At 55.7% G+C, this 54,461-nt stretch carries 61 protein-coding genes, 6 tRNA genes and 3 rRNA genes (2 of these 70 cut by a window edge); 61 read left to right on the top strand and 9 right to left on the bottom strand.

Annotated features, from left to right (window positions below):
- From PSH81_RS24455 to PSH81_RS24440, 4 genes are all read left to right on the top strand, one after another.
- Positions 1–203, top strand: partial view of an aminodeoxychorismate/anthranilate synthase component II gene (locus PSH81_RS24455; RefSeq protein WP_192299786.1) — the 3' portion only. 391 nt of this gene lie to the left of the window's left edge; only the last 203 of its 594 coding nucleotides appear in the window; its start codon lies beyond the left edge, outside the window; it ends in the stop codon at positions 201–203.
- 9 nt (positions 204–212) lie between these two features.
- Positions 213–1,262 (top strand): anthranilate phosphoribosyltransferase, encoded by a 1,050-nt coding sequence (gene trpD, locus PSH81_RS24450; protein WP_192299785.1) that lies wholly within the window; start codon positions 213–215, stop codon positions 1,260–1,262.
- Positions 1,259–2,095 (top strand): indole-3-glycerol phosphate synthase TrpC, encoded by an 837-nt coding sequence (gene trpC, locus PSH81_RS24445; protein ID WP_226454451.1) that lies wholly within the window; start codon positions 1,259–1,261, stop codon positions 2,093–2,095. Before trpD ends, trpC begins: the two co-directional genes overlap by 4 nt.
- A gap of 159 nt (positions 2,096–2,254) precedes the next feature.
- The gene (locus PSH81_RS24440; RefSeq protein ID WP_192299783.1) at positions 2,255–2,950 is read left to right on the top strand and encodes a lipoate--protein ligase family protein; all 696 of its coding nucleotides are present in this window, start codon (positions 2,255–2,257) and stop codon (positions 2,948–2,950) included.
- Here the strand turns inward: PSH81_RS24440 and crp are convergent.
- Positions 2,947–3,591 (bottom strand): cAMP-activated global transcriptional regulator CRP, encoded by a 645-nt coding sequence (gene crp / locus PSH81_RS24435; RefSeq protein WP_192299782.1) that lies wholly within the window; start codon positions 3,589–3,591, stop codon positions 2,947–2,949. The two genes, PSH81_RS24440 and crp, sit on opposite strands and share 4 nt — an antisense overlap.
- Positions 3,592–3,838: 247 nt before the next feature.
- Here crp and PSH81_RS24430 point away from each other — a divergent pair, with 247 nt between their 5' ends.
- A complete protein-coding gene (locus PSH81_RS24430; RefSeq protein ID WP_005792019.1) occupies positions 3,839–4,261 on the top strand; it encodes an OsmC family protein in 423 nt (140 codons plus the stop codon).
- Between the two features lie 72 nt (positions 4,262–4,333).
- On the opposite strand, the gene coq7 is transcribed toward PSH81_RS24430, so the two are convergent.
- The 6 genes from coq7 to hemJ all read right to left on the bottom strand — a co-directional run bounded on the left by coq7 (position 4,334) and on the right by hemJ (position 8,772).
- The gene (coq7, locus tag PSH81_RS24425; RefSeq protein ID WP_305391619.1) at positions 4,334–4,981 is read right to left on the bottom strand and encodes a 2-polyprenyl-3-methyl-6-methoxy-1,4-benzoquinone monooxygenase; all 648 of its coding nucleotides are present in this window, start codon (positions 4,979–4,981) and stop codon (positions 4,334–4,336) included.
- A 118-nt stretch (positions 4,982–5,099) separates the two neighbouring features.
- On the bottom strand, positions 5,100–5,438 hold the full coding sequence (locus tag PSH81_RS24420) for a histidine triad nucleotide-binding protein (protein WP_192299781.1): 339 nt from the start codon (positions 5,436–5,438) through the stop codon (positions 5,100–5,102).
- Positions 5,439–5,484: 46 nt separating this feature from the next.
- Positions 5,485–6,273 carry an SDR family oxidoreductase gene (locus tag PSH81_RS24415; protein ID WP_305391618.1) on the bottom strand — a complete coding sequence of 263 codons (789 nt, stop codon included), beginning with the start codon at positions 6,271–6,273 and terminating at the stop codon, positions 5,485–5,487.
- Between the two features lie 63 nt (positions 6,274–6,336).
- On the bottom strand, positions 6,337–7,287 hold the full coding sequence (locus PSH81_RS24410) for a DUF805 domain-containing protein (protein WP_226454450.1): 951 nt from the start codon (positions 7,285–7,287) through the stop codon (positions 6,337–6,339).
- A gap of 69 nt (positions 7,288–7,356) precedes the next feature.
- Positions 7,357–8,319, bottom strand: coding sequence for a nitronate monooxygenase family protein (locus PSH81_RS24405; RefSeq protein ID WP_226454449.1), 963 nt, complete (start codon positions 8,317–8,319; stop codon positions 7,357–7,359).
- 24 nt (positions 8,320–8,343) lie between these two features.
- Positions 8,344–8,772 (bottom strand): protoporphyrinogen oxidase HemJ, encoded by a 429-nt coding sequence (gene hemJ / locus PSH81_RS24400; protein WP_305391617.1) that lies wholly within the window; start codon positions 8,770–8,772, stop codon positions 8,344–8,346.
- A 135-nt stretch (positions 8,773–8,907) separates the two neighbouring features.
- On the opposite strand from hemJ, the gene argC reads away from it, so the two are divergent.
- The gene (gene argC, locus PSH81_RS24395) at positions 8,908–9,942 is read left to right on the top strand and encodes an N-acetyl-gamma-glutamyl-phosphate reductase (protein WP_024077689.1); all 1,035 of its coding nucleotides are present in this window, start codon (positions 8,908–8,910) and stop codon (positions 9,940–9,942) included.
- A gap of 165 nt (positions 9,943–10,107) precedes the next feature.
- On the top strand, positions 10,108–10,458 hold the full coding sequence (gene erpA, locus PSH81_RS24390; protein WP_003176443.1) for an iron-sulfur cluster insertion protein ErpA: 351 nt from the start codon (positions 10,108–10,110) through the stop codon (positions 10,456–10,458).
- Between the two features lie 65 nt (positions 10,459–10,523).
- On the opposite strand, the gene PSH81_RS24385 is transcribed toward erpA, so the two are convergent.
- Together PSH81_RS24385 and PSH81_RS24380 are read right to left on the bottom strand one after the other, a co-directional pair.
- Positions 10,524–11,615 (bottom strand): anhydro-N-acetylmuramic acid kinase, encoded by a 1,092-nt coding sequence (locus PSH81_RS24385; RefSeq protein ID WP_305391616.1) that lies wholly within the window; start codon positions 11,613–11,615, stop codon positions 10,524–10,526.
- Positions 11,616–11,618: 3 nt separating this feature from the next.
- Positions 11,619–13,037 carry a peptidoglycan DD-metalloendopeptidase family protein gene (locus tag PSH81_RS24380; protein ID WP_305391615.1) on the bottom strand — a complete coding sequence of 473 codons (1,419 nt, stop codon included), beginning with the start codon at positions 13,035–13,037 and terminating at the stop codon, positions 11,619–11,621.
- 209 nt (positions 13,038–13,246) lie between these two features.
- On the opposite strand from PSH81_RS24380, the gene tyrS reads away from it, so the two are divergent.
- From tyrS to PSH81_RS24110, 54 genes are all read left to right on the top strand, one after another.
- A complete protein-coding gene (tyrS, locus tag PSH81_RS24375) occupies positions 13,247–14,446 on the top strand; it encodes a tyrosine--tRNA ligase (RefSeq protein ID WP_226454446.1) in 1,200 nt (399 codons plus the stop codon).
- Positions 14,447–14,942: 496 nt separating this feature from the next.
- Positions 14,943–16,479: ribosomal RNA gene (locus PSH81_RS24370) — 16S ribosomal RNA — on the top strand.
- Between the two features lie 83 nt (positions 16,480–16,562).
- Positions 16,563–16,639: transfer RNA gene (locus tag PSH81_RS24365), tRNA-Ile, on the top strand.
- 30 nt (positions 16,640–16,669) lie between these two features.
- Positions 16,670–16,745, top strand: a tRNA-Ala gene (locus PSH81_RS24360).
- A 247-nt stretch (positions 16,746–16,992) separates the two neighbouring features.
- A 23S ribosomal RNA gene (locus PSH81_RS24355) occupies positions 16,993–19,884 on the top strand.
- A 149-nt stretch (positions 19,885–20,033) separates the two neighbouring features.
- Positions 20,034–20,149: ribosomal RNA gene (gene rrf, locus PSH81_RS24350) — 5S ribosomal RNA — on the top strand.
- Together the 16S, 23S and 5S rRNA genes with 2 tRNA genes alongside form the textbook arrangement of a ribosomal RNA operon.
- 164 nt (positions 20,150–20,313) lie before the next feature.
- Positions 20,314–21,273: a bifunctional biotin--[acetyl-CoA-carboxylase] ligase/biotin operon repressor BirA gene (birA, locus tag PSH81_RS24345; RefSeq protein ID WP_305391614.1), complete on the top strand. Its 960-nt coding sequence runs from the start codon at positions 20,314–20,316 to the stop codon at positions 21,271–21,273.
- Positions 21,263–22,012 carry a pantothenate kinase gene (locus tag PSH81_RS24340; RefSeq protein ID WP_305391613.1) on the top strand — a complete coding sequence of 250 codons (750 nt, stop codon included), beginning with the start codon at positions 21,263–21,265 and terminating at the stop codon, positions 22,010–22,012. The genes birA and PSH81_RS24340 overlap by 11 nt, the downstream gene beginning before the upstream one ends.
- 7 nt (positions 22,013–22,019) lie before the next feature.
- Positions 22,020–22,466, top strand: a complete 447-nt coding sequence (locus PSH81_RS24335) for a hypothetical protein (RefSeq protein WP_226455853.1) — start codon at positions 22,020–22,022, stop codon at positions 22,464–22,466.
- Positions 22,467–22,608: 142 nt separating this feature from the next.
- Positions 22,609–22,693 (top strand) — tRNA-Tyr (locus tag PSH81_RS24330).
- A 24-nt stretch (positions 22,694–22,717) separates the two neighbouring features.
- Positions 22,718–22,791 (top strand) — tRNA-Gly (locus PSH81_RS24325).
- A gap of 26 nt (positions 22,792–22,817) precedes the next feature.
- Positions 22,818–22,893: transfer RNA gene (locus PSH81_RS24320), tRNA-Thr, on the top strand.
- 162 nt (positions 22,894–23,055) lie between these two features.
- Positions 23,056–23,131: transfer RNA gene (locus PSH81_RS24315), tRNA-Trp, on the top strand.
- A gap of 45 nt (positions 23,132–23,176) precedes the next feature.
- Positions 23,177–23,545, top strand: a complete 369-nt coding sequence (gene secE, locus PSH81_RS24310) for a preprotein translocase subunit SecE (protein WP_025857211.1) — start codon at positions 23,177–23,179, stop codon at positions 23,543–23,545.
- Positions 23,546–23,554: 9 nt separating this feature from the next.
- Positions 23,555–24,088: a transcription termination/antitermination protein NusG gene (gene nusG, locus PSH81_RS24305; RefSeq protein ID WP_003176436.1), complete on the top strand. Its 534-nt coding sequence runs from the start codon at positions 23,555–23,557 to the stop codon at positions 24,086–24,088.
- 117 nt (positions 24,089–24,205) lie between these two features.
- Entirely contained in the window at positions 24,206–24,637 is a 432-nt protein-coding gene (rplK, locus tag PSH81_RS24300) for a 50S ribosomal protein L11 (RefSeq protein WP_003210097.1), read from the top strand.
- Complete coding sequence (rplA, locus tag PSH81_RS24295; protein ID WP_003232403.1) at positions 24,637–25,332, top strand: 50S ribosomal protein L1; 696 nt, start codon at positions 24,637–24,639, stop codon at positions 25,330–25,332. Before rplK ends, rplA begins: the two co-directional genes overlap by 1 nt.
- Before the next feature lie 199 nt (positions 25,333–25,531).
- Positions 25,532–26,032: a 50S ribosomal protein L10 gene (rplJ, locus tag PSH81_RS24290; RefSeq protein WP_016969477.1), complete on the top strand. Its 501-nt coding sequence runs from the start codon at positions 25,532–25,534 to the stop codon at positions 26,030–26,032.
- A gap of 78 nt (positions 26,033–26,110) precedes the next feature.
- On the top strand, positions 26,111–26,476 hold the full coding sequence (rplL, locus tag PSH81_RS24285; protein ID WP_017736673.1) for a 50S ribosomal protein L7/L12: 366 nt from the start codon (positions 26,111–26,113) through the stop codon (positions 26,474–26,476).
- 219 nt (positions 26,477–26,695) lie between these two features.
- The gene (rpoB, locus tag PSH81_RS24280) at positions 26,696–30,769 is read left to right on the top strand and encodes a DNA-directed RNA polymerase subunit beta (protein ID WP_192299103.1); all 4,074 of its coding nucleotides are present in this window, start codon (positions 26,696–26,698) and stop codon (positions 30,767–30,769) included.
- 64 nt (positions 30,770–30,833) lie between these two features.
- The gene (gene rpoC / locus PSH81_RS24275; protein WP_192299102.1) at positions 30,834–35,033 is read left to right on the top strand and encodes a DNA-directed RNA polymerase subunit beta'; all 4,200 of its coding nucleotides are present in this window, start codon (positions 30,834–30,836) and stop codon (positions 35,031–35,033) included.
- A gap of 216 nt (positions 35,034–35,249) precedes the next feature.
- Positions 35,250–35,621, top strand: a complete 372-nt coding sequence (gene rpsL, locus PSH81_RS24270; protein WP_002555494.1) for a 30S ribosomal protein S12 — start codon at positions 35,250–35,252, stop codon at positions 35,619–35,621.
- Positions 35,622–35,739: 118 nt separating this feature from the next.
- On the top strand, positions 35,740–36,210 hold the full coding sequence (gene rpsG / locus PSH81_RS24265) for a 30S ribosomal protein S7 (RefSeq protein WP_002555493.1): 471 nt from the start codon (positions 35,740–35,742) through the stop codon (positions 36,208–36,210).
- Positions 36,211–36,240: 30 nt separating this feature from the next.
- Positions 36,241–38,346, top strand: coding sequence for an elongation factor G (gene fusA / locus PSH81_RS24260; protein WP_192299101.1), 2,106 nt, complete (start codon positions 36,241–36,243; stop codon positions 38,344–38,346).
- Between the two features lie 30 nt (positions 38,347–38,376).
- Positions 38,377–39,570 carry an elongation factor Tu gene (tuf, locus tag PSH81_RS24255; RefSeq protein ID WP_017736669.1) on the top strand — a complete coding sequence of 398 codons (1,194 nt, stop codon included), beginning with the start codon at positions 38,377–38,379 and terminating at the stop codon, positions 39,568–39,570.
- A 158-nt stretch (positions 39,571–39,728) separates the two neighbouring features.
- A complete protein-coding gene (gene rpsJ / locus PSH81_RS24250) occupies positions 39,729–40,040 on the top strand; it encodes a 30S ribosomal protein S10 (protein WP_003186070.1) in 312 nt (103 codons plus the stop codon).
- A gap of 81 nt (positions 40,041–40,121) precedes the next feature.
- Positions 40,122–40,757, top strand: a complete 636-nt coding sequence (gene rplC, locus PSH81_RS24245) for a 50S ribosomal protein L3 (RefSeq protein WP_003194649.1) — start codon at positions 40,122–40,124, stop codon at positions 40,755–40,757.
- A 12-nt stretch (positions 40,758–40,769) separates the two neighbouring features.
- On the top strand, positions 40,770–41,372 hold the full coding sequence (gene rplD / locus PSH81_RS24240) for a 50S ribosomal protein L4 (protein WP_003176424.1): 603 nt from the start codon (positions 40,770–40,772) through the stop codon (positions 41,370–41,372).
- Positions 41,369–41,668: a 50S ribosomal protein L23 gene (rplW, locus tag PSH81_RS24235; protein ID WP_002555488.1), complete on the top strand. Its 300-nt coding sequence runs from the start codon at positions 41,369–41,371 to the stop codon at positions 41,666–41,668. The genes rplD and rplW overlap by 4 nt, the downstream gene beginning before the upstream one ends.
- A gap of 14 nt (positions 41,669–41,682) precedes the next feature.
- Positions 41,683–42,507 carry a 50S ribosomal protein L2 gene (rplB, locus tag PSH81_RS24230; protein ID WP_008053874.1) on the top strand — a complete coding sequence of 275 codons (825 nt, stop codon included), beginning with the start codon at positions 41,683–41,685 and terminating at the stop codon, positions 42,505–42,507.
- Between the two features lie 16 nt (positions 42,508–42,523).
- Complete coding sequence (gene rpsS / locus PSH81_RS24225; protein ID WP_002555486.1) at positions 42,524–42,799, top strand: 30S ribosomal protein S19; 276 nt, start codon at positions 42,524–42,526, stop codon at positions 42,797–42,799.
- Between the two features lie 11 nt (positions 42,800–42,810).
- Complete coding sequence (rplV, locus tag PSH81_RS24220) at positions 42,811–43,143, top strand: 50S ribosomal protein L22 (protein WP_003103908.1); 333 nt, start codon at positions 42,811–42,813, stop codon at positions 43,141–43,143.
- A gap of 13 nt (positions 43,144–43,156) precedes the next feature.
- Positions 43,157–43,843 (top strand): 30S ribosomal protein S3, encoded by a 687-nt coding sequence (rpsC, locus tag PSH81_RS24215; protein ID WP_003176422.1) that lies wholly within the window; start codon positions 43,157–43,159, stop codon positions 43,841–43,843.
- A gap of 12 nt (positions 43,844–43,855) precedes the next feature.
- Positions 43,856–44,269 (top strand): 50S ribosomal protein L16, encoded by a 414-nt coding sequence (rplP, locus tag PSH81_RS24210; RefSeq protein WP_003176421.1) that lies wholly within the window; start codon positions 43,856–43,858, stop codon positions 44,267–44,269.
- Positions 44,269–44,460 (top strand): 50S ribosomal protein L29, encoded by a 192-nt coding sequence (gene rpmC / locus PSH81_RS24205; RefSeq protein WP_002555481.1) that lies wholly within the window; start codon positions 44,269–44,271, stop codon positions 44,458–44,460. Before rplP ends, rpmC begins: the two co-directional genes overlap by 1 nt.
- A gap of 2 nt (positions 44,461–44,462) precedes the next feature.
- The gene (gene rpsQ / locus PSH81_RS24200) at positions 44,463–44,729 is read left to right on the top strand and encodes a 30S ribosomal protein S17 (protein WP_003176419.1); all 267 of its coding nucleotides are present in this window, start codon (positions 44,463–44,465) and stop codon (positions 44,727–44,729) included.
- A gap of 23 nt (positions 44,730–44,752) precedes the next feature.
- Entirely contained in the window at positions 44,753–45,121 is a 369-nt protein-coding gene (rplN, locus tag PSH81_RS24195) for a 50S ribosomal protein L14 (protein ID WP_002555479.1), read from the top strand.
- An 11-nt stretch (positions 45,122–45,132) separates the two neighbouring features.
- Positions 45,133–45,447 (top strand): 50S ribosomal protein L24, encoded by a 315-nt coding sequence (gene rplX, locus PSH81_RS24190; RefSeq protein ID WP_003176416.1) that lies wholly within the window; start codon positions 45,133–45,135, stop codon positions 45,445–45,447.
- A gap of 22 nt (positions 45,448–45,469) precedes the next feature.
- Positions 45,470–46,009, top strand: coding sequence for a 50S ribosomal protein L5 (rplE, locus tag PSH81_RS24185; RefSeq protein ID WP_003194642.1), 540 nt, complete (start codon positions 45,470–45,472; stop codon positions 46,007–46,009).
- Between the two features lie 13 nt (positions 46,010–46,022).
- Positions 46,023–46,328, top strand: a complete 306-nt coding sequence (gene rpsN, locus PSH81_RS24180) for a 30S ribosomal protein S14 (RefSeq protein WP_003176414.1) — start codon at positions 46,023–46,025, stop codon at positions 46,326–46,328.
- Between the two features lie 206 nt (positions 46,329–46,534).
- The gene (gene rpsH / locus PSH81_RS24175; RefSeq protein ID WP_192299100.1) at positions 46,535–46,927 is read left to right on the top strand and encodes a 30S ribosomal protein S8; all 393 of its coding nucleotides are present in this window, start codon (positions 46,535–46,537) and stop codon (positions 46,925–46,927) included.
- Positions 46,928–46,939: 12 nt separating this feature from the next.
- Entirely contained in the window at positions 46,940–47,473 is a 534-nt protein-coding gene (gene rplF, locus PSH81_RS24170; RefSeq protein WP_003176412.1) for a 50S ribosomal protein L6, read from the top strand.
- A gap of 10 nt (positions 47,474–47,483) precedes the next feature.
- Positions 47,484–47,834 (top strand): 50S ribosomal protein L18, encoded by a 351-nt coding sequence (rplR, locus tag PSH81_RS24165; RefSeq protein WP_017736664.1) that lies wholly within the window; start codon positions 47,484–47,486, stop codon positions 47,832–47,834.
- Between the two features lie 3 nt (positions 47,835–47,837).
- Positions 47,838–48,338 carry a 30S ribosomal protein S5 gene (gene rpsE, locus PSH81_RS24160; RefSeq protein WP_003176409.1) on the top strand — a complete coding sequence of 167 codons (501 nt, stop codon included), beginning with the start codon at positions 47,838–47,840 and terminating at the stop codon, positions 48,336–48,338.
- Positions 48,339–48,340: 2 nt separating this feature from the next.
- The gene (gene rpmD, locus PSH81_RS24155; RefSeq protein ID WP_003186033.1) at positions 48,341–48,517 is read left to right on the top strand and encodes a 50S ribosomal protein L30; all 177 of its coding nucleotides are present in this window, start codon (positions 48,341–48,343) and stop codon (positions 48,515–48,517) included.
- Positions 48,518–48,520: 3 nt separating this feature from the next.
- Positions 48,521–48,958 carry a 50S ribosomal protein L15 gene (gene rplO, locus PSH81_RS24150; RefSeq protein WP_003176407.1) on the top strand — a complete coding sequence of 146 codons (438 nt, stop codon included), beginning with the start codon at positions 48,521–48,523 and terminating at the stop codon, positions 48,956–48,958.
- Positions 48,959–50,287: a preprotein translocase subunit SecY gene (gene secY / locus PSH81_RS24145; RefSeq protein ID WP_017736663.1), complete on the top strand. Its 1,329-nt coding sequence runs from the start codon at positions 48,959–48,961 to the stop codon at positions 50,285–50,287.
- A 27-nt stretch (positions 50,288–50,314) separates the two neighbouring features.
- On the top strand, positions 50,315–50,431 hold the full coding sequence (gene rpmJ, locus PSH81_RS24140) for a 50S ribosomal protein L36 (protein WP_002555468.1): 117 nt from the start codon (positions 50,315–50,317) through the stop codon (positions 50,429–50,431).
- Positions 50,432–50,560: 129 nt separating this feature from the next.
- The gene (gene rpsM, locus PSH81_RS24135; RefSeq protein WP_003194635.1) at positions 50,561–50,917 is read left to right on the top strand and encodes a 30S ribosomal protein S13; all 357 of its coding nucleotides are present in this window, start codon (positions 50,561–50,563) and stop codon (positions 50,915–50,917) included.
- A gap of 30 nt (positions 50,918–50,947) precedes the next feature.
- The gene (gene rpsK, locus PSH81_RS24130; RefSeq protein ID WP_002555466.1) at positions 50,948–51,337 is read left to right on the top strand and encodes a 30S ribosomal protein S11; all 390 of its coding nucleotides are present in this window, start codon (positions 50,948–50,950) and stop codon (positions 51,335–51,337) included.
- Between the two features lie 18 nt (positions 51,338–51,355).
- Positions 51,356–51,976 (top strand): 30S ribosomal protein S4, encoded by a 621-nt coding sequence (gene rpsD / locus PSH81_RS24125; protein WP_003210056.1) that lies wholly within the window; start codon positions 51,356–51,358, stop codon positions 51,974–51,976.
- Positions 51,977–51,998: 22 nt separating this feature from the next.
- Positions 51,999–53,000, top strand: coding sequence for a DNA-directed RNA polymerase subunit alpha (gene rpoA, locus PSH81_RS24120; RefSeq protein ID WP_003176403.1), 1,002 nt, complete (start codon positions 51,999–52,001; stop codon positions 52,998–53,000).
- A 41-nt stretch (positions 53,001–53,041) separates the two neighbouring features.
- Complete coding sequence (gene rplQ, locus PSH81_RS24115) at positions 53,042–53,428, top strand: 50S ribosomal protein L17 (RefSeq protein WP_003176402.1); 387 nt, start codon at positions 53,042–53,044, stop codon at positions 53,426–53,428.
- A gap of 238 nt (positions 53,429–53,666) precedes the next feature.
- On the top strand, positions 53,667–54,461 hold the 5' portion of the coding sequence (locus PSH81_RS24110) for a catalase (protein WP_192299099.1). It continues 654 nt past the right edge of the window; 795 of the gene's 1,449 nt are visible here — the first part of the coding sequence; the start codon lies at positions 53,667–53,669; its stop codon lies off the right edge, out of view.

Here is a 54,461-nt window from a genome sequence, read left to right as displayed (position 1 = left end):
TGGTCAAGCGCGAAACCTTGCCCGAATGCCTGGAACTGACCGCCTGGACCCAGTTGGAAGACGGCTCGGTCGACGAGATCATGGGCCTGCGTCACAAGACACTGAATGTCGAAGGGGTGCAATTTCACCCTGAATCGATCCTGACCGAGCAGGGCTACGAGCTGTTCGCCAATTTTCTCAAGCAGAGCGGCGGCACGCGCTAAGGACTTTCCATGGATATCAAGACTGCCCTGAGCCGTATCGTCGGCCATTTGGACCTGAGCACCGCTGAAATGAGCGATGTGATGCGCGAGATCATGACCGGTCAATGCACCGACGCGCAGATCGGCGCGTTCATGATGGCGATGCGCATGAAGAGTGAGAGCATCGACGAGATCGTCGGCGCCGTGTCGGTGATGCGCGAGCTGGCGGACAAGGTTGAGCTCAAGACCCTGGACGGCGTGGTGGATGTGGTCGGCACTGGCGGTGACGGTGCGAACATCTTCAACGTGTCGACGGCATCTTCTTTTGTGGTCGCGGCGGCGGGTTGCACAGTGGCCAAGCACGGTAACCGTGCGGTGTCCGGCAAGAGCGGCAGCGCCGATCTGCTGGAAGCGGCCGGGATCTACCTGAACCTGACGCCGGTTCAAGTGGCGCGTTGCATCGATAACGTCGGCATCGGCTTCATGTTTGCCCAGACCCACCACAGCGCAATGAAACACGCCGCCGGCCCGCGCAAAGACCTCGGCCTGCGTACCCTGTTCAACATGCTCGGCCCGCTTACGAATCCGGCCGGTGTGAAACACCAGGTGGTTGGCGTGTTCAGCCAGGCGCTGTGCCGGCCTTTGGCCGAAGTGTTGCAGCGCCTGGGCAGCAAACATGTGCTGGTGGTGCACTCCAAGGATGGCCTGGACGAATTCAGCCTGGCGGCACCGACCTTTGTCGCGGAGCTGAAGAACGACCAGATCACGGAGTATTGGGTCGAACCTGAAGACCTGGGCATGAAGAGCCAGAGCCTGCACGGCCTGGCGGTGGAAAGCCCGGCGGCGTCCCTGGAATTGATTCGTGATGCCCTGGGGCGGCGCAAGACCGAGAACGGGCAAAAAGCTGCGGAGATGATTGTTCTGAATGCTGGCGCGGCACTTTATGCAGCCGACCACGCCTATAGTCTTAAGGAAGGTGTCGCCTTGGCCCACGATGCGCTGCACACCGGTCTGGCTCGCGAGAAGCTCGAAGAGCTGGGAGCATTCACCGCGGTATTCAAGATGGAGAATGAAGGATGAGTGTGCCAACCGTTCTGGAAAAGATCCTCGCCCGCAAAGCTGAAGAAGTCGCCGAGCGCCGCGCCCGCGTCAGCCTTGCCGAGCTTGAAAGCCAGGCCAAGCTTGCCGATGCCCCGCGTGGTTTCGCCAACGCCTTGATCGCCCAGGCCAAGCTCAAGCAGCCGGCGGTGATCGCCGAGGTCAAGAAAGCCTCGCCAAGCAAAGGCGTGATCCGCGAGAACTTTGTGCCGTCGGAAATTGCCGTCAGTTATGAGAAGGGCGGCGCGACGTGCCTGTCCGTCCTGACTGATATCGACTATTTCCAGGGCTCCGACCTGTTCTTGCAACAAGCCCGCGCCGCGTGCAAGTTGCCGGTGATCCGCAAGGATTTCATGGTCGACCCGTACCAGATCGTTGAAGCCCGTGCCCTGGGCGCCGACTGTGTGCTGCTGATCGTCTCAGCCCTGGATGACGTGAAGATGGCCGAGCTGGCGGCCGTGGCCAAAAGTGTCGGCCTGGATGTGCTGGTGGAAGTGCACGACGGCGATGAGCTGGAGCGCGCACTGAAAACCCTGGATACACCGCTGGTTGGCGTCAACAACCGCAACCTGCACACTTTCGAAGTGAGCCTGGAAAACACCCTCGACCTGTTGCCGCGGATCCCGCGTGACCGCCTGGTGATTACCGAGAGTGGCATCGTCAACCGTGCCGATGTGGAACTGATGGAAATCAGTGGGGTGTATTCGTTCCTGGTCGGCGAGACGTTCATGCGTGCCGAGAATCCGGGCGCGGAGTTGCAGCGCCTGTTCTTCCCGGAGCGTGGCGTGGCGGTCAGCGGTTCGACCCTCGACTGATTTGAAATGCGATCAAACTGTGGCAGCGGGCTTGTGTGGGAGCGGGCTTGCCTGCGATAGCGATCGGTCAGTCGATGGATAGGTGACTGACACACCGTCTTCGCGGGCAAGCCCGCTCCCACATTGGGTTTTGTGTTTGTTCAGAAAGATAGGTGTTTGATGGTTAAGCCAGTTTCGATGACTGTTGAGGCTGGCCTTGCCGCCGAGCAGGACCTTTTGGCGGCTGTTTGCGCAGGCGACCAGGAATACGGCCTGCTGTTCTGGCAACCCAGCGATCAAGCCTTGGTAATGCCGCGTCGGCTGAGTCGTTTGCCTGCATTCGAAACCGCCAGCCAGGTCTCGGCCGCCGCCGATTGGCCGGTGTTGCTGCGCGAAACCGGTGGCGAGCCGGTGCCGCAGTCGAGCGCCACGGTCAACATCGCCCTGGTCTATGCGCCACCGCGCAGTGAAGGCGATCAGAATCGCATCGAAACCGGCTATTTGCGGTTGTGCCAGCCAATCTGCGATTTGCTGATCGAGCTGGGTGGCGATGCGTCCGTCGGCGAAATCGATGGCGCGTTCTGCGACGGTCGCTACAACGTCAATCTCAACGGCCGCAAAATGGTCGGCACGGCCCAACGCTGGCGCCAAAGCGGTGGGCGCCCGGTGGGGTTGGTGCACGGTGCGTTGTTGCTGGACGGCGATCGCGAAGAGCTGATCGCGGCGGTCAACCGCTTCAATGCGGCATGCGGGCTGGAACAGCGGGTTCGCGCCGAGAGTCATATCGCCTTGCACGAAGCTTTCCCTGCGCCGGATGCAATCAGCCGCCTGGACACGTTGTATCGTCAGATGCTGGCAGGCTTCCTGGCGCTTTAACGTGTACCGAACACCACCATCGTCTTGCCTTTGACGTGCACCAGGTTGCGTTCTTCGAGATCCTTGAGCACGCGGCCGACCATCTCCCGTGAACAACCGACAATGCGCCCGATTTCCTGGCGTGTGATCTTGATCTGCATGCCATCGGGGTGGGTCATGGCGTCGGGCTGCTTGCACAACTCCAGCAGGCAGCGGGCTACGCGGCCGGTCACATCAAAGAAGGCGAGGTCGCCGACCTTGCGCGTCGTGTCCCGCAGGCGCTGGGCGATCTGGCCACTCAGGGCGTAGAGAATGTCCGGGTCTTGCTGGGCCAACTCGCGAAACTTGGCGTAGCTGATCTCGGCCACTTCGCACTCGACCTTGGCGCGCACCCACGCACTGCGTTCCTGTTCCTTGCCTGCTTGCTCGAACAGCCCCAGCTCACCAAAGAAATCGCCGGTGTTGAGGTAGGCGATGATCATCTCGCGGCCGTCTTCGTCCTCGATCAGGATGGTGACCGAGCCCTTGATGATGAAGAACAGTGTCTCGGAACGTTCGCCGGCGCAGATAATGTTGTGTTTGGCCGGATAACGCCGACGTTGGCAGTGCATCAGCAGCTTATCGAGATTCTTGATCTTGGGTATGGGCGTAAGAGCAACCATGTTTGTATCCCGAAAAGACAGTGCAAAGGGTCGGAGTTTTTGTATTTGTGTGGGTATCGGCATTGATACACGTTGTATAAATACTAGCAATACGCCATCGATTTGGCGCCAGCTTACCAGACACATTCTGACTCGATTAACCAATTTTCTCGGCAAACCCTGCTATTGATCGCTTTGATGCGAAACGCAGTCGGCGGCGGGCCCTGTGCTAAGCTGGCGACCCTTTTTTAGCAGTGGAGTCTGGGCGATGAAGGCACGCATCCAATGGGCGGGCGAAGCCATGTTCCTCGGTGAGTCGGGCAGTGGCCATGTCGTGGTCATGGACGGCCCGCCGGAAGCCGGTGGCCGTAACCTGGGCGTACGCCCGATGGAAATGCTCCTGCTTGGTGTAGGCGGTTGCAGTAATTTCGACGTGGTCAGCATCCTGAAGAAGTCCCGCCAGGCCGTGGAAAGCTGTGAAGCCTTCCTGGAAGCCGAGCGCGCCACTGAAGATCCCAAGGTGTTTACCAAGATCCACATGCATTTTGTGGTGAAGGGGCGGGCGTTGAAGGAAGCCCAGGTCAAGCGTGCCATCGAGCTGTCGGCCGAGAAGTACTGCTCGGCGTCGATCATGCTCGGCGCGGCCGGTGTGGCCATCACCCATGACTACGAGATTATCGAGCTGGGTTGATCGCCGGTTCCGTCGGCTAAAAGAAAGGGCGCTTAGAAAGCGCCCTTTTTTGTGGCTTTGGATTTGATGTATTCAGATTCTGTACGTGCTTTTGGTCATGACCTTGGCCAGTAGGCTCATGCCAAACCGTACCGGCGCCGGGAAGCGGAAACCGCCGGCGTCCAGTGCGCTTTCTGCGTGGTGTTCCTCGTCGAGGCGCATTTGCTCGAGAATCGCCCGGGACTTTTCGTCCTCGGCCGGCAATTGCTCAAGGTGCTCGTCCAGGTGTTTGCACACTTGATGTTCGGTGGCGGCGACAAAACCCAGGCTGACCTTGTCGCTGATCAGGCCGGCGGCGGCGCCGATGCCGAATGACAAACCGTAGAACAGCGGGTTGAGCACACTCGGGTGGCTGCCCAACTGCCGAATGCGCTGCTCGCACCAGGCCAGGTGGTCGATTTCTTCCTCGGCCGCATGTTCCATGGCCGCGCGTACTTGCGGCAGCTTGGCGGTCAGCGCCTGGCCCTGGTACAGCGCTTGGGCACAGACTTCGCCGGTATGATTGATGCGCATCAGGCCCGCAACGTGGCGGGTGTCGGTCTCGCTCATCTGTGCGTCGGGCTGCACGATGGCAGGCGAGGGGCGATACGGCTGGCCGCTGAACGGCAACAGCGTGCGCATGGCCATGTCGGCTTGCAACAACAGACGGTCAATCGGCGAGTAGTGACGTTGGGTAGTCATGCTGACCTCCGGGAAGAATCTCGGCGGCCAGTTTACCGCAAGAGAGGGGGAAGCGTTTGCGCTGCGTCAAGCCCATGGGGTCGCGGCCTGGGGCGCACGACCGTTGCTGAGGGGCTGATCAGCCCGGCGGCCAGTTCATCTGGCGTTGACCGAGCACATGCATATGGATGTGATAAACGGTCTGCCCGCCTTTCGGGTTGCAGTTCATCACCACGCGGAAACCTTCCTCGCAGCCCTGCTCCAGTGCCAGGCGCTGGGCGGTGAACAAGATATGGCCGGCCAGGGCCTTGTCTTCTTCGGTCAGGTCGTTGAGGGTCGCGATGTGCTTCTTCGGGATGACCAGGAAGTGCACGGGCGCTGCCGGGTGTATGTCCTTGAAGGCCAGGACCTGGTCATCTTCGTAGATGATGTCGGCCGGTATTTCTCTGTTGATGATCTTGGTGAACAGAGTATCCACAGCTGTTTCTCCATTATGAGTAGGCAGGGTGAGTGTACTCAGGCAATCAACGCGGGCAATAGGCCTTGTTGATCGCGCCGGCAATCTTGCGAGTCAGCCAGCGTGGGCTGAAACGCGGGCTGAAGGCGAGCCAGCGGTTGCGTCGGCCGGGAATGATGATGGCTTTGTTCTTGTCGAGGGCGCGTACGGTGAAGAGCGCCACTTCTTCCGGGCTCATCAGTTTTTCGCTGCGGTCGAGCTTGGCGGTATCCATTTGCGCAGTGTCGAAGAACGCGGTGCGCGTCGGGCCGGGGCAGAGTACCGAGACCTTGATGCCGCAGGTCTTCAACTCTTCACGCAAACCTTCTGAGAAGTGCAGCACGTAGGCCTTGCTGGCGTAGTAGCTGCTCATCCATGGGCCGGGCTGAAACGCGGCCACCGAGGCAACGTTGAGAATCTGCCCGCCGCCGTGCAGCGCCATGGCGTTGCCAAGGGCGTGACACATACGGGTAAGGGCGAGGATGTTGACTTCGATCAGGTCCTGTTCGGTCATCCAGTCCTGGGCCAGGAATGGGCCGCTGGTACCGATGCCGGCGCAGTTGACCAGCAGGTCGATCTGCCGTTCGCCTTCTTCCAGCTCCAGCAGGAACCCGGACAAACGCAGTGGTTCGCCCAGGTCGCAGGCTCGAAACAGCACCTCCACGCCGAAACGTTGGGTCAATTCCAGTGCAATGCTTTCCAACTGATCACGCTGGCGGGCCACCAGAATCAAGCTGCGGCCGCGACGGGCCAAGGCTTCGGCCAAAGCCAGGCCGATGCCGCTGGAGGCACCGGTGATCAGAGCGTAACGGGTCATGCCTTTCTCCATCGCAACGCCGCCGAGCCTGTGACAGAGGCATCACAGGCGGCGGGCGTTTCTTCACTGTTCTGGAGAGTCTACAGGTTCGGCCGCTTCGTCAGCACTTTGCGCTTCGTCTTCATCAACGATCACGCTCTGGTCGGTGTCGGCATCGGAGGTGATGGAGCTGTTTTCGTAGCTGCTGTCGACGTTGGCTTCAAGTTGGTTCAGGTAACCGTTCATACCCAGGGTCACCACAATCGCCAGCATCACCGGGATAAACGCCAGCCATAGGGTGGCCAGGACCTTTACCGCGGTGGAGTTGCGCGGTGGTGGCGCGCCGTATTGGTTGGCGCCGGCATTGCCTGGCAATACCAGCAGCAGGATCGGGAAGACGCTGTTCACCAGCGGCACCAGGTTGAGGAACCACAACCAACCGGACCAGCCCAGGTCATGCAGGCGCTGCACGGCGATTTGCACGCTGACCCACAGCAGTGCGACGAACAACGCAAAACCCAGCAGGATGCCGAGAATCATGCCTGCCGTCGGCGAGGCGGTTGCCACGGCGAAGCCGGCAGTGGCGATGATTCCCGAGGCGACCAGCATCGCGACGGTCAACACCAGCGTCCAGGCGAGGTAGCGCAGGCGGCCGATGCGCCCGTGGATGGTGAACACCTTCAGGGTGGAGAATTCCGGCAAGTCGTCACCCACAGCGGCGCGCGGTGGCGCGTAAGGGGATGCGGCGGCGGAGGGGCCGGAACCGGTCTCGTGTGTTTCGGCAAGGTTGAACGCTACGGGTTGCTCGGTTTCGATGCGTGCGTCGACCCCGGCGTTTTTCAGCGCATTGAGGTAGGTTTCGGCATCGGGGCGGGACAGGTCGCGTTTCAGCGCGACCGGGCGGCCGGTGAAGAGTTTTTCGATGGCGTCGACTTCACTCTTGAACAGCTCGGCCAGGTTGAGTTTGGCAGTGGCGCTTTCGACCCCCGGGAGCAAGGCTCCATCAAACACAATCTTGAAACGGTTGTCGCTCATGCGGGCTTCCTTGTCACTCTATCTGTGAGGTAATGCAGGCCTGCCCAAGCGGCAGGCCTTGCGGTTGGTTCAGCGTGGCCAGCGCAATTGTACCGCCTGTTCGTGCGCCTTGCGGTATTCGGCATCCAGGCGCGCAACCAGTTCATCGACGCTGGGTAAATCTTTGATCTCACCAACGCCTTGGCCGGCCGACCAGACGGTCTTCCAGGCCTTGGCTTCGTCGCTCAACGGCTTGAGCTTGGAGCCGAAGTTGACTTCACCCTTGCCTTGCAGCGCAGCGAGGTCGAAACCGGCGTTTTCCAGGCTCTGGCGCATAAAGCTGGCGGGCACGCCGGAGACTGCAGGAGTGTGCACGATGTCGGCGGCGCGCGATGTGAGCAGCATCTCTTTATAGGCATCCGGGGCGTGGCTTTCGGTGGTGCCGATAAAGCGGGTGCCGAAATACGCCAGGTCAGCCCCCAGCAACTGGGCCGCGAGGATCTCGTGCCCGTGGTTGAGGCAGCCGGCCAGCAGCAGGGTCTTGTCGAAGAACTGACGAATCTCGGCGATCAGCGCGAACGGGCTCCAGGTGCCGGCATGGCCGCCAGCGCCTGCGGCCACGGCGATCAGGCCATCCACACCGGCTTCAGCGGCTTTCTCGGCATGGCGCCGGGTGGTGACGTCGTGGAACACCAGGCCGCCATAGCTGTGCACGGCGTCGACCACTTCCTTCACCGCGCCAAGGCTGGTGATGACGATTGGCACCTTGTGCTCGACGCAGATCGCCAGGTCTGCCTCCAGTCGCGGGTTGCTGTTGTGCACGATCAGGTTCACGGCATATGGCGCGGGGTTGTCCAACTGCGCCAGGCCCGCTTCGATTTCTTCCAGCCAGGCTTTGAAACCACTGCTTTCGCGCTGGTTGAGTGCCGGGAAACTCCCGACGACACCATTACGGCAGCAGGCGAGCACCAGTTGTGGGTTGGAAATCAGAAACATCGGCGCGACCACCACCGGCAGGCGCAGATGTTGTTCAAGCAGAGCAGGCAGCGACATTGGATTGATCCCGTGTGATTGAAGTTAGAACGGTTTGACCACGACCAAAATTACGATAGCCAGCAATAGCAGAACCGGGACTTCATTGAACCAGCGATAAAAGACATGGCTGCGGGTGTTTTCGCCACGGGCAAAGCGTTTCACCTGCGCGCCGCACATGTGGTGGTAGCCGATGAGCAGCACGACAAGGGTCAGCTTGGCGTGGATCCAGCCGCCCGAGTGAAAGATGCTCGGGTTCAGGTAGATCAGCCAGCCGCCGAAAATCAGCGCGGCAAGCATCGCCGGGCCCATGATGCCGCGATACAGCTTGCGCTCCATGAGGCTGAAGCGTTCCTGGCTGACGGTGTCTTTGCTTTGGGCGTGGTACACGAACAGGCGTGGCAGGTAGAACAGCCCGGCAAACCAGCAGACGATGCTGATGATGTGGAAGGCTTTGACCCATAGATAGAGCATTTTTAGTTATTCCCAGGTTCACGGTAGCGAAGATAGTAGTGGCTGATGCGCCCGTACGTCACGTTGGCGGTTGTCGCAGGACGATACGGCCCCTATTATCGTCGGCTTTCCAGTGGGTTCGTTGAGGGCAGGTTTATGGTCAAGGTCGGTATCGTCGGCGGCACGGGTTACACCGGTGTCGAATTGCTGCGTCTGTTGGCTCAGCATCCGCAAGCAGAGGTGGTGGTCATCACTTCCCGATCCGAGGCTGGGCTGGCCGTGGCCGATATGTACCCGAACCTGCGAGGCCACTACGATGGCCTGGCGTTCAGCGTGCCGGACATCAAGACCCTGGGCGCCTGCGACGTGGTGTTCTTCGCGACCCCGCACGGTGTTGCCCATGCGCTGGCCGGTGAGCTGCTGGCGGCCGGCACCAAGGTGATCGACCTGTCTGCGGACTTCCGCCTGCAAGATGCCGATGAGTGGGCCAAGTGGTACGGCCAGCCGCACGGTGCGCCGGAGTTGCTTGAGGAGGCTGTCTACGGTCTGCCGGAAGTCAATCGTGAGCAGATCAAGCAAGCCCGACTGATTGCCGTGCCGGGTTGCTATCCGACTGCGACACAACTGGGTTTCCTGCCATTGCTGGAAGCCGGGCTGGCGGATGCGTCGCGTTTGATCGCGGACTGCAAGTCGGGCGTCAGCGGTGCCGGTCGTGGTGCTGCCGTAGGCTCGCTGTACTCCGAGACGTCGGAAAGCATGAAGGCCTATGCAGTAAAAGGGCATCGTCACTTGCCGGAAATCCGCCAGGGGCTGCGTCGCGCCGCCGGCAAGGAGGTGGGCCTGACGTTTGTGCCGCACCTGACGCCGATGATCCGTGGCATTCACTCCACGTTGTACGCGACCGTGGTCGATCGTTCGGTAGACCTGCAGGCACTGTTTGAAAAACGTTATGCCAACGAACCGTTCGTCGATGTGATGCCTGCCGGCAGCCACCCGGAAACCCGCAGTGTGCGTGGCGCCAACGTGTGCCGTATCGCGGTGCATCGTCCACAGGATGGCGACCTGGTCGTGGTGCTGTCGGTGATCGATAACCTGGTCAAGGGCGCGTCGGGCCAGGCGGTGCAGAACATGAACATCCTGTTCGGCCTGGATGAGAAGTTGGGCTTGTCCCACGCTGGCATGCTGCCTTAAGGCCGCTGACTGGATGTGCAAAAGGCCCGTTGATCGGGCCTTTTGTGTTTTTAATGGCGCCAGCGCAGATTGATATACCGTAACAATAGTTGACCGCTTTTCTAGGAGAAGCGGATAATGCCCGCCATTACGCATATGGCGGCGGTACGCCGGGAGATTATCAGCATGAGCGTTGAATCCTTCACCCCCACGGCTTTGCAATTCACCCACGGTGCTGCGCACAAGGTGAAGAGCCTGGTCGATGAAGAGGGTAATGATCGCTTGAAGCTGCGCGTATTTGTTACGGGCGGCGGTTGTTCAGGGTTTCAGTACGGTTTTACCTTCGATGAAGATGTAGCCGATGACGACACCATCGTCGAACGCGAGGGCGTGAGCCTGGTCGTGGACCCGATGAGCTTCCAGTACCTGGCAGGCGCCGAGGTGGATTATCAGGAAGGTCTGGAGGGTTCGCGTTTTGTGATCAAGAACCCTAACGCCACGACTACCTGTGGTTGCGGGTCTTCGTTCTCGATCTGATCGATAGCGGATACAAAAACGCCGCTTGGCTTTAATCGGCCAAGCGGCGTTTTGCTGTGTGGGGTTCAGGCTGGGTAGATTGCGCCCAATACGCGAAGCCCGCGTGCTCCAGTAACGCTGGGGCGGTTGGCGGCGATTCCTTCCAGGCAGCAGTGGGCCAGCCAGGCGAAGGCCATCGCTTCTACCCAGTCAGGGTCTACGCCGTGGGTGGCTGTACTGCTGACCTGAGTGGAGGGCAGTAGCGTCGCCAGACGATTCATCAATGTCGAGTTATGTGCGCCACCACCACAGACCAGCAAGGTTTCGGTCTGGGCTTGGGCGGTTTGCAGAGACTCCACGATGGTCAGGGCGGTCAGTTCCAGCAGGGTGGCCTGAACGTCCTGCTGCTCGAATACAGGCAAGCGGGAGAGGTGTTGTTGCAACCATCCCAGGTTGAACACTTCGCGGCCGGTGCTTTTAGGGCCCTTGGTCAAGAAGAAGGGGTCGCTGAGCAAGGCGTTGAGGAGCTGGGGCACGATACTGCCGCTGGCTGCCCATTGGCCATCAAGGTCGAAGTGTTCGCCGCGTTGTTGATGAATCCACGCATCGAGCAGCACATTGCCTGGGCCGCAGTCGAATCCGGCTACCGGCTTGCCGGTCTCGATCAGGCTGAGGTTGCTGAAACCTCCCACATTCAACACCGCGTTATTGCCGGTGCGTTCACCAAACAGTGCTTCGTGAAAGGCTGGAACCAGCGGTGCGCCTTGGCCGCCAGCGGCGACGTCGCGGCTACGGAAGTCGCTGACCACGGTAATACCTGTCAGCTCGGTGAGCAGGGCAGGGTTGCCGATCTGCACCGTAAAGCCCCGTGCAGGCTCGTGGCGGATGGTCTGGCCGTGGCTGCCAATCGCGCGAATATCCTGGGGCTTGAGGTTTTGCTGGTCGAGCAAGGCGTGAATGCCTTGGGCGGCGAGCGTTACCCAGTGTTGCTGGGCAATGGCCGAGCGTGCGATCTCGTCCGGGCCGCTGGCGCACAGGCCGAGCAGCTCGGTACGCAGGGCGTCGGGCATGGGGATGTAGTGGCTGGCGACCAGTGCGATCGCCGAGTCTTGTCTGATGAGAGCTATGTCCAGGCCGTCGAGGCTGGTTCCGGACATCACACCTATATAGAGCGACATACCTTAGCGCTTCGCCGAAGCCAGCAGCGTGGAGCGCTCCTGGTCCATGCGCGCCATCAGCGGTTGGCTTTGCTGCATGAAGCGCGCGCGCTCAGCCTTGGCGATCGGATCGGCCATCGGCAGCTTCTGGCCCAGCGGGTCGACGTGTACGCCGTTGACCTGGAATTCATAGTGCAAGTGCGGGCCGGTAGACAGGCCGGTGGTGCCGATGTAGCCAATGACCTGGCCTTGTTTCACGGTGCCGCCGGTCTGCACGCCTTTGGCAAAGCCCTGCATGTGGCCGTAGAGCGTACGGTAGGTGTTGCCGTGCTGAATGATCACGGTGTTGCCATAACCGCCACGACGCCCGGCCAGCAGCACTTTGCCGTCACCCGCTGCCTTGATCGGTGTGCCGCGAGGGGCGGCGTAGTCGACGCCTTTGTGGGCGCGGATTTTGTTCAGAATTGGATGCTTGCGGCCCATGGAGAAACGCGAGCTAATGCGAGCGAAGTCCACGGGGGTGCGGATGAAGGCCTTGCGCATGCTGTTGCCGTCGGCAGTGTAGTAGCTGCTGTTGCCTTGTTTGTTGGTGTAGCGCACCGCGGTGTAAGTCTTGCCGCGGTTGGTGAAGCGTGCGGAGAGGATGCTGCCGGTGCCTACCACTTTGCCGTTGGCGACCTTTTGTTCGTAAATGACGTCGAATTCGTCGCCTTGGCGGATGTCCTGTGCGAAGTCAATGTCATAGCCAAACACGCTGGCCATGTCCATGGTCATGCTGTGGGACAGACCGGCGCGGGCGGCCGATTGCGACAAGGAACTGTTGATCACGCCGTGTGCGTAGGCGGAACGCATTACCGGTTTGGTCGTGATGCGGTTGAAGGCGAAGCCTTTGGCGCCCTTGGTCAGGGTAATGCTTTCGAGGTCGCTGACGCTGCTGTGCAGGTTGTTCAACTGGCCGTCGGGCGTGAGTTCGAACTCCAGCTTTTGTCCGTGTTTGAGCTGGGTGAACTGCTTGGCTTGCTTATCGCTGGCGAGCACGTCATTTACCGTGGCAGCAGGCAGGCCGACCTTTTCGAACAGCGTAGATAGCGTGTCGCCCTTGGCCACGATCACTTCGCGGTGCTGAGGGTTCTTGGCGGTGGCTGCAGCAGGCGTTGGTTGACCCTGGGCGGCTTGCTGGGTGTCTTCTGGAGCGCTTTCTATCTGGGCGAACGGCGATTCGCTTGGCGCATTTGTGGCTTGTTGTGCGTCGGAAGCGTCTTGATCTTGTGTCAGTTGTTCAACTGGGCTTTCCAGGTCAAGGCTCAGGGATGTTCGTTTGGCTTCTACGTCACTGGAAGGGAATACCAGGAGTGCCAGGCTGAGAAGGGCGGCGATACCACTTGCTGCGAGCAGGTGGGTCTTCGGGTAAAGCGGAGGCGCTTTAGACGGTTCAGTGGTCATAAGTAATTTTGACTTTGAAGATGAAATGGAAAAGATGAATGACATGATGAAGATGAAATAACTGTATAAAATATAACCAAATCATCTGTGGCGCAAGCTCGCGAACGCTGGGCTTGCTGAACGGTGTCCGTGCGCAGGGCAAAACTTGTAATTAGTCCCTGATCTTGTATGGTTGGTTCCCTTTTGAATCTGAGCCTTGCGGGTCTGTTATGAAGTCGGTTGAAGAGCAGCTAGCGCTGATAAAACGTGGTGCGGAAGAACTGTTGGTTGAGGCTGAGCTGATTGAAAAGCTCAAGCGTGGCCAGCCCCTGCGTATTAAAGCCGGCTTTGATCCGACTGCGCCGGATCTGCACCTGGGTCACACCGTGCTTATTAATAAGCTGCGCCAGTTCCAGGAGCTGGGGCACCAGGTGATCTTCCTTATAGGTGACTTCACCGGGATGATCGGTGATCCGAGCGGCAAGAGCGCGACGCGTCCACCGTTGACTCGCGAGCAAGTGCTCGACAATGCCGAGACCTACAAGACTCAGGTGTTCAAGATTCTTGATCCGGCCAAGACCGAAGTGGCGTTCAACTCCACGTGGATGGATCAAATGGGGCCGGCGGATTTTATTCGCCTGACTTCCCAGTACACCGTGGCACGCATGCTTGAGCGTGACGACTTCGATAAGCGCTATTCAACCAATCAGCCAATCGCTATTCATGAGTTCCTCTATCCGCTGGTTCAGGGCTATGACTCGGTGGCGTTGCGTGCGGACGTTGAGTTGGGCGGCACGGATCAGAAGTTCAACCTGCTGATGGGGCGTGAGCTGCAGCGTGCCTATGGGCAGGAAGCTCAGTGCATTCTGACCATGCCGTTGCTGGAAGGCTTGGATGGCGTCAAGAAGATGTCCAAGTCGCTGGGTAACTATGTCGGTATCCAGGAAGCGCCGGGCGTGATGTACGGCAAGCTTGTTTCGATTCCGGATGCCCTGATGTGGCGTTACTTCGAGCTGTTGAGCTTCCGTTCGATGGATGAGATCAATGCGTTGCGTGCTGATGTCGAGGCAGGTGCCAACCCGCGTGATGTGAAGATCAAGCTGGCGGAAGAGATTGTTGCGCGCTTCCATGGTGAGGAGGCTGCGGCCAGCGCTCATCGTGGCGCTGGCAACCGCATGAAGGATGGCGAGCTGCCGGATGATCTGCCGGAAGTTGAGCTGTCTGCTGCGGAGGCCATGCCGATTGCAGCTGTGCTTAATAAGGCGGGCTTGGTGAAGAACTCGGCGGTTGCGCGTGATCTGCTGGGTTCGGGCGGCGTGCGTATAGATGGTGAAGTTGTTGATCGCACCTTTATATACGAGCTGGGTGCTACCCATGTCTGCCAGGCTGGGAAGAAGGCATTTGCGCGCATTACGCTCAAATCCGAATAAACCTGTAATTAAGTGTTGACGGCGAATTGTAACTGTCTATAATTCGCCCCACTTCCGGCGCAGTCGAAACGGAAAACTCCTTGGTAAACAATGAGTTACGCAGTTTTCGGCAGCAGGTTGCTTCAGTTCATCGAAGCGCTCAGGGAGTTGAAAAAGAGGTGTTGACAGCAGCGTGTAACGCTGTAGAATTCGCCTCCCGCTAACGAGAGATCGTAAGCGCAAGTGGTTGAAGTTGTTGAAGAAATCTTCGAAAGCTTCTGAAAATAATCACTTGACAGCAAATGAGGCTGCTGTAGAATGCGCGCCTCGGTTGAGACGAAAGATCTTAACCAACCGCTCTTTAACAACTGAATCAAGCAATTCGTGTGGGTGCTTGTGGAGTCAGACTGATAGTCAACAAGATTATCAGCATCACAAGTTACTCCGCGAGAAATCAAAGATGTAACCAACGATTGCTGAGCCAAGTTTAGGGTTTCTTAAAAACCCAAAGATGTTTGAACTGAAGAGTTTGATCATGGCTCAGATTGAACGCTGGCGGCAGGCCTAACACATGCAAGTCGAGCGGTAGAGAGAAGCTTGCTTCTCTTGAGAGCGGCGGACGGGTGAGTAATGCCTAGGAATCTGCCTGGTAGTGGGGGATAACGTTCGGAAACGGACGCTAATACCGCATACGTCCTACGGGAGAAAGCAGGGGACCTTCGGGCCTTGCGCTATCAGATGAGCCTAGGTCGGATTAGCTAGTTGGTGGGGTAATGGCTCACCAAGGCGACGATCCGTAACTGGTCTGAGAGGATGATCAGTCACACTGGAACTGAGACACGGTCCAGACTCCTACGGGAGGCAGCAGTGGGGAATATTGGACAATGGGCGAAAGCCTGATCCAGCCATGCCGCGTGTGTGAAGAAGGTCTTCGGATTGTAAAGCACTTTAAGTTGGGAGGAAGGGCAGTTACCTAATACGTATCTGTTTTGACGTTACCGACAGAATAAGCACCGGCTAACTCTGTGCCAGCAGCCGCGGTAATACAGAGGGTGCAAGCGTTAATCGGAATTACTGGGCGTAAAGCGCGCGTAGGTGGTTTGTTAAGTTGGATGTGAAATCCCCGGGCTCAACCTGGGAACTGCATTCAAAACTGACTGACTAGAGTATGGTAGAGGGTGGTGGAATTTCCTGTGTAGCGGTGAAATGCGTAGATATAGGAAGGAACACCAGTGGCGAAGGCGACCACCTGGACTAATACTGACACTGAGGTGCGAAAGCGTGGGGAGCAAACAGGATTAGATACCCTGGTAGTCCACGCCGTAAACGATGTCAACTAGCCGTTGGAAGCCTTGAGCTTTTAGTGGCGCAGCTAACGCATTAAGTTGACCGCCTGGGGAGTACGGCCGCAAGGTTAAAACTCAAATGAATTGACGGGGGCCCGCACAAGCGGTGGAGCATGTGGTTTAATTCGAAGCAACGCGAAGAACCTTACCAGGCCTTGACATCCAATGAACTTTCCAGAGATGGATTGGTGCCTTCGGGAACATTGAGACAGGTGCTGCATGGCTGTCGTCAGCTCGTGTCGTGAGATGTTGGGTTAAGTCCCGTAACGAGCGCAACCCTTGTCCTTAGTTACCAGCACGTAATGGTGGGCACTCTAAGGAGACTGCCGGTGACAAACCGGAGGAAGGTGGGGATGACGTCAAGTCATCATGGCCCTTACGGCCTGGGCTACACACGTGCTACAATGGTCGGTACAGAGGGTTGCCAAGCCGCGAGGTGGAGCTAATCCCATAAAACCGATCGTAGTCCGGATCGCAGTCTGCAACTCGACTGCGTGAAGTCGGAATCGCTAGTAATCGCGAATCAGAATGTCGCGGTGAATACGTTCCCGGGCCTTGTACACACCGCCCGTCACACCATGGGAGTGGGTTGCACCAGAAGTAGCTAGTCTAACCTTCGGGAGGACGGTTACCACGGTGTGATTCATGACTGGGGTGAAGTCGTAACAAGGTAGCCGTAGGGGAACCTGCGGCTGGATCACCTCCTTAATCGACGACATCAGCTGCTCCATAAGTTCCCACACGAATTGCTTGATTCATTGAAGAAGACGATAAAGAAGCAGCCCGAAATTGGGTCTGTAGCTCAGTTGGTTAGAGCGCACCCCTGATAAGGGTGAGGTCGGCAGTTCGAATCTGCCCAGACCCACCAATTTTGTGTGGGAAACGCCTGTAGAAATACGGGGCCATAGCTCAGCTGGGAGAGCGCCTGCCTTGCACGCAGGAGGTCAACGGTTCGATCCCGTTTGGCTCCACCACTACTGCTTCTGTTTGTTGAAAGCTTAGAAATGAGCATTCCATCGTGACGATGGTGAATGTTGATTTCTAGTCTTTGATTAGATCGTTCTTTAAAAATTTGGGTATGTGATAGAAAGATAGACTGAACGTTACTTTCACTGGTAACGGATCAGGCTAAGGTAAAATTTGTGAGTTCTCTTAGTTGAGAAATTCGAATTTTCGGCGAATGTTGTCTTCACAGTATAACCAGATTGCTTGGGGTTATATGGTCAAGTGAAGAAGCGCATACGGTGGATGCCTTGGCAGTCAGAGGCGATGAAAGACGTGGTAGCCTGCGAAAAGCTTCGGGGAGTCGGCAAACAGACTTTGATCCGGAGATGTCTGAATGGGGGAACCCAGCCATCATAAGATGGTTATCTTGTACTGAATACATAGGTGCAAGAAGCGAACCAGGGGAACTGAAACATCTAAGTACCCTGAGGAAAAGAAATCAACCGAGATTCCCTTAGTAGTGGCGAGCGAACGGGGACTAGCCCTTAAGTGGCTTTGAGATTAGCGGAACGCTCTGGAAAGTGCGGCCATAGTGGGTGATAGCCCTGTACGCGAAAATCTCTTAGTCATGAAATCGAGTAGGACGGAGCACGAGAAACTTTGTCTGAATATGGGGGGACCATCCTCCAAGGCTAAATACTACTGACTGACCGATAGTGAACTAGTACCGTGAGGGAAAGGCGAAAAGAACCCCGGAGAGGGGAGTGAAATAGATCCTGAAACCGTATGCGTACAAGCAGTGGGAGCAGACTTTGTTCTGTGACTGCGTACCTTTTGTATAATGGGTCAGCGACTTATTTTCAGTGGCGAGCTTAACCGAATAGGGGAGGCGTAGCGAAAGCGAGTCTTAATAGGGCGTCTAGTCGCTGGGAATAGACCCGAAACCGGGCGATCTATCCATGGGCAGGTTGAAGGTTGGGTAACACTAACTGGAGGACCGAACCGACTACCGTTGAAAAGTTAGCGGATGACCTGTGGATCGGAGTGAAAGGCTAATCAAGCTCGGAGATAGCTGGTTCTCCTCGAAAGCTATTTAGGTAGCGCCTCATGTATCACTGTAGGGGGTAGAGCACTGTTTCGGCTAGGGGGTCATCCCGACTTACCAAACCGATGCAAACTCCGAATACCTACAAGTGCCGAGCATGGGAGACACACGGCGGGTGCTAACGTCCGTCGTGAAAAGGGAAACAACCCAGACCGTCAGCTAAGGTCCCAAAGTTATGGTTAAGTGGGAAACGATGTGGGAAGGCTTAGACAGCTAGGAGGTTGGCTTAGAAGCAGCCACCCTTTAAAGAAAGCGTAATAGCTCACTAGTCGAGTCGGCCTGCGCGGAAGATGTAACGGGGCTCAAACCATACACCGAAGCTACGGGTATCACGTAAGTGATGCGGTAGAGGAGCGTTCTGTAAGCCTGTGAAGGTGAGTTGAGAAGCTTGCTGGAGGTATCAGAAGTGCGAATGCTGACATGAGTAACGACAATGGGTGTGAAAAACACCCACGCCGAAAGACCAAGGTTTCCTGCGCAACGTTAATCGACGCAGGGTTAGTCGGTCCCTAAGGCGAGGCTGAAAAGCGTAGTCGATGGAAAACAGGTTAATATTCCTGTACTTCTGGTTATTGCGATGGAGGGACGGAGAAGGCTAGGCCAGCTTGGCGTTGGTTGTCCAAGTTTAAGGTGGTAGGCTGAGATCTTAGGTAAATCCGGGATCTTAAGGCCGAGAGCTGATGACGAGTTACCTTTTAGGTAACGAAGTGGTTGATGCCATGCTTCCAAGAAAAGCTTCTAAGCTTCAGGTAACCAGGAACCGTACCCCAAACCGACACAGGTGGTTGGGTAGAGAATACCAAGGCGCTTGAGAGAACTCGGGTGAAGGAACTAGGCAAAATGGCACCGTAACTTCGGGAGAAGGTGCGCCGGTGAGGGTGAAGGACTTGCTCCGTAAGCTCATGCCGGTCGAAGATACCAGGCCGCTGCGACTGTTTATTAAAAACACAGCACTCTGCAAACACGAAAGTGGACGTATAGGGTGTGACGCCTGCCCGGTGCCGGAAGGTTAATTGATGGGGTTAGCTAACGCGAAGCTCTTGATCGAAGCCCCGGTAAACGGCGGCCGTAACTATAACGGTCCTAAGGTAGCGAAATTCCTTGTCGGGTAAGTTCCGACCTGCACGAATGGCGTAACGATGGCGGCGCTGTCTCCACCCGAGACTCAGTGAAATTGAAATCGCTGTGAAGATGCAGTGTATCCGCGGCTAGACGGAAAGACCCCGTGAACCTTTACTATAGCTTTGCACTGGACTTTGAATTTGCTTGTGTAGGATAGGTGGGAGGCTTTGAAGCGTGGACGCCAGTTCGCGTGGAGCCATCCTTGAAATACCACCCTGGCAACTTTGAGGTTCTAACTCAGGTCCGTTATCCGGATCGAGGACAGTGTATGGTGGGTAGTTTGACTGGGGCGGTCTCCTCCTAAAGAGTAACGGAGGAGTACGAAGGTGCGCTCAGACCGGTCGGAAATCGGTCGTAGAGTATAAAGGCAAAAGCGCGCTTGACTGCGAGACAGACACGTCGAGCAGGTACGAAAGTAGGTCTTAGTGATCCGGTGGTTCTGTATGGAAGGGCCATCGCTCAACGGATAAAAGGTACTCCGGGGATAACAGGCTGATACCGCCCAAGAGTTCATATCGACGGCGGTGTTTGGCACCTCGATGTCGGCTCATCACATCCTGGGGCTGAAGCCGGTCCCAAGGGTATGGCTGTTCGCCATTTAAAGTGGTACGCGAGCTGGGTTTAGAACGTCGTGAGACAGTTCGGTCCCTATCTGCCGTGGACGTTTGAGATTTGAGAGGGGCTGCTCCTAGTACGAGAGGACCGGAGTGGACGAACCTCTGGTGTTCCGGTTGTCACGCCAGTGGCATTGCCGGGTAGCTATGTTCGGAATAGATAACCGCTGAAAGCATCTAAGCGGGAAACTAGCCTCAAGATGAGATCTCACTGGAACCTTGAGTTCCCTGAAGGGCCGTCGAAGACTACGACGTTGATAGGTTGGGTGTGTAAGCGCTGTGAGGCGTTGAGCTAACCAATACTAATTGCCCGTGAGGCTTGACCATATAACACCCAAGCAATTTGCGTCGAAAGGCCAGATTGCGGTGTGTGAAGACGAAATGAACCGAAAGTTCGACGTTCACAAAACACCGAAAGCTATCACATACCCAATTTGCTGAAGCGAGGCATACGCCACGACTCAGTACCCGAATTTCTTGACGACCATAGAGCATTGGAACCACCTGATCCCATCCCGAACTCAGCAGTGAAACGATGCATCGCCGATGGTAGTGTGGGGTTTCCCCATGTGAGAGTAGGTCATCGTCAAGATTAAATTCCGAAACCCCATTTGCGAAAGCAGATGGGGTTTTGTTTTGGACGGTCGAAAAGTTGACGTGGCCACGTCTCGCTTTTCAGGCGCTAAATTCTCGGCTTTCTATGCAATGACCCTGCGCATGGCTATCATGCGGGCCTCATTGTGAGGCGATACTTGCATGCTGACGTTGTTAGAACTTCTGAAAGATGGCCGATTCCACTCCGGAGAAGCACTTGGCGTGGCCCTGGGTGTCAGTCGCAGTGCTGTCTGGAAGCAGCTCCAGCACCTTGAGGCGGAATTAAATCTGCCCATTCATAGGGTTCGTGGAAAGGGCTATCAGTTGGCCTCCCCACTGGTGTTCCTGAGCGCTGAAAAAATTGCACTGAGCGCGCCTTCTCTGGCGTGGCCTATTCAAATTTACAACTCTATTGATTCCACAAATGCAGAGGCTCTACGTCTTGTTGATGCGGGACGTGCGGCGCCCATCCTGGTGCTTGCGGAGCAGCAAACAGCGGGAAGGGGGAGGCGCGGCCGAAAATGGGTCAGTCCATTTGCACAGAATGTTTATTACAGCCTCGTGCTGCGTATCGAAGATGGCCTGCGGCAGCTGGAAGGCTTGAGTCTCGTTGTTGGCTTGGCGGTTATGCAGACTTTGCGTGAGTCAGGTGTGCAGGAGGCTGCGCTGAAGTGGCCAAATGATGTCCTTGTGGGGCAGAAAAAAATTGCCGGGATTTTGCTGGAGTTGGTAGGAGATCCTGCTGATATTTGCCATGTTGTTGTCGGAATAGGCATCAATGTGAATATGCACAAAGCCGATGCTGTCGACCAACAGTGGACCTCGATGCAGCTTGAAACGGGCGTACCAGTTGATCGGAACGTGTTGGTCGCGCGGCTGGGGCTGCAGTTGCAAGGCTACCTGGCGCGGCACAAAGCTGAAGGTTTTGCGGCTCTTCAGGGGGAGTGGGAGCAGGGGCATGCGTGGCAGGGGCGGCAAGTCTCTCTCATTGCTGGAGTTAATCAGGTTGATGGTGTGGTGCTGGGCGTCGACCATCAAGGGGCGTTGCGTTTGAATGTTGATGGTGTTGAGAAAATATACAGCGGTGGTGAGTTAAGCCTGAGGTTGCGTGATGATTCTTGAGCTCGACTGTGGGAATAGCTTTATCAAATGGCGTGTACTTGACACGGATCGGGCGGATGTTTCGGCGGAAGGTATCGTTGGTTCGGACAGTGCTTTGATTGATTGCTTGGAGTTGCTCCCAGGCTTGTTGCTGACGCGTTGCCGCTTGGTGAGCGTCAGGGCGCAGGAGGAGACCAACAAGCTGGTCGCGGCCTTGGAGTCGGCTTTTGGCGTCATTGTGTCTTGTGCCTCCTCTGCGCGTGAAATGGCCGGGGTGCGCAACGGCTACGAAGACTTTGAACGTCTGGGGCTTGATCGTTGGTTGGCGATGTTGGGCGGATTCAAGCTGGCTTCAGGCGCTTGCCTGGTCCTCGATTTCGGCACAGCGGCGACTGCGGATTTTATTGGCGCAGATGGTGAGCACCTGGGCGGCTTCATTTGTCCTGGTATGCCTCTCATGCGTAACCAATTGCGTACTCATACCCGCAAGATCCGTTACGACGATGCTGCTGCCGAGAGAGCTCTGGAGCGCCTCTCTCCAGGGCGTACCACGGTGGAGGCGGTCGAGCGTGGTTGTACACTGATGCTCAGGGGGTTTGTATTGACTCAGTTGGAGCTGGCTCGTAGCTATTGGGGTGATAACTTCACCGTATTCCTGACCGGCGGGGATGCGGACCTGGTTTCGGGGGCCGTGCCGCACGCTCGACTCGTTCCTGACCTGGTATTCGTGGGTCTTGCGATGGCGTGCCCTTTATCCTGAGGTGTTTATGCGTTGGTTGTTTCTACTTTTACTTGTCCTCAACGCGTTTTATTACGTCTGGCATCAACAAGAGGCGCCGCTACGGGCCAAGGATGTCACGCCTTTGAGTCTTTATCGGGGAACTCAGCAGGATATTCGTCTGCTGAGTGAGTCTTCTGATGCGGTCGGTCGTAGAGATCGAGCAAAAACCGCCGATGCGCAAAATACGTGTTTGTACATAGGTGGATTTACGGATCAGCGCCAGGCGCAGGCGCTTGAGCAGCGTCTGATTAGCCTGGATATAAAGGCCAAGGTGCAACTGCTGAGCACTCCTGACGCTTCTGGTTATTGGCTTCGCGTGGCGCCTGAAAGTCGGCGATTGGCTGATGATCTGCCCTTTGAAAACCTTGCTAATGAATTCAATGAGTTAAAACATAAAATAATGTTGTGCGAAGGCGTTGCAACTCTCGAATAGTTTGCATAGAATGGCGCCCGCTTCGCAGTGAAGACCTTTAAGGCCTTAGCTGCAAAGCAATCGTCAACGCAGCTAACCTCATAATTTAAATGAGAAAATGCTTGACAGAAGGCCGGCGTGATGTAGAATGCCGGCTCGCTTAGGAGGGGTTCCCGAGCGGCCAAAGGGATCAGACTGTAAATCTGACGTCTACGACTTCGAAGGTTCGAATCCTTCCCCCTCCACCATTTTTAGCGTGAGCTGCAAGCTCCGCGGGTATAGTTTAGTGGTAGAACCTCAGCCTTCCAAGCTGATGATGCGGGTTCGATTCCCGCTACCCGCTCCAAGTTTGCAGGTTGTGCAAGATGTTTCGCTCTTGTAGCTCAGTTGGTAGAGCACACCCTTGGTAAGGGTGAGGTCAGCGGTTCAAATCCGCTCAAGAGCTCCATATAACAAGGCAGATATGAAAATATCTGCCTTTGTTTTAACAGCTGCCTCGGCTTGATACTGTTTTTTTCTGGCGCTTTTGCCAGGTGGTTTCAAGTCTGTTGGGGTTGGTTGTTGTAAAGTCTTTTTCAGGTCTGCATAATGGTCGGCCTGATTTTGTTTTAGGTCAGTAGCTCAATTGGCAGAGCGACGGTCTCCAAAACCGTAGGTTGGGGGTTCGATTCCCTCCTGACCTGCCAGATTCACGTGGTGTATCTGGCTTTCTTTTCACAGGATCTTCATAGATGACTCCTAAGGCTGAAGCTCAAAGCTCTCGTTTCGATCTGGTCAAGTGGCTCGCTGTAGTCGCCTTGGTGGTCGTAGGCGTTGTTGGCAATCAGTATTATTCTGCTTCGCCGATCCTGTACCGTGTACTCGCTTTGCTGGTCCTTGCTGCTGTGGCTGCCTTTGTAGGCCTGCAGACTGCCAAGGGCAAGTCGTTTGCGGTCCTGGTAAAGGAAGCTCGCACCGAAATTCGTAAAGTCGTTTGGCCGACTCGCCAAGAAACCACGCAGACCACGTTGATTGTTGTGGCTGTTGTCCTGGTTATGGCGTTGCTGTTGTGGGGTCTTGATTCCCTGCTCGGCTGGCTTGTTTCCTTGATTGTTGGCTAAGGGTGTCCCGTGGCTAAGCGTTGGTACGTTGTGCATGCTTACTCGGGTTACGAGAAGCATGTTATGCGCTCTTTGCTGGAGCGCGTAAAGCTGGCAGGCATGGAAGATGGCTTCGGCGAAATTCTGGTTCCCACTGAAGAAGTGGTTGAAATGCGGAATGGTCAGAAGCGTAAAAGCGAACGCAAGTTCTTCCCTGGCTATGTGCTGGTTCAGATGGACATGAATGAAGGTACTTGGCACTTGGTCAAGGATACCCCTCGTGTCATGGGTTTCATTGGCGGAACCGCTGATAAGCCTGCTCCTATCACTGACAAAGAGGCGGAAGCAATTCTGCGTCGTGTTGCTGATGGCAGCGACAAGCCTAAGCCGAAGACGTTGTTCGAGCCGGGTGAGGTTGTTCGTGTTACTGATGGTCCGTTTGCTGATTTCAACGGCACCGTCGAAGAAGTTAACTACGAAAAGAGCCGGATCCAAGTGGCTGTGCTCATTTTCGGTCGCTCTACTCCGGTAGAGTTGGAGTTCAGCCAGGTCGAGAAGGTCTAGCTGAATAAGCATCCCAACCCCACAGCCTTAGGCTGTGGGGTTTTGTCGTCACTGGGATAAACGCGCAAGTAACCGGGGAGCCTTTCGAGGCGTCTGAACCCGTAATTGGAGTGCCTCATGGCCAAGAAGATTACCGCTTACATCAAGCTGCAAGTGAAGGCCGCTCAGGCCAACCCAAGTCCACCCGTCGGTCCAGCTCTGGGTCAGCACGGCGTGAACATCATGGAGTTCTGCAAGGCCTTCAACGCCCGTACTCAGGGTATTGAACCAGGTCTGCCGACTCCAGTGATCATCACTGTTTATAGCGACCGTAGCTTCACTTTCGAAACCAAGTCGACCCCGGCTTCGGTTTTGCTGAAGAAGGCTGCCGGTCTGACTAGCGGTTCCGCTCGTCCTAACACCGTTAAAGTCGGCACTGTAACTCGTGCTCAGCTGGAAGAAATCGCGAAAACCAAAAACGCGGATCTGACTGCAGCTGATATGGATGCAGCCGTGCGTACCATCGCCGGTTCTGCTCGTAGCATGGGCCTTAACGTGGAGGGTGTGTAATGGCTAAGCTGACCAAGCGCCAAAAGGCTATCGCCGGCAAAATCGAAGCAGGCAAGGCCTACAACTTTGTAGACGCTGCTGCCCTGCTGACCGAGCTGTCGACTGTCAAGTTCAGCGAGTCCGTTGACGTTGCTGTAAACCTGGGTGTTGACCCACGTAAATCCGACCAGGTCGTACGTAGCGCTACTGTGCTGCCTCACGGTACTGGCAAGACTGTACGTGTAGCTGTCTTCACCCAAGGCCCGGCAGCTGAAGCTGCTCTGGCCGCCGGCGCTGATCGCGTTGGTATGGACGACCTGGCTGCCGAAATGAAAGGCGGCGACCTGAACTATGACGTAGTTATTGCCTCCCCGGATGCAATGCGCGTTGTAGGTCAGTTGGGTCAGATCCTCGGTCCGCGTGGCCTGATGCCTAACCCTAAAGTCGGCACCGTAACTCCAGACGTAGCTACCGCGGTTAAAAACGCCAAGGCTGGTCAGGTTCGTTATCGCACCGACAAAAACGGCATCATTCACACCTCCGTTGGCAAAGTCGGTTTCGATGCCGTCAAGCTGAAGGAAAACGTTGAAGCCCTGATCGCTGACCTGAAGCGTATCAAGCCTGCTTCCTCGAAAGGTATCTACGTCAAGCGCGTTACCCTGAGCACCACTATGGGCCCAGGTCTGGTCATCGACCAAGGCTCGCTGGACGTATAAGACACAGATTGGCGCGCGAGATCGCGTCAATTGAAAAAATTGGGGTCCCTGCCTGGCGGGGGCTATCCAAGACCGTAGGCGACGCAAGTCTTAAACCTCCAGCCTACGCAGATGGTGCTCCCGGTTCCTTACCGAATCAGACACCAAAACGACATCCGGCTTCGGCCAGATGAAACGGTAACAAGCAGGAGTTAAACCCGTGGCAATTAATCTCGAAGACAAGAAGGCCATCGTCGCTGAAGTCAACGAGGCTGCCAAAGCTGCTCTGTCCGCTGTCGTGGCTGATGCCCGTGGTGTGACAGTAGGCGCTATGACCGGACTCCGTAAAGAGGCTCGTGAAGCTGGCGTATACGTACGTGTTGTACGTAACACTCTGCTCAAGCGCGCTGTTGCTGACACTGAATACAGTGTCCTCAACGACGTGTTCACCGGCCCGACTCTGATCGCGTTCTCCAAAGAACATCCAGGCGCTGCTGCCCGTTTGTTCAAAGAATTCGCCAAGAGTCAGGATAAGTTCGAGATCAAGGCAGCTGCGTTCGAGGGCAAGTTCCTCGCAGCTAACCAAATCGACGTACTGGCAACACTGCCGACCCGCGACGAAGCCATTTCGCAGCTGATGAGCGTGATTCAAGGCGCTACCAGCAAGCTGGCTCGTACTCTGGCCGCAGTTCGCGAGCAAAAAGAAGCTGCCGCAGCCTAAGGCTGAGCAATTTCTCTCGCGTATTTTTGTTTATTTCGATGGCCGTGTAGGCCGTCCCCCAATTCAGGAAATACAGCAATGTCTATCTCCCAAGACGATATCCTCAACGCCGTAGCTGAAATGTCGGTTCTGCAGGTTGTTGAGCTGATCAAAGCTTTCGAAGAAAAATTCGGCGTTTCCGCTGCCGCTGCTTCCGCTGGCCCAGCTGCTGCTGCTGCCGTTGTTGAAGAGCAAACCGAATTCAACGTCATGCTGACCGAAGCTGGCGAGAAGAAAGTAAACGTGATCAAGGCAGTACGTGAACTGACCGGTCTGGGCCTGAAAGAAGCCAAGGCTGTAGTTGACGGCGCTCCTGCCGTGGTTCTGGAAGCTGTGTCCAAAGACGCTGCTGACAAAGCCAAAGCTACTCTGGAAGAAGCAGGCGCTAAAGTCGAGCTGAAGTAAGCATCGACCTTGCGTCTCCAGCCCAAGCGTTAAGCTGAAGGCTGATGGCTGGTGGCTCTTGCCACCGGCCTTTTTCCGTTCTTGGCTGTCGACTCGGTCGCCGCCATTAACGCGCTGTAGCCACCCGATGCGGTGGTGCAAACCATGGGGTTTGCGAGATTTTCTGGCTGCTCCCGTCGGAGGGGCCAAACAAGCAGGTGACCAAGCTGGGGAACGCTGATGGCTTACTCATATACTGAGAAAAAACGTATCCGCAAGGACTTTAGCAAGTTGCCGGACGTCATGGATGTCCCGTACCTTCTGGCTATCCAGCTGGATTCGTATCGTGAATTCTTGCAGGCGGGAGCGACCAAAGATCAGTTCCGCGACGTGGGCCTGCATGCGGCCTTCAAATCCGTTTTCCCGATCATCAGCTACTCCGGCAATGCTGCGCTGGAGTACGTGGGTTATCGCCTGGGCGAACCGGCATTTGATGTCAAAGAATGCGTGTTGCGCGGTGTTACGTACGCCGTACCTTTGCGGGTAAAAGTCCGTCTGATCATTTTCGACAAAGAATCGTCGAACAAAGCGATCAAGGACATCAAAGAGCAAGAAGTCTACATGGGCGAAATCCCACTGATGACTGAAAACGGTACCTTCGTAATCAACGGTACCGAGCGTGTAATCGTTTCCCAGCTGCACCGTTCCCCGGGCGTGTTCTTCGACCACGACCGCGGCAAGACGCACAGCTCCGGTAAACTCCTGTACTCCGCGCGGATCATTCCGTACCGCGGTTCGTGGTTGGACTTCGAGTTCGACCCGAAAGACTGCGTGTTCGTGCGTATCGACCGTCGTCGTAAGCTGCCGGCCTCGGTACTGCTGCGCGCGCTCGGCTATACCACTGAGCAGGTGCTGGACGCTTTCTACACCACCAACGTATTCAGCCTGAGTGGCGAAACCCTCAAGCTTGAGCTGATCGCTTCGCGTCTGCGTGGTGAAATTGCCGTCCTGGATATTCAGGATGAAAAGGGCAAGGTCATTGTTGAGGCTGGCCGTCGTATTACTGCGCGCCACATCAACCAGATCGAAAAAGCCGGTATCAAGGAGCTGGAAGTACCTCTGGATTATGTCCTGGGTCGTACTACCGCCAAGGTCATCGTTCACCCGGCTACAGGCGAAATCCTGGCTGAGTGCAACACCGAGCTGAACACCGAGATCCTGGCAAAAATCGCCAAGGCCCAGGTTGTTCGCATCGAGACTCTGTACACCAACGATATCGACTGCGGTCCGTTCGTCTCTGACACTCTGAAGATCGACTCCACCAGCAACCAATTGGAAGCGCTGGTCGAGATCTATCGCATGATGCGTCCTGGCGAGCCGCCAACCAAAGACGCTGCCGAGACCCTGTTCAACAACTTGTTCTTCAGCCCTGAGCGCTACGACCTGTCTGCGGTCGGCCGGATGAAGTTCAACCGTCGTATCGGTCGTACCGAGATCGAAGGTTCGGGCGTGCTGTGCAAGGAAGACATCGTTGCGGTACTGAAGACCCTGGTCGACATCCGTAACGGTAAAGGCATCGTCGATGACATCGACCACCTGGGTAACCGTCGTGTTCGCTGCGTAGGCGAAATGGCCGAGAACCAGTTCCGCGTTGGCCTGGTACGTGTTGAGCGTGCGGTCAAAGAGCGTCTGTCGATGGCTGAAAGCGAAGGCCTGATGCCGCAAGACCTGATCAACGCCAAGCCAGTGGCTGCGGCGGTGAAAGAGTTCTTCGGTTCCAGCCAGCTCTCGCAGTTCATGGACCAGAACAACCCGCTCTCCGAGATCACCCACAAGCGCCGTGTTTCCGCACTGGGCCCGGGCGGTCTGACCCGTGAGCGTGCTGGCTTTGAAGTTCGTGACGTACACCCGACGCACTACGGTCGTGTTTGCCCGATCGAAACGCCGGAAGGTCCGAACATCGGTCTGATCAACTCCCTGGCTGCCTATGCGCGCACCAACCAGTACGGCTTCCTCGAGAGCCCGTACCGTGTGGTGAAAGACGCTCTGGTCACCGACGAGATCGTGTTCCTGTCCGCCATCGAAGAAGCTGATCACGTGATCGCTCAGGCTTCGGCCACGATGAACGACAAGAAAGTCCTGATCGACGAGCTGGTAGCTGTTCGTCACTTGAACGAGTTCACCGTCAAGGCGCCGGAAGACGTCACCTTGATGGACGTATCGCCGAAGCAGGTAGTTTCGGTTGCAGCGTCGCTGATCCCGTTCCTGGAGCACGATGACGCCAACCGTGCGTTGATGGGTTCCAACATGCAGCGTCAAGCTGTACCGACCCTGCGTGCCGACAAGCCGCTGGTAGGTACCGGCATGGAGCGTAACGTAGCCCGTGACTCCGGCGTTTGCGTCGTGGCTCGTCGTGGCGGCGTGATCGACTCCGTTGATGCCAGCCGTATCGTGGTTCGTGTTGCCGATGACGAAGTTGAAACTGGTGAAGCCGGTGTCGACATCTACAACCTGACCAAATACACCCGCTCGAACCAGAACACCTGCATCAACCAGCGTCCGCTGGTGAGCAAGGGTGATCGCGTTCAGCGTAGCGACATCATGGCCGACGGTCCGTCCACCGATATGGGTGAGCTGGCTCTGGGTCAGAACATGCGCATCGCGTTCATGGCATGGAACGGCTTCAACTTCGAAGACTCCATCTGCCTGTCCGAGCGTGTGGTTCAAGAAGACCGTTTCACCACGATCCACATCCAGGAACTGACCTGTGTGGCACGTGACACCAAGCTTGGGCCAGAGGAAATCACTGCAGACATCCCGAACGTGGGTGAGGCTGCACTGAACAAGCTGGACGAAGCCGGTATCGTTTACGTAGGTGCTGAAGTTGGCGCAGGCGACATTCTGGTAGGTAAGGTCACTCCGAAAGGCGAGACCCAGCTGACTCCGGAAGAGAAACTGCTGCGTGCAATCTTCGGTGAAAAAGCCAGCGACGTGAAAGACACTTCCCTGCGTGTACCTACCGGTACCAAGGGTACTGTCATCGACGTACAGGTCTTCACCCGTGACGGCGTTGAGCGTGATGCTCGTGCACTGTCCATCGAGAAGACCCAGCTCGACGAGATCCGCAAGGACCTGAACGAAGAGTTCCGTATCGTTGAAGGTGCGACCTTCGAACGTCTGCGCTCCGCTCTTGTAGGCCGCAAGGCTGAAGGCGGCGCAGGCCTGAAGAAAGGTCAGGACATCACCGACGAAATCCTCGACGGTCTTGAGCACGGCCAGTGGTTCAAACTGCGCATGGCTGAAGATGCTCTGAACGAGCAGCTCGAGAAGGCTCAGGCTTATATCGTTGATCGCCGCCGTCTGCTGGACGACAAGTTCGAAGACAAGAAGCGCAAACTGCAGCAGGGCGATGACCTGGCTCCAGGCGTGCTGAAAATCGTCAAGGTTTACCTGGCAATCCGTCGCCGCATCCAGCCGGGCGACAAGATGGCCGGTCGTCACGGTAACAAAGGTGTGGTCTCCGTGATCATGCCGGTTGAAGACATGCCGCACGATGCCAATGGCACCCCGGTCGACGTCGTCCTCAACCCGCTGGGCGTACCTTCGCGTATGAACGTTGGTCAGATCCTTGAAACCCACCTGGGCCTCGCGGCCAAAGGCCTGGGCGAGAAGATCAACCGTATGATCGAAGAGCAGCGCAAGGTTGCTGACCTGCGCAAGTTCCTGCACGAGATCTACAACGAGATCGGCGGTCGCAACGAAGAGCTGGACTCCTTCACCGACCAGGAAATCCTGGATCTGGCGAAGAACCTGCGCGGCGGTGTTCCAATGGCTACCCCGGTATTCGACGGTGCCAAGGAAAGCGAAATCAAGGCCATGCTGAAACTGGCAGACCTGCCAGAAAGCGGCCAGATGCAGCTGTTCGACGGCCGTACCGGCAACAAGTTCGAGCGCCCGGTTACTGTTGGCTACATGTACATGCTGAAGCTGAACCACTTGGTAGACGACAAGATGCACGCTCGTTCTACCGGTTCGTACAGCCTGGTTACCCAGCAGCCGCTGGGTGGTAAGGCTCAGTTCGGTGGTCAGCGTTTCGGGGAGATGGAGGTCTGGGCACTGGAAGCATACGGTGCTGCATACACTCTGCAAGAAATGCTCACAGTGAAGTCGGACGATGTGAACGGCCGGACCAAGATGTACAAAAACATCGTGGACGGCGATCACCGTATGGAGCCGGGCATGCCCGAGTCCTTCAACGTGTTGATCAAAGAAATTCGTTCCCTCGGCATCGATATCGATCTGGAAACCGAATAACACGTGACGCGAATCGAGAGCGGGGCTGTTTAGCCCGCTCTCTGCTCCGCCAGGAGGAAAGGCCTTGAAAGACCTACTGAATTTGCTGAAAAACCAGGGTCAAGTCGAAGAGTTCGACGCCATCCGTATTGGATTGGCATCGCCTGAGATGATCCGTTCGTGGTCGTTCGGTGAAGTTAAAAAGCCGGAAACCATCAACTACCGTACGTTCAAACCTGAGCGTGACGGCCTGTTCTGCGCCAAGATCTTTGGCCCGGTAAAGGATTACGAGTGCTTGTGCGGTAAGTACAAGCGCTTGAAGCATCGCGGTGTGATCTGCGAGAAGTGCGGCGTTGAAGTTGCACTGGCCAAGGTTCGTCGTGAGCGCATGGCGCACATCGAACTGGCTTCGCCGGTTGCCCACATCTGGTTCCTGAAATCGCTGCCGTCCCGTATCGGCTTGCTGATGGACATGACCCTGCGTGATATCGAACGCGTTCTCTACTTCGAGAGCTATGTCGTTATCGACCCAGGCATGACCACCCTTGAAAAAGGTCAGCTGCTGAACGACGAGCAGTACTTCGAAGCGCTGGAAGAGTTCGGCGACGATTTCGATGCCCGCATGGGTGCCGAAGCTGTCCGCGAGCTGCTGCACGCTATCGACCTGGAGCACGAGATTGGCCGTCTGCGCGAAGAAATTCCGCAAACCAACTCCGAAACCAAGATCAAGAAGCTGTCCAAGCGTCTGAAGTTGATGGAAGCCTTCCAGGGTTCCGGCAACTTGCCAGAGTGGATGGTGCTGACCGTTCTGCCGGTTCTGCCGCCAGATCTGCGTCCGCTGGTACCGTTGGACGGTGGTCGTTTCGCGACGTCCGACCTCAACGACCTGTACCGCCGCGTGATCAACCGCAACAACCGCTTGAAGCGCCTGCTCGATCTGTCCGCTCCGGACATCATCGTGCGCAACGAAAAGCGTATGTTGCAAGAAGCTGTCGATGCCTTGCTCGACAACGGTCGTCGTGGCCGCGCTATCACCGGTTCCAACAAGCGTCCTCTGAAATCCCTGGCTGACATGATCAAGGGTAAGCAAGGTCGTTTCCGTCAGAACTTGCTCGGTAAGCGTGTTGACTACTCCGGTCGATCGGTAATTACCGTAGGCCCGACCCTGCGTCTGCACCAGTGCGGTCTGCCTAAGAAGATGGCACTTGAGCTGTTCAAGCCATTCATCTTCGGCAAGCTGGAAATGCGCGGTCTCGCGACCACCATCAAAGCGGCCAAGAAAATGGTCGAGCGCGAACTGCCAGAGGTTTGGGACGTTCTCGCCGAAGTGATCCGCGAACACCCGGTTCTCCTCAACCGTGCACCGACCCTTCACCGTCTGGGTATCCAGGCGTTTGAACCGGTACTGATCGAAGGTAAGGCTATCCAGCTGCACCCTCTGGTCTGTGCTGCGTACAACGCCGACTTCGACGGCGACCAAATGGCTGTGCACGTACCGCTGACACTGGAAGCCCAGTTGGAAGCGCGTGCGTTGATGATGTCGACCAACAACATTCTGTCGCCAGCCAACGGTGAGCCAATCATCGTTCCGTCGCAGGACGTTGTATTGGGTCTGTACTACATGACCCGTGAAGCGATCAACGCCAAGGGCGAAGGTCGTGTGTTCGCTGACCTGCAAGAAGTTGACCGTGTGTTCCGTGCCGGCGAAGCCGCACTGCACGCCAAGGTCAAAGTGCGGATCAACGAAACCGTCAACGACCGTGATGGTGGCAGCGTGAGCGGCACCCGTATCGTCGACACCACTGTCGGCCGTGCGTTGCTGTATCAAGTTGTGCCAAAAGGTCTGTCCTACGACGTCGTCAACCTGCCGATGAAGAAAAAGGCAATCTCCAAGCTGATCAACCAGTGCTACCGCGTGGTTGGTTTGAAAGAGACCGTGATCTTCGCTGACCAGTTGATGTACACCGGCTTTGCTTATTCGACCATTTCCGGCGTTTCTATCGGTGTTAACGACTTCGTTATCCCGGATGAAAAAGCCCAGATCATCGGTGCTGCTACCGATGAAGTGAAAGAGATCGAGAGCCAGTACGCCTCCGGCCTGGTAACCCAGGGCGAGAAGTACAACAAAGTGATCGACCTTTGGTCGAAGGCGAACGACGAAGTTTCCAAGGCAATGATGGCCAACCTCTCGAAAGAGAAGGTTATCGACCGTCACGGCGTGGAAGTCGATCAAGAGTCCTTCAACTCGATGTACATGATGGCCGACTCGGGCGCACGGGGTTCTGCTGCGCAGATCCGTCAGCTCGCCGGCATGCGTGGCCTGATGGCCAAGCCGGACGGTTCCATCATCGAAACGCCGATCACTGCGAACTTCCGTGAAGGTTTGAGCGTACTTCAGTACTTCATCTCCACTCACGGTGCTCGTAAGGGTCTTGCGGATACCGCGTTGAAAACCGCCAACTCCGGTTACCTGACTCGTCGTCTGGTAGACGTTGCACAAGATCTGGTAGTAACCGAGATCGACTGCGGCACCGAGCACGGCCTGCTGATGACTCCGCACATTGAAGGCGGTGACGTTGTAGAGCCGTTGGGTGAGCGCGTTCTGGGTCGAGTGATCGCCCGTGACGTATTCAAGCCTGGCACCGAAGAAATTATCGTTCCTGCCGGCACCTTGGTAGACGAGAAGTGGGTCGAGTTCATCGAACTCAACAGCATCGACGAAGTGATTGTTCGCTCGCCGATCAGCTGCGAAACTCGCTACGGCATTTGCGCCAAGTGCTACGGCCGTGACTTGGCTCGTGGTCACCAGGTGAACATTGGTGAAGCGGTCGGCGTTATCGCTGCCCAGTCCATCGGTGAGCCGGGTACCCAGCTGACCATGCGTACGTTCCACATCGGTGGTGCGGCAAGCCGGACCTCCGCAGCTGACAGCGTTCAGGTGAAAAATGGCGGTACCGTCCGTCTGCACAACCTGAAGCACGTTGAGCGAGTAGATGGCCACCTGGTTGCTGTGTCCCGTTCCGGTGAGCTGGCAATCGCTGATGACTACGGTCGTGAGCGTGAGCGCTACAAGCTGCCGTACGGTGCTGTGATTTCGGTTAAAGAAGGTGACAAGGTCGACGCTGGCGCAATCGTGGCCAAGTGGGATCCGCACACTCACCCAATCGTTACCGAAATGAAAGGTACCGTGACCTACGTGGGCATGGAAGAAGGCATCACGATCAAGCGTCAGACTGACGAATTGACCGGTATGACCAACATTGAAGTACTCGACGCGAAAGATCGTCCAGCTGCCGGTAAAGACATCCGTCCTGCCGTGAAGATGGTCGATGACAACGGCAAGGATCTGTTGCTGCCAGGCACTGACGTAATCGCTCAGTACTTCCTGCCAGCCAACGCCCTGGTCGGTGTAGCGGATGGTGCGAAGATCGCGATCGGTGATGTTATCGCGCGTATCCCGCAAGAAACTTCGAAGACCCGTGACATCACCGGTGGTCTGCCGCGTGTTGCCGACTTGTTCGAAGCTCGTCGTCCGAAAGAAGCGTCGATTCTGGCTGAAGTCAGCGGCACCATCGCGTTCGGTAAAGAAACCAAAGGCAAGCGCCGTCTGGTTATTACCCCGAACGACGGTAGCGATCCGTATGAAGAGCTGATTCCAAAGTGGCGTCACCTGAACGTGTTCGAAGGCGAACAGGTAAACCGCGGCGAAGTTATCTCCGACGGCCCGAGCGATCCACACGACATCCTGCGTCTGCTGGGTGTGAGTGCGCTGGCCAAGTACATCGTTAACGAGATCCAGGACGTTTACCGTCTGCAAGGCGTGAAGATCAACGATAAGCACATCGAGACCATCCTGCGTCAGATGCTGCGTAAAGTTGAAATCGCTGAATCCGGCGATTCCAGTTTCATCAAGGGCGACCAGATGGAACTGACTCACGTACTGGTAGAGAACGAACGTCTGGCGAACGAGGAGAAATTTGTTTCCAAGTTCACTCGTGTGTTGCTGGGTATCACCAAGGCGTCGTTGTCCACTGAGTCGTTCATCTCGGCGGCCTCCTTCCAGGAGACCACTCGCGTACTGACCGAAGCAGCGGTAACCGGCAAGCGCGATTACCTGCGCGGCCTGAAAGAAAACGTGGTCGTGGGTCGTTTGATCCCGGCTGGTACCGGTTTGGCTTACCACAGCGAGCGTAAGCGCCGCCGTGATGCTGACAAGCCGTTGCGCGTAAGCGCCAGTGAAGTGGAAGCTGCACTGACCGAAGCGCTGAACTCAAGCGGTAACTGAGTTCTGCGATAAATAAGTCTGGGCCCTGGCAGTCCCATTCGTCGGAACGAGGCAATTTTGCCCCGGTTCGATGAGTGGGAAGGTCGGGGCCTTGCCTTGACTGGGGGCAAGATCCTCTTTAGACTCTTGTACCCCTAAATTTGGCGGGAATTCGTTCCTGCCATTTTGCTTTTCTTGCAAGACAATAGCGTCGCAAGACAACAGTGGAGCTAGTAGATGGCAACTATCAACCAGCTGGTACGTCAGCCGCGTAAGCGTATCGTCGAGAAATCCGACGTGCCTGCGCTGCAGAACTGCCCGCAACGTCGTGGCGTATGCACCCGTGTGTATACCACCACGCCGAAAAAACCTAACTCGGCACTGCGTAAAGTATGCCGTGTGCGCCTGACCAACGGTTTCGAGGTTTCCTCGTACATCGGTGGTGAAGGTCACAACCTGCAAGAGCACAGCGTGGTACTGATCCGCGGCGGTCGTGTAAAAGACTTGCCAGGTGTTCGTTACCACACCGTACGCGGCTCCTTGGATACTTCCGGCGTTAAAGGTCGTAACCAGGGTCGTTCGAAGTACGGTACCAAGAAGCCTAAGTAGTAGCGGCTTTTTGTAAAACTGAATCATCTTATTTTCTGAGTCGATAAGAGTAAGGTCGGAGGCGTCCCGAAAGGGCACCGATTCCGAGCGAACCTGAAGACCGTTTGAGGGCTTATCCATGCCAAGAAGACGCGTAGCAGCCAAGCGCGAAGTGCTTGACGATCCAAAATACGGAAGCCAAATCCTGGCCAAGTTCATGAACCACGTGATGGAAAGCGGCAAGAAAGCCGTTGCCGAGCGTATCGTTTATGGCGCGCTGGAAAAGGTTAAAGAACGCAAGAACAGCGACCCCCTGGAAATCTTCGAGAAAGCTCTCGACGCCATCGCTCCGCTGGTCGAAGTGAAGTCGCGCCGTGTAGGCGGTGCTACTTACCAGGTTCCGGTTGAAGTTCGTCCGTCCCGTCGTAACGCTCTGGCAATGCGCTGGTTGGTAGACTTCGCCCGTAAGCGTGGCGAGAAGTCTATGGCTCTGCGTTTGGCCGGCGAACTGTTGGACGCTGCCGAAGGTAAAGGTGCTGCTGTTAAGAAGCGTGAAGACGTGCACCGTATGGCTGAAGCCAACAAAGCTTTCTCGCACTACCGCTTCTAATCTTAGCTTCACTAATTTTGCGAGGGCTTTATGGCTCGTACTACTCCGATTAGCCGCTACCGTAACATCGGTATCGTTGCTCACGTGGATGCTGGTAAAACCACCACCACCGAGCGCGTACTGTTTTACACCGGCAAAAGTCACAAAATGGGCGAGGTGCATGACGGCGCCGCGACCACAGACTGGATGGTTCAGGAGCAGGAGCGTGGTATTACCATTACTTCTGCTGCTATTACCGCCTTCTGGAAAGGTTCCGAGAAGCAGTACAAAGACGAGCATCGCTTCAACGTAATCGATACCCCGGGCCACGTAGACTTCACTATTGAAGTTGAGCGTTCCCTGCGCGTACTCGACGGCGCTGTCGTTGTGTTCTGCGGTACCTCGGGTGTTGAGCCTCAGTCGGAAACCGTATGGCGTCAAGCCAACAAGTACGGCGTTCCACGTCTTGTTTACGTAAACAAGATGGACCGTGCCGGTGCCAACTTCCTGCGCGTGATCGGTCAGATCAAGCAGCGTCTGGGTCACACTCCGGTGCCAATCCAATTGGCTATCGGTTCCGAAGACAACTTCCAGGGTCAGATCGATCTGATCAATATGGAAGCTGTTTACTGGAATGATTCCGACAAAGGTATGGTTCCTGTTCGTAAGCCTATCCCTGCAGAGTTGCAGGAACTGGCTGACGAGTGGCGCAACAATATGGTTGAGGCTGCTGCCGAAGCCAGCGAAGAGCTGATGAACAAGTACCTCGAAGGTGAAGAGCTCACCAACGTGGAAATCAAGGCTGCTCTGCGTCAGCGTACTATTGCTGGTGAGATCGTCTTGGCTGTTTGCGGTTCTTCGTTCAAGAACAAGGGTGTTCCCCTGGTTCTCGACGCTGTTATCGACTTCCTGCCTGCTCCAACCGACATTCCTGCTATCAAGGGTTCCAATCCTGATAACGAGGAAGAAGAGATGGAGCGTCATGCTGATGACAGCGAGCCGTTCTCGGCTCTGGCGTTCAAGATCGCTACCGACCCATTCGTGGGTACTTTGACCTTCGTCCGTGTTTACTCGGGCGTGTTGGCATCCGGCGACGGCGTGATCAACTCGGTTAAAGGCAAGAAAGAGCGCGTGGGTCGTATGGTGCAAATGCACGCAAACGCCCGTGAAGAGATCAAGGAAGTTCGCGCTGGTGACATCGCGGCCCTGATCGGCATGAAGGACGTCACCACTGGTGAGACCTTGTGCGACGCTGCCAAGCCAATCATCCTGGTTCGTATGGACTTCCCGGAGCCGGTTATTTCGGTTGCCGTAGAGCCTAAGACCAAGGATGACCAGGAAAAAATGGGTATCGCTCTGGGCAAGCTTGCTCAGGAAGATCCATCTTTCCGCGTTAAAACTGATGAAGAGACTGGTCAAACGATCATCTCCGGCATGGGCGAGCTGCACCTGGACATCCTGGTTGACCGGATGCGCCGTGAGTTCAACGTCGAAGCCAACATCGGTAAGCCTCAGGTTTCCTATCGTGAGCGCATCACGAAGAATTGCGAAATCGAAGGCAAGTTCGTTCGTCAGTCCGGCGGTCGTGGTCAGTTCGGTCACTGCTGGATCCGTTTTGCTCCTGCTGACGAAGGTCAGGAAGGTCTGCAATTCGTGAACGAAGTGGTTGGTGGTGTTGTTCCTAAGGAATACATCCCGGCTATCCAGAAAGGCATCGAAGAGCAGATGAAGAACGGCGTTGTTGCCGGCTATCCGCTGATCGGCCTGAAAGCAACCGTTTTTGACGGTTCTTACCACGACGTCGACTCCAACGAGATGGCGTTTAAGGTGGCTGCCTCCATGGCTACCAAGCAACTGGCCCAGAAGGGCGGTGGTGAGTTGCTTGAGCCGATCATGGCGGTAGAAGTTGTTACACCTGAAGACTATATGGGTGATGTCATGGGCGACCTTAACCGTCGTCGCGGCATGATCTTGGGTATGGAAGACACGGTTTCCGGCAAAGTGATTCGCGCCGAGGTTCCGTTGGGTGAGATGTTCGGTTATGCGACCGACGTTCGCTCCATGTCCCAGGGTCGCGCAAGCTACTCTATGGAATTCAAAAAATACAACACAGCTCCGGCGCACATCGCTGAAACTGTATCCAAAAAACAAGGCTGATTCAGTCCTTTAGGCAAGGAGTTAATTGTCGTGGCTAAAGAAAAATTTGATCGTTCCCTACCGCACGTAAACGTTGGCACCATCGGCCACGTTGACCACGGTAAAACCACTCTGACCGCAGCTCTGACTCGCGTTTGCTCCGAAGTATTCGGTTCTGCAATCGTTGATTTCGATAAAATCGACAGCGCTCCAGAAGAAAAAGCTCGTGGTATCACCATCAACACCGCGCACGTCGAGTACAACTCGAAAATTCGTCACTACGCTCACGTTGACTGCCCAGGTCACGCTGACTATGTGAAGAACATGATCACCGGTGCTGCCCAGATGGACGGCGCGATCCTGGTTTGCTCGGCCGCTGATGGTCCGATGCCACAAACCCGTGAGCACATCCTGCTGTCCCGTCAGGTAGGCGTTCCGTACATCGTGGTTTTCCTGAACAAGGCTGACCTGGTAGACGACGCTGAGCTGCTGGAACTGGTTGAGATGGAAGTGCGCGATCTGCTGAGCACTTACGACTTCCCAGGCGACGACACTCCGATCATCATCGGTTCTGCTCGTATGGCTCTGGAAGGTAAAGACGACAACGAAATGGGCACCACTGCCGTTCGTAAACTGGTTGAAACTCTGGATACCTACATCCCAGAACCAGTTCGTCTGACCGACAAGCCGTTCCTGATGCCAATCGAAGACGTGTTCTCGATCTCCGGTCGCGGTACTGTTGTGACTGGTCGTATCGAGCGCGGTATCGTTCGCGTTCAAGATCCGCTGGAAATCGTTGGTCTGCGTGACACCACCGTCACCACCTGCACCGGTGTTGAAATGTTCCGCAAGCTGCTCGACGAAGGTCGTGCTGGCGAGAACTGCGGCGTTCTGCTGCGTGGTACCAAGCGTGACGACGTTGAGCGTGGCCAGGTTCTGGTTAAGCCAGGCACCGTTAAGCCGCACACCAAGTTCACCGCAGAAGTCTACGTTCTGAGCAAGGAAGAAGGCGGTCGTCACACTCCGTTCTTCAAAGGCTACCGTCCTCAGTTCTACTTCCGTACTACTGACGTGACTGGTAACTGCCAGCTGCCAGAAGGCGTTGAAATGGTAATGCCAGGTGATAACATCCAAATGGAAGTTACCCTGATCAAAACCATCGCAATGGAAGACGGTCTGCGCTTCGCTATTCGTGAAGGCGGCCGTACCGTTGGTGCTGGTGTTGTAGCTAAAATCATCGAGTAAGCTCTTTTTTGAGTTAGCTTGATGCTTTGAAAAAGGCCCCCGCTCAGCGGGGGCTTTTTTTATTGGGTTGACACCTATCTGGGGCGTCTATAGAATTGCGCCTCCTTTTAACGGGCGTATTGCGCTCGCTGGGAATAGCAGCCGGAGTCTGAAATCCAATGCAAAATCAGCAAATCCGTATCAGGTTGAAGGCTTTTGACCATCGCCTGATCGACCAATCCACCCAGGAAATCGTGGAAACCGCGAAACGTACTGGTGCACAAGTGCGTGGTCCAATTCCACTGCCTACCCGTAAAGAGCGGTTCACCGTTCTGGTCTCCCCGCACGTCAACAAAGACGCGCGTGACCAGTACGAGATCCGTACTCATAAGCGCGTACTGGACATCGTCCAGCCAACGGATAAAACCGTTGATGCACTTATGAAGCTTGATCTGGCGGCCGGTGTGGAAGTACAGATCAGCCTCGGCTAAGACTTGGGTCTTAGTCGTGTAACGCTCTGAAATGGGCGGCCATAGCGGGTGAAAGCCCCGTACACTCATGAGGTTTACAACATGACTATTGGTGTAGTCGGTCGTAAATGCGGTATGACCCGTATTTTCACCGAAGAAGGTGTCTCCATTCCGGTCACGGTCATTGAGATCGAACCGAATCGCGTCACCCAGTTCAAAACTGAAGAAACCGATGGCTATCGTGCAGTGCAAGTCACTGTCGGCGAGCGTCGTGCTTCGCGCGTGACTGCTGCTCAAGCAGGTCACTTCGCAAAAGCAAACGTTGCAGCTGGTCGTACTGTTATGGAGTTCCGTCTTGAAGATGGCGACTACCAGGCTGGCGATCTGATCAACGCTGAAATCTTCGCCGCTGGTCAACTGGTTGATGTAACCGGTCAGTCCAAGGGTAAAGGCTTCCAGGGTACGATCAAGCGTTGGAATTTCCGTGGCCAAGACAACACTCACGGTAACTCCGTTTCCCACCGCGTCCCGGGCTCTATTGGCCAGTGCCAGACTCCTGGTCGTGTATTCAAGGGCAAAAAAATGTCCGGTCATATGGGCGCTGAGCGCGTGACCGTGCAGTCCCTCGAAGTAGTGCGCGTCGACGCTGAACGCAATCTGTTGTTGGTCAAGGGTGCTGTTCCTGGCGCTACTGGCGGCAACCTGGTTGTACGTCCAGCGGCCAAGGCTCGCGGTTAAGGGGAAGCTGACATGCAATTAAATGTAAATGACGCTCAAGCGATCGAAGTTTCCGAACTGACATTTGGCGGCGAATTCAACGAGACGCTGGTTCACCAAGCAGTCGTGGCCTACATGGCCGGCGGCCGTCAAGGTAGCAAGCAGCAAAAGACCCGTTCCGACGTACGTGGTGGCGGTAAGCGCCCTTGGCGTCAGAAAGGCACTGGCCGTGCTCGTGCTGGTACTATCCGTAGCCCAATCTGGCGTGGCGGCGGTACCACTTTCGCAGCTCGTCCACAGGATCACTCTCAGAAGCTCAACAAGAAGATGTATCGCGCAGCACTGCGCTCCATCCTTGCTGAACTCGTGCGTACTGATCGTCTGGTCGTGGTTCAGGACTTCGCTGTTGAAAGTCCAAAAACCAAAGATCTGCTGGGCAAACTGAACAACATGAGCCTGACCGACGTTTTGATCGTGTCTGAAGCTGTTGATCAGAACCTGTACCTGGCTGCTCGCAACCTGCCACACGTTGATGTACGTGACGTGCAAGGTTCCGATCCAGTTAGTCTGATCGCATACGACAAGGTGTTGATCACCGTGTCGGCCGTGAAGAAATTCGAGGAGCTGCTGGGATGAACCAGGAACGCGTATTTAAAGTTCTGCTTGGCCCGCACGTTTCCGAAAAGGCTACGGTTCTGGCTGACAAGAAAGGCCAGTTCGTTTTCAAGGTTGCAACTGACGCAACCAAGCTGGAAATCAAGAAGGCCGTCGAAAGCCTGTTCAGCGTGAAAGTAGAGCGTGTTACTACCCTGAATGTTCTGGGTAAGAGCAAGCGCACTGCTCGCGGTCTGGGCAAGCGTAATGACTGGAAGAAGGCAGTTATCTCCCTTCAGCCAGGCCAAGATCTCGATTTCAGCAGCAGTGCTGAGTAAGGAAGGGGTGCATCATGGCAATCGTTAAATGCAAACCGACTTCCCCTGGCCGCCGTTTTGTGGTCAAGGTGGTCAACCAGGAGCTGCATAAAGGCGCTCCTCACGCACCGCTGCTCGAGAAAAAATCGAAGTCTGGTGGTCGTAACAACAATGGTCGTATTACCACTCGTCACATCGGTGGTGGCCATAAGCAGCATTATCGTCTGGTCGACTTCCGTCGCAACGACAAAGATGGCATCTCTGCCACTGTCGAGCGTATCGAATACGATCCAAACCGTACTGCTCACATCGCTCTGCTGCTGTACGCAGATGGCGAGCGTCGCTACATCATCGCCCCTAAAGGCGTGAGCGCTGGCGACCAGCTGATCGCAGGTGCCCTGGCACCGATCAAGCCGGGCAACGCTCTGCAACTGCGTAACATTCCAGTTGGTAGCACCGTACACGGCATCGAATTGAAGCCAGGTAAAGGCGCACAGATCGCTCGTTCCGCTGGTGCTTCGGCTCAGCTGATCGCTCGTGAAGGTGTCTACGTGACCCTGCGTCTGCGTTCTGGTGAGATGCGTAAAGTGCTGGCTGAATGCCGTGCGACCCTGGGCGAAGTCTCGAACTCCGAGCACAGCCTGCGTTCGCTGGGTAAAGCTGGTGCCAAACGCTGGCGTGGCGTTCGCCCAACCGTTCGTGGTGTTGCCATGAACCCGGTTGACCACCCACACGGTGGTGGTGAAGGTCGTACCTCTGGTGGTCGTCATCCGGTATCGCCATGGGGCTTCCCGACTAAGGGCGCGAAGACTCGTGGTAATAAGCGTACCGACAAAATGATCGTCCGTCGTCGCAAGTAAATAGAGGGATACGACAGTGCCACGTTCTCTGAAAAAAGGTCCTTTTATTGATCTTCACCTACTGAAGAAGATCGAAGTGGCGGCGGAAAAGAACGATCGCAAACCAGTTAAGACCTGGTCGCGTCGTTCGATGATCCTGCCACAAATGGTCGGTCTGACCATCGCAGTACACAACGGTCGTCAACACGTCCCAGTTCTCGTTAACGAAGACATGGTCGGCCACAAACTGGGCGAGTTTGCCGGTACCCGCACTTATCGTGGGCACGTGGCAGACAAGAAAGCCAAGCGTTAAGGGGTTAGGAAATGGAAGTAGCCGCTAAGTTGTCGGGCGCTCGAATCTCCGCCCAGAAAGCCCGCTTGGTCGCCGACCAGATCCGCGGGAAGAAGGTGGGCGAAGCGCTCAACCTGTTGGCTTTCAGCAGTAAGAAAGCCGCCGAGATCATGAAGAAAGTGCTGGAGTCGGCCGTAGCCAACGCCGAGCATAACGAAGGCGCAGACGTTGATGACCTGAAGGTCAGCACCGTTTTCGTCAACGAAGGGCGTTCGCTGAAGCGCATCATGCCACGTGCCAAAGGCCGTGCTGATCGCATCGTCAAGCGGTCTTGCCATATCACTGTCAAGGTTGCTGACAAGTAACGGAGTCGAAGAGATGGGTCAGAAAGTACATCCCATTGGCATTCGCCTGGGAATCGTCAAGGAGCACACCTCCGTCTGGTACGCAGACGGTCGGACTTATGCGGACTACTTGTTCGCTGATCTGAAGGTGCGTGAGTATCTCCAAGACAAACTAAAAAGCGCGTCCGTAAGCCGTATCGATATCCATCGTCCGGCCCAAACTGCACGTATCACCATCCACACCGCTCGTCCAGGTATTGTTATCGGGAAGAAAGGTGAAGATGTTGAGAAACTGCGTCAGGACCTGACCAAGCAAATGGGTGTGCCTGTGCACATCAATATCGAAGAGATCCGCAAGCCGGAGCTCGACGGTATGCTGGTTGCGCAGAGCGTAGCTCAGCAGCTGGAGCGTCGCGTAATGTTCCGTCGCGCTATGAAGCGCGCAGTACAGAACGCCATGCGCATTGGTGCCAAAGGCATCAAAATCCAAGTGAGCGGTCGTCTCGGCGGTGCTGAAATCGCACGTACTGAATGGTATCGCGAAGGTCGTGTGCCACTGCACACCCTGCGTGCCGACATCGACTATGCCAACTACGAAGCTCACACCACTTACGGTGTGATCGGTGTAAAGGTTTGGATCTTCAAAGGCGAAGTAATTGGTGGTCGCCAAGAAGAACTGAAACCACAAGCACCAGCGCCTCGTAAAAAAGCTGCTAAGTAAGGGGTACGCCAAATGTTGCAACCTAAGCGTACGAAGTTCCGCAAGCAGATGACAGGCCACAACCGTGGTCTGGCTCAGCGCGGTAGCAAAGTCAGCTTCGGCGAGTTCGCGCTGAAGTCTGTAGCTCGTGGTCGTCTCACCGCTCGTCAGATCGAGTCAGCGCGTCGTGCTCTGACCCGTCACGTAAAACGTGGCGGCAAGATCTGGATCCGTGTATTCCCGGACAAGCCGATCTCCAAGAAGCCTCTCGAAGTGCGGATGGGTAAAGGTAAGGGTAACGTGGAATACTGGGTAGCCCAGATTCAGCCAGGCAAGGTCCTGTATGAGATCGAGGGTGTTTCTGAAGAGCTGGCGCGTGAGGCTTTCGCCCTGGCTGCTGCAAAGCTGCCGCTCGCCACCTCCTTTGTTAAACGGACGGTGATGTGATGAAAGCGAATGAACTTCGTGAAAAATCCGCACAGCAGCTGAACGAGCAACTGCTCGGCTTGCTGCGCGACCAGTTCAATCTGCGTATGCAGAAAGCAACTGGCCAGTTGGGGCAGTCTCATCTGCTCTCGCAAGTTAAGCGTGACATCGCTCGCGTGAAGACTGTGCTCAACCAGCAGGCAGGTAAGTGATCATGGCTGAAGCCGAAAAGACTGTCCGTACGCTGACTGGCCGTGTTGTCAGCGACAAGATGGACAAAACCATCACCGTTTTGATCGAGCGTCGCGTTAAGCACCCGATCTACGGTAAATATGTTAAGCGTTCGACTAAGCTGCACGCGCACGACGAAACCAATCAGTGCCACATCGGCGACAAAGTCACTATTCGTGAAACTCGTCCGCTGGCCAAGACCAAGTCTTGGGCACTGGTTGATGTTCTCGAACGCGCTGTGGAAGTCTAAGGACTAGGGGTCGGAGAAATTATATGATTCAGACTCAATCCATGCTCGATGTGGCCGATAACAGCGGCGCTCGCCGTGTTATGTGCATCAAGGTGCTGGGTGGCTCCCATCGTCGTTACGCTGGTATCGGTGACATCATCAAAGTTACCGTGAAGGAAGCAATTCCTCGCGGTAAAGTGAAAAAAGGCCAAGTGATGACTGCTGTTGTAGTCCGCACTCGTCACGGCGTACGTCGTGCTGATGGCTCCATTATCCGCTTTGATGGCAACGCTGCTGTTCTTCTGAACAACAAGCAAGAGCCGATCGGCACCCGTATCTTTGGGCCAGTGACCCGTGAACTTCGTACTGAGAAGTTCATGAAGATCGTCTCGCTCGCCCCAGAAGTGCTGTAAGGAGATCCGACATGCAAAAGATTCGTCGTGACGACGAGATCATCGTGATCGCCGGCAAAGACAAAGGTAAGCGCGGTAAGGTGCTTAAGGTTCTCGCTAATAACCGTCTGGTTATCGGTGGTCTGAACCTGGTTAAGCGTCATACCAAGCCTAACCCGATGTCGGGCGTGCAGGGCGGTATCGTCGAGAAAGAAGCTCCGCTGGATGCTTCTAACGTCGCCATCTTCAACGGCGAAACCAACAAGGCTGACCGCGTTGGTTTCAAAGTAGAAGACGGTAAGAAAATTCGTGTCTTCAAGTCGACCCAAAAAGCGGTTGATGCTTGAACACTGCTAGGTAGATTAGACCATGGCACGACTACAAGAGATTTACCGGAAGGAAATCGCCCCTAAGCTTAAGGAAGAACTTAAGCTTGGGAACGTGATGGAAGTTCCGCGCGTTACCAAAATCACCCTGAACATGGGTCTGGGCGAAGCGATCGGCGACAAAAAAGTCATCGAGCACGCTGTTGCTGACCTGGAAAAGATCACCGGCCAGAAAGTCGTTGTGACCTACGCTCGGAAATCCATCGCTGGCTTTAAAGTCCGTGAAGGTTGGCCGATCGGCGTCAAAGTGACCCTGCGCCGTGAGCGTATGTACGAATTCCTGGATCGTCTGCTGTCGATCTCCCTGCCTCGGGTTCGCGACTTCCGCGGCCTGAATGCCAAGTCCTTCGATGGTCGTGGTAACTACAGCATGGGCGTGAAAGAGCAGATCATCTTCCCGGAAATCGACTACGACAAGATCGATGCTCTCCGCGGTCTGGACATCACCCTGACCACCACTGCCAAGAACGATGATGAAGGTCGCGCCCTGTTGCGTGCTTTCAAATTCCCGTTCCGCAACTGATTGGAGTAGGACCATGGCCAAGATGAGCATGAAAAACCGCGAGCTGAAGCGTCAGCTCACGGTTGCCAAGTACGCCAAGAAGCGTGCAGCACTGAAAGCAATCATCGTTGATCTGAACGCAAGTCCAGAAGCACGTTGGGAAGCTACAGTAGCTCTGCAGAAGCAGCCACGTGACGCAAGCGCTTCGCGCATGCGTAACCGCTGCCGCCTGACCGGTCGTCCACACGGCGTTTACCGCAAGTTCGGCCTCGGCCGTAACAAACTGCGTGAAGCGGCAATGCGTGGTGACGTACCAGGTCTGGTTAAAGCCAGCTGGTAAGTACTTTCAACGTCCGGGTGGTCTGAATCGAAAGATACTGACCGCCGGTGACCTTGAATCTGGAACAAGCCCCTTTTGGGGCTTGTTTCATTTCCGGAGTGTGTCTAAAATACGCGGCTCGCCTGAGCCCGTGTTTTTTACCCGGAGATTCTCGGCGATATATGTAGCCGCAAGGCTAATTTTTTTGTATTAGGAGCGTCTAGCCCATGAGTATGCAGGACCCGTTAGCGGACATGCTAACTCGTATCCGTAATGCCCAGATGGCTGAAAAGTCCGTCGTAAGCATGCCATCTTCCAAGTTGAAGGTAGCTGTTGCCAAAGTCCTGAAAGACGAAGGCTACATTGCGGATTATCAGATCAGCAGCGATGTTAAAGCACTGCTGTCCATCGAGCTGAAGTACTTCGAAGGCCGTTCGGTCATCGAGGAAGTGAAGCGCGTTAGCCGTCCAGGCCTGCGTCAGTACAAGTCCGCTGAAGATCTGCCGAAAGTTCGTGGCGGTCTGGGCGTGTCTATCGTCTCCACCAACAAAGGTGTGATGACGGATCGTGCTGCGCGCGCTGCCGGTGTCGGCGGCGAAGTTCTTTGCACTGTGTTCTAAGGGGGGATAAGCATGTCTCGCGTCGCTAAGAACCCCGTTAAGCTGCCAGCCGGTGTCGAAGTAAAATTCGCAGGCCAACAGCTTTCGGTGAAGGGTGCCAAGGGTACTCTTGAACTGAACATCCATTCGTCCGTTGAGATCGTTGAAGAAGCTGGTGAGCTGCGTTTCGCTGCTCGCAATGGCGATCAACAAACTCGCGCAATGGCCGGTACCACGCGTGCGTTGGTAAACAACATGGTCCAAGGCGTAAGCCAAGGCTTCGAGCGCAAGCTCCAGCTGGTCGGTGTTGGTTACAAAGCGCAAGCAAAAGGCACGGTTTTGAACCTGGCCCTTGGCTTCTCGCACCCAGTGGATTACGAACTGCCGGAAGGCATCACCGCTGAGACTCCTAGCCAGACCGATATCCTGATCAAGGGCATCGACAAGCAACTGGTAGGTCAAGTGGCTGCTGAGATCCGCGACTTCCGTCCACCAGAGCCGTACAAAGGCAAAGGTGTGCGCTACGCGGACGAAGTCGTCCGTCGTAAAGAAGCCAAGAAGAAGTAGGGCATAGCAAATGACCGACAAAAAAGTTACTCGACTGCGTCGCGCTCGCAAAGCACGCCTGAAAATGCACGAACTCGAAGTCGTGCGTCTCTGCGTGTTCCGCTCGTCGCAGCACATCTACGCCCAGGTCATCTCGGCCGACGGCAACAAAGTCCTGGCAAGCGCCTCGACTTTGGATAAAGAACTGCGTGATGGTGCCACTGGCAACATCGACGCGGCCACTAAGGTTGGCCAGCTGGTCGCTACGCGTGCTAAGGCCGCTGGCGTCTCGCAAGTGGCTTTCGACCGCTCTGGCTTCAAGTACCATGGCCGCGTGAAAGCGCTTGCTGATGGCGCTCGTGAAGCTGGGCTGGAGTTCTAAGTTATGTCAAATAACGACCAAAAGCGCGACGAAGGCTACATTGAGAAGCTGGTTCAAGTTAACCGCGTAGCCAAAACCGTTAAAGGCGGCCGTATCTTCACCTTCACCGCGTTGACCGTGGTTGGTGATGGTAAAGGCCGTGTTGGCTTCGGCCGTGGCAAGTCGCGTGAAGTGCCTGCTGCGATCCAGAAGGCAATGGAAGCTGCTCGTCGCAACATGATCCAAGTCGACCTGAACGGCACCACTCTGCAGTACGCAATGAAGTCCGCCCATGGCGCTTCGAAGGTGTACATGCAGCCTGCTTCTGAAGGTACCGGTATCATCGCTGGCGGCGCTATGCGTGCTGTCCTCGAAGTTGCTGGCGTTCAGAACGTTCTGGCCAAGTGCTACGGCTCGACTAACCCGGTAAACGTGGTTCACGCCACTTTCAAAGGTTTGAAAGCTATGCAATCTCCTGAGTCCATCGCTGCTAAGCGTGGCCTGACTGTCAAGGAGATCTTCTGATCATGGCTACCGTTAAAGTAACGCTGATCAAAAGCATGACCGGCCGCATCCCTAACCACAAATTGTGCGTTAAGGGTCTGGGTCTGCGTCGCATCGGTCACACTGTAGAAGTACTTGATACTCCCGAGAATCGCGGGATGATCAACAAGGCTTACTACATGCTGCGTGTCGAGGGTTAATCGATGAAACTCAATGATCTGAGTCCAGCGCCGGGTTCCCGTCGCGAAAAGCATCGTCCGGGCCGTGGTATCGGTAGCGGTTTGGGTAAGACTGGTGGCCGTGGCCACAAAGGTCAAACCTCCCGCTCCGGTGGCACCATCGCTCCAGGCTTTGAAGGCGGTCAACAGCCGCTGCATCGTCGCCTGCCTAAGTTCGGTTTCGTATCCCTGAAAGCCATGGATCGCGCAGAAGTGCGTCTGTCCGAGCTGGCTAAAGTGGAAGGCGACATCGTTACTGTGCAGACCCTGAAAGATGCCAACGTGATCAACGTCAACGTACAGCGTGTGAAAATCATGCTGTCCGGTGAAGTGACTCGCGCTGTCACTATCGGCAAGGGAATCGGCGCCACCAAAGGTGCGCGTTCGGCTATCGAAGCAGCTGGCGGCAAGTTCGAGGAATAAATGGCTAAGCAAGGTGCTCTCTCAGCGCTCGGCAAAGGCGGTATGTCTGAACTTTGGGCTCGTCTGCGTTTTCTGTTCCTGGCGATTATCGTCTACCGAATAGGCGCACACATCCCGGTTCCAGGTATCAACCCGGACCGACTCGCAGACCTGTTTCGACAGAATGAGGGGACCATTCTTAGCTTGTTCAACATGTTTTCCGGCGGCGCGCTGGAACGGATGAGCATCTTTGCACTGGGGATCATGCCGTACATTTCGGCATCGATCATCATGCAACTGATGACCGCCGTCAGCCCGCAGCTGGAGCAGTTGAAGAAGGAAGGTGAAGCTGGCCGTCGCAAGATTAGCCAGTACACCCGCTACGGCACTGTCGCTCTCGCCCTGGTTCAAGCTATCGGCATGTCCGTTGGCCTGGCGGGGCAGGGCGTTGCGTTCACTGGTGACTTTGGCTTCCATTTCGTCGCGGTATCCACTTTTGTGGCTGGTGCGATGTTCATGATGTGGCTGGGTGAGCAGATTACTGAGCGTGGTGTTGGTAACGGTATCTCGATGTTGATTTTCGCAGGTATCGTCGCCGGTCTTCCGAGAGCAATCGGGCAGTCTTTCGAGTCTGCGCGTCAGGGTGATATCAATATTTTTGCCCTGGTTGCCATCGGTTTGCTGGCAGTAGCGATTATCGGTTTTGTGGTGTTCATTGAGCGTGGCCAGCGTCGTATTGCTGTTCACTACGCCAAGCGTCAGCAGGGCCGTAAGGTTTTTGCTGCGCAGACCAGCCACTTGCCGCTGAAAGTGAATATGGCCGGTGTTATCCCGGCAATTTTCGCGAGCAGCATTTTGCTGTTTCCGGCTTCGTTGGGTACCTGGTTTGGTCAGTCTGAAAATATGGGCTGGCTGCAGGACCTCTCTCAGTCGATCGCTCCTGGTCAGCCGTTGAATATTCTGCTGTTTAGTGCAGGGATTATTTTCTTCTGCTTCTTCTATACGGCGTTGATGTTCAATCCGAAAGACGTAGCGGAAAACCTGAAGAAGTCCGGTGCCTTTATTCCGGGCATCCGTCCAGGTGAGCAGTCGGCACGCTACATTGATGGCGTTCTGACTCGTTTGACCCTGTTCGGTGCTCTATATATGACGGCCGTGTGCTTGCTGCCCCAGTTCCTGGTGGTTGCAGCAAACGTTCCGTTCTACCTTGGCGGGACCTCGTTGCTGATCGTCGTCGTGGTTGTGATGGACTTCATGTCCCAAGTACAATCGCACCTCGTTTCGCACCAGTACGAATCCCTGATGAAGAAAGCCAACCTGAAGGGCTACGGCAGCGGCATGTTGCGCTGAGTACCCATAAGGTTCGAGGAGTTGGTGATGAAAGTTCGTGCATCGGTGAAAAAGCTGTGCCGTAACTGCAAGATTATTCGCCGCGAAGGTGTTGTTCGAGTAATTTGCAGCGCGGAACCGCGTCACAAACAGCGCCAAGGCTGAGTGTGATCCGCTTGAAGCCCGGCAGCTAGTGCGCTGCCGGGTTGATTATTTGTTATTACAGCGATATTATCTCGCGCCCTATTTCTTGGCTTCCGGGGCGTAGGTAGCTGTCAATTGGAGTCCCACTGAATGGCCCGTATTGCAGGCGTTAACATTCCAGATAACAAGCACACTGTTATCTCGCTGACCTACATCTATGGTGTTGGTCGCACTACTGCGCAGAAAATTTGCGCAGTTGCTGGGGTAAACCCAGCCGCTAAGATCAAGGATCTGAGCGACGAGCAGATTGAACAGCTGCGTGGCGAAGTGGCGAAGTTCACCACTGAAGGTGATCTGCGTCGCGAAATCAACATGAAAATCAAGCGTTTGATGGACCTCGGTTGCTATCGCGGTCTGCGTCATCGTCGTGGTCTTCCAGTACGCGGTCAGCGTACCAAGACTAACGCGCGTACCCGTAAAGGTCCGCGTAAGCCGATCCGCAAGTAATCGCCCCAGCGAATCGACAGGAAAATTATCATGGCAAAACCTGCTGCTCGTCCTCGTAAAAAAGTTAAAAAGACAGTGGTTGATGGCATCGCCCACATCCATGCTTCTTTTAACAACACCATCGTGACCATCACCGACCGTCAAGGTAACGCGCTTTCTTGGGCTACCTCTGGTGGTTCGGGTTTCCGCGGTTCCCGCAAGTCCACCCCGTTTGCTGCTCAAGTAGCTGCTGAACGTGCTGGTCAAGCTGCGCTGGAATATGGCCTGAAAAACCTCGACGTTAACGTCAAAGGTCCAGGTCCAGGTCGTGAGTCTGCTGTCCGTGCTTTGAACGGCTGTGGCTATAAGATCGCCAGCATCACCGACGTGACGCCAATCCCGCACAACGGGTGCCGTCCGCCGAAGAAGCGCCGCGTGTAATCCAGGAGATTGTAAAGAATGGCTCGTTACATTGGTCCAAAATGCAAACTCGCTCGTCGCGAAGGCACCGATCTCTTCCTGAAGAGCGGCGTGCGCGCGATCGAATCGAAGTGCAACATTGAAGCAGCACCTGGTATCCACGGCCAACGCCGCGGTCGCCAGTCCGACTACGGCACCCAACTGCGTGAAAAGCAGAAGGTCCGTCGTATCTACGGCGTTCTCGAGCGTCAGTTCAGCGGCTACTACAAAGAAGCTGCTGGCAAGAAAGGTGCAACCGGTGAAAACCTGCTGCAACTGCTCGAATGCCGTCTGGACAACGTTGTATACCGTATGGGCTTTGGTTCTACTCGTGCCGAATCCCGTCAGCTGGTATCGCACAAATCCGTCAGCGTAAACGGCCAAACCGTTAACGTCCCGTCCTACCAGGTTCGTGCTGGTGACGTGGTCGCGATTCGCGAGAAAGCAAAAAACCAACTTCGCATTGTCCAAGCTCTCGATCTGTGTGCCCAACGTGGCCGCGTAGAATGGGTAGAAGTAGACACTGAGAAGAAGTCGGGCGTTTTCAAGAACGTTCCAGCTCGCAGTGATCTGTCCGCCGACATCAACGAAAGCCTGATTGTCGAGCTCTACTCCAAGTAAGGGCTAGAAAATAGGTGCATCCATGCAGATTTCGGTAAATGAGTTCCTGACACCCCGCCACATTGATGTGCAGGTTGTCAGTCCAACCCGCGCCAAGATCACTCTCGAGCCTCTCGAGCGTGGTTTTGGCCACACCCTGGGCAACGCGCTGCGCCGCATCCTGTTGTCCTCAATGCCCGGCTGTGCAGTAGTCGAGGCCGAGATTGACGGTGTGCTCCACGAGTACAGCGCCATCGAAGGTGTACAGGAAGACGTAATTGAAATCCTGTTGAACCTTAAAGGTCTGGCTATCAAGCTGCACGGCCGTGACGAAGTTACGCTGACCTTGTCGAAGAAGGGTTCGGGGGTGGTTACCGCTGCCGATATTCAGCTGGATCATGATGTCGAGATCGTTAACCCCGATCACGTAATCGCTAACCTGGCGTCTAACGGCGCCCTGAACATGAAGCTCACCGTAGCTCGTGGTCGTGGTTATGAACCGGCCGACTCGCGTCAGAGCGATGAAGACGAAAGCCGCAGCATTGGTCGCTTGCAGCTTGACTCTTCGTTCAGCCCGGTTCGCCGTATCGCATACGTGGTGGAAAACGCCCGTGTCGAGCAGCGTACTAACCTGGACAAGCTGGTTATTGATCTGGAAACCAACGGTACTCTGGATCCTGAAGAGGCTATCCGCCGCGCTGCAACCATCCTGCAACAGCAGTTGGCTGCGTTCGTCGACCTCAAAGGTGACAGCGAACCAGTGGTAATCGAGCAGGAAGACGAGATCGATCCGATCCTGCTTCGCCCGGTTGACGATCTGGAACTGACTGTACGTTCGGCTAACTGCCTTAAGGCGGAAAACATTTACTACATCGGCGACCTGATTCAGCGTACCGAAGTAGAACTGTTGAAGACTCCGAACCTGGGCAAGAAATCCTTGACTGAAATCAAGGACGTTCTGGCCTCCCGCGGTCTGTCCCTCGGCATGCGCCTCGACAACTGGCCGCCTGCAAGTCTTAAGAAGGACGACAAGGCGACTGCCTGATCGTCGTAATCACCGAACGTGAGTTTGGTAAGGAATGAACCATGCGTCATCGTAAAAGTGGTCGTCACCTGAGCCGTACCAGCTCGCACCGCAAGGCCATGTTCCAAAACATGGCGGTGTCGCTGTTCGAGCACGAGCTGATCAAAACTACACTGCCGAAAGCTAAAGAACTGCGTCGCGTTGCTGAGCCGCTGATCACTTTGGCCAAGACAGACAGCCTGGCTAACCGCCGTCTGGCTTTCGACCGTACCCGTTCGAAAGCTATCGTTGGTAAGCTCTTCAACGACCTGGGCAAGCGTTACGCTACCCGTGAGGGTGGCTACCTGCGCATCCTCAAGTGCGGTTTCCGCGCTGGCGACAACGCGCCTATGGCGTACGTCGAGTTGGTTGATCGTGCTACTGCCGGCGAAGCTGTAAGCGCCGAGTAAGACGTCAGTCTGTAACGAAGAACCGGGCCTAGTGCCCGGTTTTTTGTGCGCGTAAGAAATAGCGCGATAGGTACAAGCTTCCACAGGTGGTGCTCGGCACTATGGTGTTTAGGGGTTTGGTAGTTATTATCTATCGATGCTTACAATTTAATGAATTTGTAGGCGTCATATGGATGACCAATACTCTATCCAAGCCGATTAGCCGGCAGTTCCAAGTCCGACCTGAGGAAAATTGAGCATGAGCCAGAATAAAGTTCTTACCACCGCCAGCGGCGCTCCCGTCGCGGACAATCAGAATTCCCGTTCCGCCGGCCCGCGTGGTCCGTTGCTGCTCGACGACTTCCACCTGATCGAGAAGCTCGCTCACTTCAACCGTGAAAACATCCCTGAGCGACGTGTGCACGCCAAGGGTTCAGGCGCCTACGGTACTTTCACGGTAAGCAAAGATATTACCCAATACACCAGCGCCAAGCTGTTCGAGAGCGTAGGTAAGCAAACCCCCACCTTCCTGCGGTTTTCCACGGTAGGCGGCGAGCGTGGCTCGGCGGATACAGAGCGTGACCCTCGTGGCTTTGCTCTGAAGTTCTACACCGAAGAAGGCAACTGGGACATCGTGGGTAACAACACCCCTGTGTTCTTCATCCGTGACCCGCTGAAATTTCCTGACTTCATCCACACCCAGAAGCGTCTGCCCCAGAGCAATCTGAAAAGCGCGCAGATGATGTGGGATTTCTGGTCGCATTCTCCAGAAGCGCTGCATCAGGTCACCATCCTGTTTTCGGACCGTGGTATCCCGGATGGCTATCGTCACATGCACGGCTTCGGTAGCCACACCTACAGCCTGATCAACGCCAAGGGTGAGCGTCACTGGGTGAAGTGGCACTACAAAACCAAGCAGGGGATCAAGAATCTGGCTCCAGCTGAAGCCGCTCGCCTGGCCGGTACAGACCCCGATTACGCGCAGCGCGATCTGTTCGGTGCGATCGAGCGTGGTGACTTCCCGAAATGGCGCGTGTGCATCCAGATCATGACG

The organism is Pseudomonas sp. FP2335 (assembly GCF_030687535.1).
GTDB lineage: Bacteria > Pseudomonadota > Gammaproteobacteria > Pseudomonadales > Pseudomonadaceae > Aquipseudomonas.
Note: the sequence above shows the minus strand (reverse complement) of the source record. Positions and strands in the feature narration are given on the sequence as shown.

What these genes read in the sequence shown, in the direction of transcription:
- rpsJ (WP_003186070.1), top strand. Translation starts at nt 39,729, where the DNA reads ATGCAAAATCAGCAAATCCGTATCAGGTTGAAGGCTTTTGACCATCGC.
- hemJ (WP_305391617.1), bottom strand. Translation starts at nt 8,772, where the DNA reads ATGCTCTATCTATGGGTCAAAGCCTTCCACATCATCAGCATCGTCTGC.
- PSH81_RS24380 (WP_305391615.1), bottom strand. Translation starts at nt 13,037, where the DNA reads ATGACCACTGAACCGTCTAAAGCGCCTCCGCTTTACCCGAAGACCCAC.
- tyrS (WP_226454446.1), top strand. Translation starts at nt 13,247, where the DNA reads ATGAAGTCGGTTGAAGAGCAGCTAGCGCTGATAAAACGTGGTGCGGAA.
- PSH81_RS24405 (WP_226454449.1), bottom strand. Translation starts at nt 8,319, where the DNA reads ATGTCGCTGCCTGCTCTGCTTGAACAACATCTGCGCCTGCCGGTGGTG.
- rplB (WP_008053874.1), top strand. Translation starts at nt 41,683, where the DNA reads ATGGCAATCGTTAAATGCAAACCGACTTCCCCTGGCCGCCGTTTTGTG.
- rplC (WP_003194649.1), top strand. Translation starts at nt 40,122, where the DNA reads ATGACTATTGGTGTAGTCGGTCGTAAATGCGGTATGACCCGTATTTTC.
- PSH81_RS24340 (WP_305391613.1), top strand. Translation starts at nt 21,263, where the DNA reads ATGATTCTTGAGCTCGACTGTGGGAATAGCTTTATCAAATGGCGTGTA.
- rpoA (WP_003176403.1), top strand. Translation starts at nt 51,999, where the DNA reads ATGCAGATTTCGGTAAATGAGTTCCTGACACCCCGCCACATTGATGTG.
- rpoB (WP_192299103.1), top strand. Translation starts at nt 26,696, where the DNA reads ATGGCTTACTCATATACTGAGAAAAAACGTATCCGCAAGGACTTTAGC.
- rpsL (WP_002555494.1), top strand. Translation starts at nt 35,250, where the DNA reads ATGGCAACTATCAACCAGCTGGTACGTCAGCCGCGTAAGCGTATCGTC.
- rplP (WP_003176421.1), top strand. Translation starts at nt 43,856, where the DNA reads ATGTTGCAACCTAAGCGTACGAAGTTCCGCAAGCAGATGACAGGCCAC.
- PSH81_RS24430 (WP_005792019.1), top strand. Translation starts at nt 3,839, where the DNA reads ATGAAGGCACGCATCCAATGGGCGGGCGAAGCCATGTTCCTCGGTGAG.
- erpA (WP_003176443.1), top strand. Translation starts at nt 10,108, where the DNA reads ATGAGCGTTGAATCCTTCACCCCCACGGCTTTGCAATTCACCCACGGT.
- rpsH (WP_192299100.1), top strand. Translation starts at nt 46,535, where the DNA reads ATGAGTATGCAGGACCCGTTAGCGGACATGCTAACTCGTATCCGTAAT.
- PSH81_RS24385 (WP_305391616.1), bottom strand. Translation starts at nt 11,615, where the DNA reads ATGTCGCTCTATATAGGTGTGATGTCCGGAACCAGCCTCGACGGCCTG.
- rpsQ (WP_003176419.1), top strand. Translation starts at nt 44,463, where the DNA reads ATGGCTGAAGCCGAAAAGACTGTCCGTACGCTGACTGGCCGTGTTGTC.
- PSH81_RS24415 (WP_305391618.1), bottom strand. Translation starts at nt 6,273, where the DNA reads ATGACCCGTTACGCTCTGATCACCGGTGCCTCCAGCGGCATCGGCCTG.
- rplO (WP_003176407.1), top strand. Translation starts at nt 48,521, where the DNA reads ATGAAACTCAATGATCTGAGTCCAGCGCCGGGTTCCCGTCGCGAAAAG.
- rpsD (WP_003210056.1), top strand. Translation starts at nt 51,356, where the DNA reads ATGGCTCGTTACATTGGTCCAAAATGCAAACTCGCTCGTCGCGAAGGC.
- PSH81_RS24440 (WP_192299783.1), top strand. Translation starts at nt 2,255, where the DNA reads ATGGTTAAGCCAGTTTCGATGACTGTTGAGGCTGGCCTTGCCGCCGAG.
- rpmJ (WP_002555468.1), top strand. Translation starts at nt 50,315, where the DNA reads ATGAAAGTTCGTGCATCGGTGAAAAAGCTGTGCCGTAACTGCAAGATT.
- rpmC (WP_002555481.1), top strand. Translation starts at nt 44,269, where the DNA reads ATGAAAGCGAATGAACTTCGTGAAAAATCCGCACAGCAGCTGAACGAG.
- rplR (WP_017736664.1), top strand. Translation starts at nt 47,484, where the DNA reads ATGACCGACAAAAAAGTTACTCGACTGCGTCGCGCTCGCAAAGCACGC.
- trpC (WP_226454451.1), top strand. Translation starts at nt 1,259, where the DNA reads ATGAGTGTGCCAACCGTTCTGGAAAAGATCCTCGCCCGCAAAGCTGAA.
- rplK (WP_003210097.1), top strand. Translation starts at nt 24,206, where the DNA reads ATGGCCAAGAAGATTACCGCTTACATCAAGCTGCAAGTGAAGGCCGCT.
- rpsK (WP_002555466.1), top strand. Translation starts at nt 50,948, where the DNA reads ATGGCAAAACCTGCTGCTCGTCCTCGTAAAAAAGTTAAAAAGACAGTG.
- rpsN (WP_003176414.1), top strand. Translation starts at nt 46,023, where the DNA reads ATGGCCAAGATGAGCATGAAAAACCGCGAGCTGAAGCGTCAGCTCACG.
- rpsC (WP_003176422.1), top strand. Translation starts at nt 43,157, where the DNA reads ATGGGTCAGAAAGTACATCCCATTGGCATTCGCCTGGGAATCGTCAAG.
- coq7 (WP_305391619.1), bottom strand. Translation starts at nt 4,981, where the DNA reads ATGACTACCCAACGTCACTACTCGCCGATTGACCGTCTGTTGTTGCAA.
- secY (WP_017736663.1), top strand. Translation starts at nt 48,959, where the DNA reads ATGGCTAAGCAAGGTGCTCTCTCAGCGCTCGGCAAAGGCGGTATGTCT.
- fusA (WP_192299101.1), top strand. Translation starts at nt 36,241, where the DNA reads ATGGCTCGTACTACTCCGATTAGCCGCTACCGTAACATCGGTATCGTT.
- argC (WP_024077689.1), top strand. Translation starts at nt 8,908, where the DNA reads ATGGTCAAGGTCGGTATCGTCGGCGGCACGGGTTACACCGGTGTCGAA.
- rpmD (WP_003186033.1), top strand. Translation starts at nt 48,341, where the DNA reads ATGGCTACCGTTAAAGTAACGCTGATCAAAAGCATGACCGGCCGCATC.
- rplW (WP_002555488.1), top strand. Translation starts at nt 41,369, where the DNA reads ATGAACCAGGAACGCGTATTTAAAGTTCTGCTTGGCCCGCACGTTTCC.
- rplX (WP_003176416.1), top strand. Translation starts at nt 45,133, where the DNA reads ATGCAAAAGATTCGTCGTGACGACGAGATCATCGTGATCGCCGGCAAA.
- rplV (WP_003103908.1), top strand. Translation starts at nt 42,811, where the DNA reads ATGGAAGTAGCCGCTAAGTTGTCGGGCGCTCGAATCTCCGCCCAGAAA.
- rplA (WP_003232403.1), top strand. Translation starts at nt 24,637, where the DNA reads ATGGCTAAGCTGACCAAGCGCCAAAAGGCTATCGCCGGCAAAATCGAA.
- rplE (WP_003194642.1), top strand. Translation starts at nt 45,470, where the DNA reads ATGGCACGACTACAAGAGATTTACCGGAAGGAAATCGCCCCTAAGCTT.
- rpsG (WP_002555493.1), top strand. Translation starts at nt 35,740, where the DNA reads ATGCCAAGAAGACGCGTAGCAGCCAAGCGCGAAGTGCTTGACGATCCA.
- rplF (WP_003176412.1), top strand. Translation starts at nt 46,940, where the DNA reads ATGTCTCGCGTCGCTAAGAACCCCGTTAAGCTGCCAGCCGGTGTCGAA.
- rplN (WP_002555479.1), top strand. Translation starts at nt 44,753, where the DNA reads ATGATTCAGACTCAATCCATGCTCGATGTGGCCGATAACAGCGGCGCT.
- crp (WP_192299782.1), bottom strand. Translation starts at nt 3,591, where the DNA reads ATGGTTGCTCTTACGCCCATACCCAAGATCAAGAATCTCGATAAGCTG.
- secE (WP_025857211.1), top strand. Translation starts at nt 23,177, where the DNA reads ATGACTCCTAAGGCTGAAGCTCAAAGCTCTCGTTTCGATCTGGTCAAG.
- rplD (WP_003176424.1), top strand. Translation starts at nt 40,770, where the DNA reads ATGCAATTAAATGTAAATGACGCTCAAGCGATCGAAGTTTCCGAACTG.
- PSH81_RS24335 (WP_226455853.1), top strand. Translation starts at nt 22,020, where the DNA reads ATGCGTTGGTTGTTTCTACTTTTACTTGTCCTCAACGCGTTTTATTAC.
- rplQ (WP_003176402.1), top strand. Translation starts at nt 53,042, where the DNA reads ATGCGTCATCGTAAAAGTGGTCGTCACCTGAGCCGTACCAGCTCGCAC.
- PSH81_RS24410 (WP_226454450.1), bottom strand. Translation starts at nt 7,287, where the DNA reads ATGAGCGACAACCGTTTCAAGATTGTGTTTGATGGAGCCTTGCTCCCG.
- rplL (WP_017736673.1), top strand. Translation starts at nt 26,111, where the DNA reads ATGTCTATCTCCCAAGACGATATCCTCAACGCCGTAGCTGAAATGTCG.
- rpsM (WP_003194635.1), top strand. Translation starts at nt 50,561, where the DNA reads ATGGCCCGTATTGCAGGCGTTAACATTCCAGATAACAAGCACACTGTT.
- trpD (WP_192299785.1), top strand. Translation starts at nt 213, where the DNA reads ATGGATATCAAGACTGCCCTGAGCCGTATCGTCGGCCATTTGGACCTG.
- birA (WP_305391614.1), top strand. Translation starts at nt 20,314, where the DNA reads ATGCTGACGTTGTTAGAACTTCTGAAAGATGGCCGATTCCACTCCGGA.
- rpsE (WP_003176409.1), top strand. Translation starts at nt 47,838, where the DNA reads ATGTCAAATAACGACCAAAAGCGCGACGAAGGCTACATTGAGAAGCTG.